The organism is Pseudomonas vancouverensis (assembly GCF_004348895.1).
Taxonomy (GTDB): Bacteria; Pseudomonadota; Gammaproteobacteria; order Pseudomonadales; family Pseudomonadaceae; genus Aquipseudomonas; species Aquipseudomonas vancouverensis.
Genome location: NZ_RRZK01000036.1, coordinates 57,672 through 113,717 on the forward strand (window position 1 = coordinate 57,672; position 56,046 = coordinate 113,717).

Annotated in this window: 56 protein-coding genes (2 of these 56 running past the window's edge); 33 read left to right on the plus strand and 23 right to left on the minus strand. The window is 59.6% G+C overall.

Annotated elements, in window-relative coordinates:
- The 8 genes from EIY72_RS27905 to EIY72_RS27940 all read left to right on the plus strand — a co-directional run.
- A protein-coding gene (locus EIY72_RS27905) for an ElaB/YgaM/YqjD family protein (protein ID WP_093224854.1) crosses the window boundary here: on the plus strand, positions 1-234 show its 3' portion. Its footprint begins 81 nt before the window's first position; only the last 234 of its 315 coding nucleotides appear in the window; its start codon lies off the left edge, out of view; its stop codon occupies positions 232-234.
- A 1-nt stretch (position 235) separates the two neighbouring features.
- A complete protein-coding gene (locus EIY72_RS27910; protein WP_093224857.1) occupies positions 236-625 on the plus strand; it encodes a phage holin family protein in 390 nt (129 codons plus the stop codon).
- Positions 622-966: a hypothetical protein gene (locus EIY72_RS27915; RefSeq protein ID WP_093224859.1), complete on the plus strand. Its 345-nt coding sequence runs from the start codon at positions 622-624 to the stop codon at positions 964-966. The genes EIY72_RS27910 and EIY72_RS27915 overlap by 4 nt, the downstream gene beginning before the upstream one ends.
- Before the next feature lie 180 nt (positions 967-1,146).
- Positions 1,147-2,475 (plus strand): deoxyguanosinetriphosphate triphosphohydrolase, encoded by a 1,329-nt coding sequence (locus EIY72_RS27920; RefSeq protein WP_093224861.1) that lies wholly within the window; start codon positions 1,147-1,149, stop codon positions 2,473-2,475.
- Between the two features lie 176 nt (positions 2,476-2,651).
- Positions 2,652-3,044, plus strand: a complete 393-nt coding sequence (locus EIY72_RS27925) for a response regulator (protein ID WP_093224863.1) — start codon at positions 2,652-2,654, stop codon at positions 3,042-3,044.
- Between the two features lie 241 nt (positions 3,045-3,285).
- The gene (locus tag EIY72_RS27930; RefSeq protein ID WP_093224865.1) at positions 3,286-3,912 is read left to right on the plus strand and encodes a response regulator transcription factor; all 627 of its coding nucleotides are present in this window, start codon (positions 3,286-3,288) and stop codon (positions 3,910-3,912) included.
- 8 nt (positions 3,913-3,920) lie between these two features.
- Positions 3,921-7,556, plus strand: coding sequence for a transporter substrate-binding domain-containing protein (locus EIY72_RS27935; protein WP_093224867.1), 3,636 nt, complete (start codon positions 3,921-3,923; stop codon positions 7,554-7,556).
- A 50-nt stretch (positions 7,557-7,606) separates the two neighbouring features.
- Entirely contained in the window at positions 7,607-10,552 is a 2,946-nt protein-coding gene (locus EIY72_RS27940) for an HD domain-containing phosphohydrolase (RefSeq protein WP_093224870.1), read from the plus strand.
- Here the strand turns inward: EIY72_RS27940 and EIY72_RS27945 are convergent, their stop codons facing one another.
- Together EIY72_RS27945 and EIY72_RS27950 are read right to left on the minus strand one after the other, a co-directional pair.
- Positions 10,553-11,035, minus strand: coding sequence for a GAF domain-containing protein (locus EIY72_RS27945; RefSeq protein WP_093224873.1), 483 nt, complete (start codon positions 11,033-11,035; stop codon positions 10,553-10,555). It abuts the gene before it with no gap.
- Positions 11,032-11,922, minus strand: coding sequence for an ATP-binding protein (locus EIY72_RS27950; RefSeq protein WP_093224876.1), 891 nt, complete (start codon positions 11,920-11,922; stop codon positions 11,032-11,034). Before EIY72_RS27950 ends, EIY72_RS27945 begins: the two co-directional genes overlap by 4 nt.
- A gap of 122 nt (positions 11,923-12,044) precedes the next feature.
- On the opposite strand from EIY72_RS27950, the gene EIY72_RS27955 reads away from it, so the two are divergent.
- Positions 12,045-14,408 (plus strand): hybrid sensor histidine kinase/response regulator, encoded by a 2,364-nt coding sequence (locus tag EIY72_RS27955; RefSeq protein ID WP_093224879.1) that lies wholly within the window; start codon positions 12,045-12,047, stop codon positions 14,406-14,408.
- Here EIY72_RS27955 and EIY72_RS27960 read toward each other — a convergent pair.
- From EIY72_RS27960 to msrB, 3 genes are all read right to left on the minus strand, one after another.
- On the minus strand, positions 14,395-14,853 hold the full coding sequence (locus tag EIY72_RS27960; protein ID WP_093224883.1) for a MarR family winged helix-turn-helix transcriptional regulator: 459 nt from the start codon (positions 14,851-14,853) through the stop codon (positions 14,395-14,397). The two genes, EIY72_RS27955 and EIY72_RS27960, sit on opposite strands and share 14 nt — an antisense overlap.
- Positions 14,850-15,335, minus strand: coding sequence for a glutathione peroxidase (locus tag EIY72_RS27965; RefSeq protein WP_093224886.1), 486 nt, complete (start codon positions 15,333-15,335; stop codon positions 14,850-14,852). The genes EIY72_RS27960 and EIY72_RS27965 overlap by 4 nt, the downstream gene beginning before the upstream one ends.
- Positions 15,336-15,458: 123 nt before the next feature.
- The gene (gene msrB, locus EIY72_RS27970; protein WP_093224889.1) at positions 15,459-15,854 is read right to left on the minus strand and encodes a peptide-methionine (R)-S-oxide reductase MsrB; all 396 of its coding nucleotides are present in this window, start codon (positions 15,852-15,854) and stop codon (positions 15,459-15,461) included.
- 226 nt (positions 15,855-16,080) lie between these two features.
- On the opposite strand from msrB, the gene EIY72_RS27975 reads away from it, so the two are divergent.
- Together EIY72_RS27975 and htpX are read left to right on the plus strand one after the other, a co-directional pair.
- On the plus strand, positions 16,081-17,292 hold the full coding sequence (locus EIY72_RS27975) for a pyridoxal phosphate-dependent aminotransferase (RefSeq protein WP_007983502.1): 1,212 nt from the start codon (positions 16,081-16,083) through the stop codon (positions 17,290-17,292).
- Between the two features lie 315 nt (positions 17,293-17,607).
- Positions 17,608-18,498 carry a protease HtpX gene (htpX, locus tag EIY72_RS27980; protein WP_007973520.1) on the plus strand — a complete coding sequence of 297 codons (891 nt, stop codon included), beginning with the start codon at positions 17,608-17,610 and terminating at the stop codon, positions 18,496-18,498.
- A gap of 111 nt (positions 18,499-18,609) precedes the next feature.
- Here htpX and EIY72_RS27985 read toward each other — a convergent pair whose 3' ends face one another.
- The gene (locus EIY72_RS27985) at positions 18,610-19,266 is read right to left on the minus strand and encodes a thiopurine S-methyltransferase (RefSeq protein WP_093224892.1); all 657 of its coding nucleotides are present in this window, start codon (positions 19,264-19,266) and stop codon (positions 18,610-18,612) included.
- A gap of 103 nt (positions 19,267-19,369) precedes the next feature.
- Here EIY72_RS27985 and EIY72_RS27990 point away from each other — a divergent pair, with 103 nt between their 5' ends.
- Positions 19,370-20,137, plus strand: coding sequence for a DODA-type extradiol aromatic ring-opening family dioxygenase (locus EIY72_RS27990; RefSeq protein WP_093224894.1), 768 nt, complete (start codon positions 19,370-19,372; stop codon positions 20,135-20,137).
- Between the two features lie 103 nt (positions 20,138-20,240).
- On the opposite strand, the gene EIY72_RS27995 is transcribed toward EIY72_RS27990, so the two are convergent.
- The gene (locus tag EIY72_RS27995; RefSeq protein WP_093224897.1) at positions 20,241-21,914 is read right to left on the minus strand and encodes a DEAD/DEAH box helicase; all 1,674 of its coding nucleotides are present in this window, start codon (positions 21,912-21,914) and stop codon (positions 20,241-20,243) included.
- Positions 21,915-22,336: 422 nt separating this feature from the next.
- Here EIY72_RS27995 and EIY72_RS28005 point away from each other — a divergent pair, with 422 nt between their 5' ends.
- Positions 22,337-23,128 (plus strand): crotonase/enoyl-CoA hydratase family protein, encoded by a 792-nt coding sequence (locus EIY72_RS28005; protein WP_093224900.1) that lies wholly within the window; start codon positions 22,337-22,339, stop codon positions 23,126-23,128.
- Between the two features lie 31 nt (positions 23,129-23,159).
- Here the strand turns inward: EIY72_RS28005 and EIY72_RS28010 are convergent, their stop codons facing one another.
- Positions 23,160-23,915, minus strand: coding sequence for a spermidine synthase (locus EIY72_RS28010; protein WP_093224902.1), 756 nt, complete (start codon positions 23,913-23,915; stop codon positions 23,160-23,162).
- A 163-nt stretch (positions 23,916-24,078) separates the two neighbouring features.
- On the opposite strand from EIY72_RS28010, the gene EIY72_RS28015 reads away from it, so the two are divergent.
- Positions 24,079-25,425, plus strand: coding sequence for a class II 3-deoxy-7-phosphoheptulonate synthase (locus EIY72_RS28015; RefSeq protein WP_007983513.1), 1,347 nt, complete (start codon positions 24,079-24,081; stop codon positions 25,423-25,425).
- 99 nt (positions 25,426-25,524) lie between these two features.
- Here the strand turns inward: EIY72_RS28015 and EIY72_RS28020 are convergent, their stop codons facing one another.
- Both EIY72_RS28020 and EIY72_RS28025 read right to left on the minus strand, forming a co-directional pair.
- Complete coding sequence (locus EIY72_RS28020; protein WP_093224905.1) at positions 25,525-26,754, minus strand: winged helix-turn-helix domain-containing protein; 1,230 nt, start codon at positions 26,752-26,754, stop codon at positions 25,525-25,527.
- A gap of 79 nt (positions 26,755-26,833) precedes the next feature.
- Positions 26,834-27,049: a DUF1127 domain-containing protein gene (locus EIY72_RS28025; RefSeq protein ID WP_093224908.1), complete on the minus strand. Its 216-nt coding sequence runs from the start codon at positions 27,047-27,049 to the stop codon at positions 26,834-26,836.
- A gap of 95 nt (positions 27,050-27,144) precedes the next feature.
- On the opposite strand from EIY72_RS28025, the gene EIY72_RS28030 reads away from it, so the two are divergent.
- On the plus strand, positions 27,145-27,999 hold the full coding sequence (locus tag EIY72_RS28030; RefSeq protein ID WP_093224911.1) for a LysR substrate-binding domain-containing protein: 855 nt from the start codon (positions 27,145-27,147) through the stop codon (positions 27,997-27,999).
- Here EIY72_RS28030 and EIY72_RS28035 read toward each other — a convergent pair.
- A complete protein-coding gene (locus tag EIY72_RS28035; protein WP_231985503.1) occupies positions 27,989-28,723 on the minus strand; it encodes a sulfite exporter TauE/SafE family protein in 735 nt (244 codons plus the stop codon). The genes EIY72_RS28030 and EIY72_RS28035 overlap by 11 nt on opposite strands.
- Before the next feature lie 126 nt (positions 28,724-28,849).
- Here EIY72_RS28035 and EIY72_RS28040 point away from each other — a divergent pair, with 126 nt between their 5' ends.
- From EIY72_RS28040 to EIY72_RS28050, 3 genes are all read left to right on the plus strand, one after another.
- Positions 28,850-29,806, plus strand: a complete 957-nt coding sequence (locus tag EIY72_RS28040; RefSeq protein WP_093224917.1) for a LysR family transcriptional regulator — start codon at positions 28,850-28,852, stop codon at positions 29,804-29,806.
- Between the two features lie 68 nt (positions 29,807-29,874).
- Positions 29,875-30,336 (plus strand): MarR family winged helix-turn-helix transcriptional regulator, encoded by a 462-nt coding sequence (locus EIY72_RS28045; RefSeq protein WP_093224920.1) that lies wholly within the window; start codon positions 29,875-29,877, stop codon positions 30,334-30,336.
- Between the two features lie 212 nt (positions 30,337-30,548).
- On the plus strand, positions 30,549-30,968 hold the full coding sequence (locus EIY72_RS28050; RefSeq protein WP_093224923.1) for an organic hydroperoxide resistance protein: 420 nt from the start codon (positions 30,549-30,551) through the stop codon (positions 30,966-30,968).
- Positions 30,969-31,038: 70 nt separating this feature from the next.
- Here EIY72_RS28050 and EIY72_RS28055 read toward each other — a convergent pair whose 3' ends face one another.
- Positions 31,039-31,608 carry an elongation factor P gene (locus tag EIY72_RS28055; protein WP_007955690.1) on the minus strand — a complete coding sequence of 190 codons (570 nt, stop codon included), beginning with the start codon at positions 31,606-31,608 and terminating at the stop codon, positions 31,039-31,041.
- Between the two features lie 48 nt (positions 31,609-31,656).
- Complete coding sequence (gene earP, locus EIY72_RS28060; protein ID WP_093224925.1) at positions 31,657-32,799, minus strand: elongation factor P maturation arginine rhamnosyltransferase EarP; 1,143 nt, start codon at positions 32,797-32,799, stop codon at positions 31,657-31,659.
- A 124-nt stretch (positions 32,800-32,923) separates the two neighbouring features.
- On the opposite strand from earP, the gene EIY72_RS28065 reads away from it, so the two are divergent.
- Entirely contained in the window at positions 32,924-33,331 is a 408-nt protein-coding gene (locus EIY72_RS28065; RefSeq protein ID WP_093224928.1) for a hypothetical protein, read from the plus strand.
- Positions 33,332-33,333: 2 nt separating this feature from the next.
- Positions 33,334-33,816 (plus strand): GreA/GreB family elongation factor, encoded by a 483-nt coding sequence (locus tag EIY72_RS28070; RefSeq protein ID WP_093224931.1) that lies wholly within the window; start codon positions 33,334-33,336, stop codon positions 33,814-33,816.
- Between the two features lie 9 nt (positions 33,817-33,825).
- Here the strand turns inward: EIY72_RS28070 and cysB are convergent, their stop codons facing one another.
- The 5 genes from cysB to EIY72_RS28095 all read right to left on the minus strand — a co-directional run bounded on the left by cysB (position 33,826) and on the right by EIY72_RS28095 (position 37,780).
- Entirely contained in the window at positions 33,826-34,800 is a 975-nt protein-coding gene (cysB, locus tag EIY72_RS28075) for an HTH-type transcriptional regulator CysB (protein ID WP_093224933.1), read from the minus strand.
- A gap of 113 nt (positions 34,801-34,913) precedes the next feature.
- Positions 34,914-35,417 (minus strand): universal stress protein, encoded by a 504-nt coding sequence (locus EIY72_RS28080; protein WP_093224935.1) that lies wholly within the window; start codon positions 35,415-35,417, stop codon positions 34,914-34,916.
- Positions 35,418-35,512: 95 nt separating this feature from the next.
- Positions 35,513-36,418 (minus strand): 5'-nucleotidase, encoded by a 906-nt coding sequence (locus EIY72_RS28085; RefSeq protein ID WP_093224938.1) that lies wholly within the window; start codon positions 36,416-36,418, stop codon positions 35,513-35,515.
- A 22-nt stretch (positions 36,419-36,440) separates the two neighbouring features.
- Entirely contained in the window at positions 36,441-37,397 is a 957-nt protein-coding gene (locus EIY72_RS28090; RefSeq protein ID WP_093224940.1) for a putative 2-dehydropantoate 2-reductase, read from the minus strand.
- Positions 37,394-37,780 carry a thioredoxin family protein gene (locus EIY72_RS28095; protein WP_093224943.1) on the minus strand — a complete coding sequence of 129 codons (387 nt, stop codon included), beginning with the start codon at positions 37,778-37,780 and terminating at the stop codon, positions 37,394-37,396. Before EIY72_RS28095 ends, EIY72_RS28090 begins: the two co-directional genes overlap by 4 nt.
- On the opposite strand from EIY72_RS28095, the gene EIY72_RS28100 reads away from it, so the two are divergent.
- Together EIY72_RS28100 and EIY72_RS28105 are read left to right on the plus strand one after the other, a co-directional pair.
- The gene (locus EIY72_RS28100) at positions 37,779-38,222 is read left to right on the plus strand and encodes a PilZ domain-containing protein (RefSeq protein WP_093224946.1); all 444 of its coding nucleotides are present in this window, start codon (positions 37,779-37,781) and stop codon (positions 38,220-38,222) included. The two genes, EIY72_RS28095 and EIY72_RS28100, sit on opposite strands and share 2 nt — an antisense overlap.
- 187 nt (positions 38,223-38,409) lie before the next feature.
- Positions 38,410-39,486 (plus strand): 3-deoxy-7-phosphoheptulonate synthase, encoded by a 1,077-nt coding sequence (locus EIY72_RS28105; protein WP_093224948.1) that lies wholly within the window; start codon positions 38,410-38,412, stop codon positions 39,484-39,486.
- 71 nt (positions 39,487-39,557) lie between these two features.
- On the opposite strand, the gene EIY72_RS28110 is transcribed toward EIY72_RS28105, so the two are convergent.
- Positions 39,558-39,845, minus strand: coding sequence for a GNAT family N-acetyltransferase (locus tag EIY72_RS28110; RefSeq protein WP_008057026.1), 288 nt, complete (start codon positions 39,843-39,845; stop codon positions 39,558-39,560).
- Between the two features lie 626 nt (positions 39,846-40,471).
- Between EIY72_RS28110 and oprI the strand changes: the two genes are divergently transcribed.
- On the plus strand, positions 40,472-40,723 hold the full coding sequence (gene oprI / locus EIY72_RS28115; protein WP_003199355.1) for an outer membrane lipoprotei OprI: 252 nt from the start codon (positions 40,472-40,474) through the stop codon (positions 40,721-40,723).
- Between the two features lie 123 nt (positions 40,724-40,846).
- Here the strand turns inward: oprI and EIY72_RS28120 are convergent, their stop codons facing one another.
- Positions 40,847-41,818 (minus strand): L,D-transpeptidase family protein, encoded by a 972-nt coding sequence (locus EIY72_RS28120; RefSeq protein ID WP_093224951.1) that lies wholly within the window; start codon positions 41,816-41,818, stop codon positions 40,847-40,849.
- A 373-nt stretch (positions 41,819-42,191) separates the two neighbouring features.
- Positions 42,192-42,632 (minus strand): GlcG/HbpS family heme-binding protein, encoded by a 441-nt coding sequence (locus EIY72_RS28125; RefSeq protein ID WP_093224954.1) that lies wholly within the window; start codon positions 42,630-42,632, stop codon positions 42,192-42,194.
- A gap of 268 nt (positions 42,633-42,900) precedes the next feature.
- On the opposite strand from EIY72_RS28125, the gene gcl reads away from it, so the two are divergent.
- From gcl to EIY72_RS28170, 8 genes are all read left to right on the plus strand, one after another.
- Positions 42,901-44,676 (plus strand): glyoxylate carboligase, encoded by a 1,776-nt coding sequence (gcl, locus tag EIY72_RS28130; protein WP_093224957.1) that lies wholly within the window; start codon positions 42,901-42,903, stop codon positions 44,674-44,676.
- A 173-nt stretch (positions 44,677-44,849) separates the two neighbouring features.
- Entirely contained in the window at positions 44,850-45,632 is a 783-nt protein-coding gene (hyi, locus tag EIY72_RS28140) for a hydroxypyruvate isomerase (RefSeq protein ID WP_093224960.1), read from the plus strand.
- 200 nt (positions 45,633-45,832) lie between these two features.
- Positions 45,833-46,726: a 2-hydroxy-3-oxopropionate reductase gene (locus tag EIY72_RS28145; protein WP_093224963.1), complete on the plus strand. Its 894-nt coding sequence runs from the start codon at positions 45,833-45,835 to the stop codon at positions 46,724-46,726.
- Between the two features lie 98 nt (positions 46,727-46,824).
- A complete protein-coding gene (locus EIY72_RS28150) occupies positions 46,825-48,099 on the plus strand; it encodes a glycerate kinase type-2 family protein (protein ID WP_093224966.1) in 1,275 nt (424 codons plus the stop codon).
- Positions 48,096-49,511: a pyruvate kinase gene (gene pyk, locus EIY72_RS28155; RefSeq protein ID WP_093224969.1), complete on the plus strand. Its 1,416-nt coding sequence runs from the start codon at positions 48,096-48,098 to the stop codon at positions 49,509-49,511. The genes EIY72_RS28150 and pyk overlap by 4 nt, the downstream gene beginning before the upstream one ends.
- Before the next feature lie 188 nt (positions 49,512-49,699).
- A complete protein-coding gene (locus EIY72_RS28160; protein WP_093224971.1) occupies positions 49,700-50,614 on the plus strand; it encodes an urea transporter in 915 nt (304 codons plus the stop codon).
- A gap of 21 nt (positions 50,615-50,635) precedes the next feature.
- A complete protein-coding gene (locus EIY72_RS28165) occupies positions 50,636-51,460 on the plus strand; it encodes an ion transporter (protein ID WP_093224974.1) in 825 nt (274 codons plus the stop codon).
- Between the two features lie 107 nt (positions 51,461-51,567).
- A complete protein-coding gene (locus EIY72_RS28170; protein ID WP_093224977.1) occupies positions 51,568-52,563 on the plus strand; it encodes a sulfate ABC transporter substrate-binding protein in 996 nt (331 codons plus the stop codon).
- A 61-nt stretch (positions 52,564-52,624) separates the two neighbouring features.
- Here the strand turns inward: EIY72_RS28170 and EIY72_RS28175 are convergent, their stop codons facing one another.
- A complete protein-coding gene (locus tag EIY72_RS28175; protein WP_093224980.1) occupies positions 52,625-53,068 on the minus strand; it encodes a hypothetical protein in 444 nt (147 codons plus the stop codon).
- Positions 53,069-53,176: 108 nt separating this feature from the next.
- On the minus strand, positions 53,177-53,806 hold the full coding sequence (locus EIY72_RS28180; protein ID WP_093224983.1) for a DUF5666 domain-containing protein: 630 nt from the start codon (positions 53,804-53,806) through the stop codon (positions 53,177-53,179).
- A 235-nt stretch (positions 53,807-54,041) separates the two neighbouring features.
- On the opposite strand from EIY72_RS28180, the gene EIY72_RS28185 reads away from it, so the two are divergent.
- Together EIY72_RS28185 and EIY72_RS28190 are read left to right on the plus strand one after the other, a co-directional pair.
- Positions 54,042-55,247: an MFS transporter gene (locus tag EIY72_RS28185; RefSeq protein ID WP_093224986.1), complete on the plus strand. Its 1,206-nt coding sequence runs from the start codon at positions 54,042-54,044 to the stop codon at positions 55,245-55,247.
- 146 nt (positions 55,248-55,393) lie between these two features.
- A protein-coding gene (locus EIY72_RS28190; protein WP_093224988.1) for an SDR family oxidoreductase crosses the window boundary here: on the plus strand, positions 55,394-56,046 show its 5' portion. The gene runs 67 nt beyond the window's last position; 653 of the gene's 720 nt are visible here — the first part of the coding sequence; its start codon is at positions 55,394-55,396; the stop codon falls past the right edge of the window.

Below are 56,046 nucleotides of genomic sequence, written 5' to 3' on the forward strand. Positions count from 1 at the left end.
CTGGAACACACCGCCACGCTGGCCGGCGATCAGGCCGATGAGTTGCGCAGCCAGATCCACGACAGCCTCCTGCGCGCCCGCGAGACCTTGAAGCTGACGGAAGACTCGTTGCGTGAGCGCGGCCAAGCGGCTGTTACGGCCACTGAGGACTACGTCCAGGCCAACCCGTGGCAGTCAGTCGGAATCGCGGCTGGGGTGGGTTTTCTGATTGGCCTGCTGGCCAGCCGTCGCTGATATGGCAATCGATGAATCCAGCTCGTCTACGACGGGCACAGGCTCCTCGACGCGGCGCCTGGGTGCCGCATTCCTTGGATTGCTGCACAGCCATGTCGAACTGTTCGGTATCGAACTGCAGGAACAGAAGGCCCGCACGGTAAGCCTGTTGTTGTTTGCCGGGTTGGCACTGGTGTTTGCCCTGTTGCTGCTGGTGGGGCTTTCGACCCTGGTGCTGATCGTGTTCTGGGACACCTATCGCCTGGCCGCCATCATCGGACTTTGTGTGTTCTATTCCCTCGCGGCGGTGTTCTGCGCAATGCGTTTGCGGGCGGCGATTTTCGACGAGTCTTCGCCTTTCCATGGCACGCTCGAAGAGCTGGCCAATGACCGGGAGCGACTGCTGCCATGAGCCTGCCTGAACTACCGCGCAACAGTTCGCGTACCGAAATGCGCAAGGCGCTGATCCGCCTGCGCATGGAAATGCATCGCCAGGAAATCCGCCACGAATCCGCGCAATTGCTGCAACCCTTGCAGCGAGTACGTGGAATGACACAAAACCTGCAAGACGGTTTCGGCATCAAGCACGCGCCACTGTGGGGCATGGCGGCAGTCACCCTGCTAGGTTTTCTGACCGGCAAGAGTGCAAAGCATGGCGACGGTATCAGTAAGTTGACCCGCCTGGCGCGCCTGGGCGCTACGTTGGGGCCGCTGATCAAACTGGTGTTGCAGGGCCCCGCGCGAAAACCCTGACTCACTGATCCTGGCTGCGCTCTTGCAATACCCACAGACTGACATCCTTCACGTGAAGGAAGTCGGGCTGTGGGTGTTGCAGCTCATCAATATCGAGACCGACGGATCGTAGTTGCGCTTGCAGGTCCGGCCGTGAAACAGGAAGCTAGGCCATCAGTCACCTGACGGAGAGACCACGCCTTGGATTGGCATACCCTGCTTACCCGCGAACGACTTGGAAAGCCTCTGCACAGCCCTGAAGAACTTGGCCGCAGCCCTTTCCATAAAGACCATGATCGCATCATCTTCTCGGGGGCATTCCGCCGCCTCGGGCGCAAGACCCAGGTCCATCCGGTCACCAGCAATGATCACATTCACACACGCCTGACCCACTCACTGGAAGTCAGTTGTGTTGGGCGTTCATTGGGCATGCGGGTGGGTGAAACCATTCGTAGCGCCCTGCCCGACTGGTGCGAACCGAGCGACCTGGGGATGGTGGTGCAATCGGCTTGCCTGGCTCATGACATCGGAAATCCACCCTTCGGCCATTCCGGTGAGGACGCCATCCGCCACTGGTTTCAACAAGCTGCCGGGCGTGGATGGCTGGATGCAATGAGCGAGACCGAACGCGATGACTTCCTCAATTTTGAAGGCAACGCCCAGGGCTTTCGAGTATTGACGCAGTTGGAATACCACCAGTTTGACGGCGGCACACGGCTGACCTACGCCACACTGGGTACCTACCTCAAGTACCCATGGACAGCCCGGCACGCCGACTCCCTGGGCTACAAGAAACACAAGTTCGGCTGCTACCAGAGTGAACTGCCGCTGCTCGAGCAGATTGCCCACAAACTCGGCCTGCCCCAACTGGACGATCAACGCTGGGCACGGCATCCACTGGTGTATCTGATGGAAGCCGCCGATGACATCTGCTACGGACTGATCGATCTGGAAGACGGCCTGGAGATGGAGCTGCTGCAATACGCCGAGGTCGAATCGCTTTTGCTGGATCTGGTCGGCGACGACCTGCCGCAAACCTATCGTCAACTCGGTCCCAGGGATTCGCGCCGGCGCAAACTGGCGATCCTGCGGGGCAAGGCCATAGAACACCTGACCAACGCCGCTGCCCGTGCCTTTGTCGAACAGCAGGACGCACTGCTCGCCGGCACGTTACCCGGTGATCTGGTGGAGCACATGCATGGGCCAGCCAAACGTTGTGTCCTGAATGCAAAAGACATGGCACGCAAAAAAATCTTTCAGGACAAGCGCAAGACTCTCCACGAAATAGGTGCCTACACCACCCTGGAAATTCTCCTCAATGCCTTCTGCGGTGCAGCTTTGGAACAGCATGGAGGACGCGCGCCCTCGTTCAAGAGTCGGCGCATCCTCGACTTATTGGGCAACAATGCGCCCGACCCTCACGGCCCCTTGCACACCTCATTTCTGCGAATGATTGATTTCATTGCCGGCATGACGGACAGCTACGCGAGCGATATGGCACTGGAGATGACCGGACGCTCAAGTCATTGAGGAACGGGTTGATCAGCCATTTCGCCGTACGATCTGGCTGATTCACCCTTTAAAAACCCAATACGTTCAATCTCCGCTGAATATCCCTACAGAACATGCCGCGCTAACTGATCGCTTGCCCGCCAATCCTCAGGAAACAATCGCACTCCCTCTGCTCAACGGATGAGTATGTCGCCATGGCTGAAGATGATCTGCGTATCCTCTTGGTGGAAGATCACCCGTTCCAACTCAGAGCCACTCAGTACCTGCTGGAGAGTTATGGCTTCACTCAATTGACCCCCGTGGACAGTGCCGGAGGGGCCATGCAACTCATGTTCAGTGCCACGCGGCCATTCGATCTGCTTTTATGCGATCAGTGCCTGCCCGACCTGTCCGGCCTGGAGCTTCTGCGCCTTGCCAACCGTCATAGAATGATAAGACGGGCAATTATTCTAAGCAGCCTCACCCCCTACGAACTTGACGAGATAAAAATAAGGGCTTCCAGGCTTGCATTACCGCTACTGGGGTATTTGACAAAGCCACTCAAGCAATACGAACTTAGAAATCTTTTAACACTAACCAACACTTGAAACACTGATTTTCCTTTAAAAAAAACGGCCCAGCACGCCCATAGGGCACCGCAAAAAATATTACAATTAAACACATATGTAACTTTACTTTCCTTATAACAATCCAGTTAGCCTGTAGTCCATTTCTTGTTATTGCGTAGGACGTTTCCTATATTGCCACTACAGGCGCCTTGGCTCATACGTAATTCCGGTCATCTGAGCTAAGGTGCGCGCTTTATTTGAGCTCGCATGGGATTTTATTATGAACTCCGTTTTTATTGTCGACGATCACCCTGTTATTCGCCTTGCCGTTCGAATGCTCCTGGAACATGAAGGTTATAAAGTCGTCGGCGAGACGGATAATGGAGTCGACGCGATGCAAATGGTACGCGAGTGCATGCCCGACCTGGTCATACTCGACATCAGCATTCCAAAGCTGGATGGCCTTGAAGTGTTATCGCGATTCAACACCATGAATACTTCTTTGAAGACCCTCGTATTGACCGCTCAATCTCCCACGCTGTTTGGAATTCGCTGTATGCAATCCGGTGCATCGGGTTATGTATGCAAACAGGAAGAACTAAGCGAGCTGGTCAGCGCGATAAAAGCGGTCTTATCCGGTTACAACTACTTCCCCAGTGAAGCACTAAACCCTGCGCGAGGCGATGAAGCGCAGTGCGTCGAGCTGGAACTGTTCAAATCAGTGAATGATCGAGAACTAATGGTGTTACAACTTTTTGCACAAGGACGCACTAATAAAGAAATTGCCAAAGGCATGTTCCTGAGCAACAAAACCGTCAGCACTTATAAAAAACGTCTCATGCAAAAACTCAATGCCAAATCACTGGTTGAACTTATCGAGATGGCAAAACGTAATGCTCTGGTGTGAGGTTCGGGATGCCCAGTCGTTTAAAGGACTATCTGACCCGGGTGATTGCCGGTCTCTGCTTGGGCACTTCGCTGCTCGCGGCACAGGCAAGCGAAAACTACACATTGCTGAGTCGAGCGCAGACAGGGCCGCTTGAGCTCTTTTGGAATGAATCACAACAACAGTGGATCAATCAGAAACGCACGCTGATTCTCGGCACCTCGGCACCCGATTACCCCCCCTTCGACCTGACCAATAGCGGTCGCGATTATGAAGGTTTCACTGCTGACTACGCCGATATCCTGGCCAAGGCCACTGGCTTGCCGATCAGGGTTCAACGTTATGAATCCCGGGGAGCCGCCATCGCAGCGCTGGAAAACGGCGATGTCGATCTGCTCGGCACCGCCAATGGATTCGAAGCGGGCAATAGCAACATTGCACTGTCGATTCCTTATGCCGTCGACCAACCCGTACTGGTTACTCGTATCGGGGAAACCCGCCCCCTGACCGATGGCCTTGCCGACTTGCGCTTGAGCATGGTTTACCACTACTTGCCGCTGTCGGAGGTCAAGGCGCTCTACTCCAAGGCCGACATTACCCCTTACCCGTCCTACCAGAACGCAATCAATGCCGTTGCGTTTGGCCAGGCAGATGTGTTTTTGGGCGACACCATTTCGACCCATTACATGATCAACAAGGGCTACCTGAACAATATTCGCATGGCCAATTTCGGCAAACATGAAGCGCAGGGTTTCAGCTTTGCAGTGCACAGGGACAATCCCGAACTGCTAAGCATCATCAACGCAATGATCATGGACATGCCTGCTGGTGAACGCGAGAACATCGCCAAACGCTGGAGTGCGGGCAGCGACCTCTTGCTGACCGATCAAAAACTGCAATTTACCGATCGCGAGGAGCAGTGGCTCAAGCTCAATCCCATCGTGCGTGTCGTGGTCAATGAAGCCTTTGCCCCCCTGACGTTCTTCGACAGCGACGGAAACTTTCGCGGGGTGACCGCCGACTTGCTCGAATTGATCAGGCTGCGTACCGGTTTGCGCTTCGACATCCGCCGCAGTCGCAGCGACGACGAGATGATCGAGCAGATCAAGGACAACAAGGCGGACATGATCGCTGCCCTGCTTCCCAGCAGCCAGCGCCAGTCAAGCCTGAACTTCACGCGCCCCTATCTGGAAAATTCCTATGTCCTGCTGACCCGCAAGACGGTGGATAGCCCGGACAATCTTTCACAACTAAAAGGCAAGCGCCTGACCATTGCCCGTGGCAATCCCCTGAAAGACTACTTGCAAAAGGAGTTTCCCCGTATCAGGTTGATAGAAACGGCCGACAGCTTCAGCGCCGTGGAACTGCTCGCCGAAGGCAAGGCTGAAGGCGCGGTGAACTCCTTGATCGTCGCCAACTATTTCATCTCTTCACAGCTGTTCGAACACAACTTGCAGATCAGCACCACGATCGGTACCGAGCAGGCCGCGTTCGCCCTGGCCACCGCCCGCGACGCCGGGGAACTGAACGCCATCCTCGACAAGGCATTGCTGAGCATCGCCCCGGAGGAACTGGGTATCATCAACAACCGCTGGCGCGGCTACTCGGCGTCCTCACAAAGTACCTGGCGCCACTATCACCGCCTGTTCTATCAGATCGTCATCGGTGCCAGTGTGTTGCTGCTTGTTTCCTTTGCCTGGAACGGCTACATGCGGCTGCAGATCAAGCAGCGCAAGGCGGCCGAGCGCGCGTTGAACGACCAGTACGAGTTCATGCGTTCACTGGTCAACGGCACGCCTCATCCCATTTACGTGCGTGACCGCCAGGGTTTGCTGCAAAGCTGCAACGACAGTTATCTGCAGGTATTGGCTGTCACGCGCGAAGACGTGATGGGAAAAGGTGCCCTGCCGGGTACCCTGAGCAATGCCTTCGAAACCCGGGAGTATCAGGCCGACTACCTGAGCGTCATAACCGAAGGCGAGCCACTGATTGTCGATCGTGAGCTGCACGTCGATGGTCGTCGCCTGACAATTTATCACTGGATTCTTCCCTATCGCGACTCCGCCGGCACCGTGCAGGGCATCATCGGCGGCTGGATCGATATCAGCGAGCGGCGGGAGTTGTTCGATAACCTGCGTCGTGCCAAAGAACGGGCCGATGAAGCCAATCGGGCCAAAAGTACTTTTCTGGCCACCATGAGCCATGAAATACGTACGCCGATGAACGCGATCATCGGCATGCTCGAACTGACACTCAAACGTATTGATCGAGGGCATCCGGACCGCCCTTCAATCGATATTGCCTACCACTCGGCGAAGGGTTTGCTGGAGCTGATTGGCGACATTCTCGACATAGCCCGGATTGAATCCGGGCACTTGAGCCTGAGCCCGGAGCGTGTCAACCCCAGAGAGCTGGTGACGGCGGTGGTGCGGATTTTCGAGGGCCTGGCACGGCAGAAGAACCTGGAACTTTTGCTGACGGTTCATCCCGACAACCCGAACGTAGACGTAATGCTCGACCCGCTGCGTCTCAAGCAGGTGCTGTCCAATCTGATCAGCAACGCCATCAAGTTCACGGAACAGGGACAGGTCAGGGTGATGCTCGAGTTGCATCTGACGCAGGATACTTCGCGGGTGCGGATGCATTTGCAAGTGCTCGATAGTGGCGTTGGCATCAGCGAGCAGGACCAGCTACGGCTGTTCGAACCTTTCGCCCAAGCCGGCAGCACCACGCGGTCGGCCTTGAGTGGTACGGGGTTGGGCCTGGTGATCAGCCGTAATCTCTGCGAAATGATGGGTGGCAGCCTGGTCCTGAGCAGTGAACCGGATATCGGCACTCAGGTCGAGGTTTCGCTGCAACTGGACGCGCTGTCGCCCCAGAACACACCTGCGCCCAGCGAAGCGACAATCAGTCCCGCCAGCCATCCCTTGAACGTCCTGGTGGTCGACGATCACGCGGCCAATCGTCTGCTCATGTGCCAGCAACTGGAATACCTCGGTCACCGATGCGCAGTCGCCGAGAATGGCCAGGCGGGCCTGCAGGCCTGGACAGGCGACACCTTTGACCTGGTCATCGCCGACTGCAACATGCCGATCATGAACGGCTACGAACTGACACGGGCCATTCGCCAAATCGAACAGCAGCAGCAACAACCGGCCTGTACCATTCTTGGCTTCACTGCCAACGCACAACCCGAGGAGCTGCAGCGTTGCAAGCAAGCGGGAATGGATGATTGCCTGTTCAAACCGCTGAGCCTGAGTGCTTTGAGCCAGTGGGTAGCAACCATATCGCCGAGCCTTGAAGAGACTGTGTTCAACCTGCAGGACCTGCACCTGTTGACCGGCGGGGACTTGGCATTGAACAAGCGCTTGCTGACTGAGTTGATCAACAGCAATCGCCTGGATCTGAAAACCCTCCTGGCCTTGGCGCAATCCGCAGACAGACAGGCCCTGCGCGATATCGCCCACAAAATAAAAGGCGCTGCCCGAATCGTACAGGCCACACGATTGATCGAGCGCTGCGAAGCCCTTGAGAAAGCGTGCCAGGACCATGCCGATAGCATTACGCAATGCTGCGAGACCATGGAGCGTGCCATCCTTGAGTTGGAACACGCGCTGCTGCATCAGACCGGGCAAAACGGCGACAGCAAAATGACCGAGCCTTAACTATGCTTGGGCGCTCAGCAGTGCGTTATCCATCATGGAGAAGACCTGCAATGCCCAACCCACTGCGCCCGGACCCACGCCGCTTTCCGCTGCACGTCCATATCAGCGTGATGTTCACCTTTCTGCTGTTGCTGACCGGTATCGTACTGGGCATTTTCAATTATCGACAAACCACGCAAATCATTCTGTCCAGCAGTGAGAAGCTGTTCAACCGCATCGAGCAGGATGTCCGCCTTGATCTGAAAGCCACTTATGAGCCGATACGTCATCTGCTGAGCCTGCTGGTGCTCGATCCGGCGACCCAGGCACCCGGGCTGGAGCAACGCCTGGTGCTCCTGAGACCCTTCACCCAGGCATTGCAGGACAACCCGAACCTGGCATCGCTGTATGTCGGCTACAACAACGGTGATTTTTTCATGGTGCGCCCGCTGCGCACAAAGGCTTTGAAAGACCTGCTCAAGGCTCCACCAGCAGCGACGTATCAGGTGTGGAGCATCGAGCACAGCAGTAATGGCCAGTCTCACTCGCAGTCTTTGTTCTTCGATCCGGGCCTGACCCTGATCAGCCGCCAGGATAATCCCGGCGACAGCTACGATCCGCGTACCCGCACCTGGTTCACCAACGCGCACAACGACGACGATCAGATCACCACCGAACCCTACGTCTTCTTCTCCACTCACAACATCGGTACGACGCTGGCCCGACGCAGCAACGAAAACGCAGTCATGGGTGCTGACCTGACCCTGGCCGATCTCAGCGCGACGCTGACCAAGCACGTGGTAACGCCCAACACTGAAATCGTGCTGTTCGATGCAGAAGGCAATGCCATTGCCTATCCCGATAGCCGCCGACTGCTTGTCGATGATCAAACCACACGCTTGATCAAGGCTGCGGACTTGAGCCCCGCTCTTGCCGCACTGCTCAATGATCCCCCGCCAGGCAAGCGCCTGAAAGCCGCGGGGCACCAGTGGATCGTGGCCCGCAGTAGCATGCAGGAGGGCGGGCCCCAGGGGTTGCAACTGGCACTGCTGGTACCCGAGGACGAATTGCTGGTCGATGCCTATCGCATGCGCTGGCAAGGCGCCCTGATTACCTTGGCAACCCTGCTGTTGTGCCTGCCACTGGGCTGGCTGACATCAAGAGTGCTGGTCAAGCCGTTGCGGGCGCTGGTGCAGGAGGCCGATGCGATTCGCAGCTTCGACTTCAACTTTCCGCTGTCCCGTCGCTCACCAGTACTGGAGGTAGACCAACTGAGCGTGTCGATGGCACGCATGAAAGATACCTTGGCGAGTTTTTTCCAAATCACCGATAGCCTGAGTGCGGAAACCCGTTTTGCCCCCTTGCTGGAACGGGTACTGTTTGAAACCACGAAAATCGGCCAGGCCCAGGCCGGGCTGATTTACCTGCGTGAAGGTGACGGCGATCGCATGGAGCCTCACGGTCTGGTCATCAACGACAGCGCCGTCGACCTGGCCGCGTATGACATCCTTGGCCATGCGCTCGATGACCCACACAGCCCGGCCTGGGTGCGGCAGCTGGCCCATGCCGACAATACGGTCAGCAACCTGGGTTTCGAGCAGGCCGGCGACCTGCAAAAAATACTCCTGGCACTCGATTGCCCCAGGGTCCATCTGATTGGCATTCGCCTGCACAATCGCCATAACGAGACCGTGGGACTGTTGGCGTTTCTGTTGGCCGACACGGGCAACCAGAGCGATCTGGCAAAACTGCGACCTGACCGCATCGCGTTTCTTCAGGCCGTTTCCGGCGCGGCTGCCGTGAGTATCGAAAGTCAGCGCCTGCAAGCCAGGCAAAAGCAGCTGCTGGATGCTTTCATTCAGTTGCTGGCGGGTGCCATCGATGCAAAAAGCCCTTATACCGGCGGGCATTGCCAGCGAGTGCCGGAACTGACCCTGATGCTGGCCCAGGCCGCTGCCACCAGCCAGGAACCTGCGTTCAAGGGCTATCAACCGACCGAGGACGAATGGGAGGCACTGCACATTGCCGCCTGGCTGCACGATTGCGGCAAGGTCACCACGCCGGAATACGTGGTCGACAAGGCGACGAAGCTGGAAACCCTGTACGACCGTATCCACGAAATCCGCACCCGTTTCGAGGTACTCAAACGCGATGCCTGGATCAACTATTGGCAGGCCATCGCCCTGGGGGGTGACGAGCAACATCTGGCGCAACTGCGCAATGCGCAATTGGCCGGGCTTGATGATGACTTTGCCTTTGTCGCTCGCTGCAACCTCGGCAGCGAAGCCATGGATGACGCTGATCTGCAGCGCCTGAACAGCCTCGCGCAACGGACCTGGACGCGTACCCTGGATGATCGGCTGGGCGTGTCCTGGGAAGAGAACCGCCGTCAGGCGCGTATGCCGGCGGCGAGCTTGCCGGTCAGTGAACCGCTGCTCGCGGACAAACAGGAACACTTGTTCGAACGGCCGGAAAGCGAGCTGATTGCGCAGGACCATCCCTTGGGCTTCAAACTCGATGTGCCCGCACACAAGTTCAACCGGGGCGAGTTGTACAACCTGAGCATCACGCGAGGCACCCTGACGCGCGAGGAACGCTACATCATCAACAACCACATCGTGCAGACGATCCTGATGCTCAACCACCTGCCCTTCCCCAGTCACCTGCGCAGTGTCGCGGAGATCGCCGGCGGTCACCATGAAAAGATGGACGGCAGCGGTTACCCGAAACGCTTGCGGCGCGAGGAAATGAGCCTGCCGGCACGGATGATGGCAATAGCCGATATTTTCGAAGCGCTGACCGCTGCCGATCGCCCCTACAAGAAGGCCAAGACCCTGAGTGAAGCCCTGGGCATCATGGCCTTCATGTGCCGGGATGCACACATCGACCCCGATCTGTTCGAGCTGTTCATCAAGGCGCAAATCTATCTGCAGTACGCCAGGCGCTTTCTCGACCCAGCCCAGATCGATGCCGTGGATCCGTCGAGCCTGCTGGTCAAGGCAGGCTTGACAGTGTGATCAGCAGTCGGTCAGGCGCAGGAAAATCGCTGCCAGCTGCTCGATGCCGGCCTGATCCTGCGCAGTGAAGCGCGCCAGTTTCGGGCTGTCGAGATCCAGCACACCGATCAGTCGGCCGTCCTTGATCAGCGGCACCACCAGTTCGCTGTTGGACGCACTGTCACAGGCAATGTGGCCCGGGAATGCGTGAACATCCTCAACCAACTGCGTCTGCAAGGTGGCCGCCGCCGTGCCGCAAACACCGCGACCGAACGGAATTCGCACGCAGGCGATCTGCCCCTGAAACGGGCCCAGCACCAGCTCTTCATTGCGATTGAGGTAAAAGCCGGCCCAGTTCAGGTCCTCGAGTTGATTGAACAGGAACGCCGAGAACTGCGCGGCGTTGGCGATGAAGTCGCGCTCGTCCGCCAGTAGCGATTCCAGCTGCGCATGCAGCATGCCGTAGCCTTCGAGGCCTTGGCCGCTTTGCTGTAAATCGATCATGCCTTGTGCTCCAACAGTTTCAGTCCGACCCAGTAACGGGCAAATTGATAGGCGCAACGCCCGTTGCGATTGCCTCGGCCAGTGGCCCAGCGCACTGCCAGGATGTCCAGTTCCTCGGTCCGCTCCCAGGGCAGGCCGGCCTTGGCGGCCAACTGGCCGATCCAGTGCTCGACGACGTCGAGGAAGTGTTCCTGGGTGAATGGATAGAACGACAGCCACAGCCCGAAACGGTCCGACAGCGCGATCTTGTCTTCCACCGCCTCACTGGGGTGCAGTTCGCCGTCCACGCGTTTCCAGTTTTCGTTGTCGCTTTCCTTCTCCGGTACCAGGTGACGGCGGTTGGAAGTCGCATACAGCAACACATTGTCCGGCGCCTGTTCCAGCGAGCCATCGAGGACACTTTTGAGTACCCGGTAATCGCCCTCGCCCGACTCGAATGACAGGTCATCGCAAAACAGCACGAAGCGCTGGGGCAGCTTGGCAATCTGTTCGACCACCCGCGGCAGGTCCGCCAGATGATCACGCTCGATCTCGATCAGGCGCAGACCGGCCTGCGCATGTTCGGCCAGCAATGCCCGCACCAGCGACGACTTACCGGTGCCGCGGGAACCCCAGAGCAGCGCATGGTTGGCCGGCATGCCATCGAGGAATTGCTGGGTATTACGCCCCAGTTGTTCCACTTGGCGGTCGACACCGATCAAGTCGGACAAGCGCATGTCGAGGCTGACCTCCAGCGGCATCAAATAACCGCCACGGGTCTCCCGCTGCCAGCGCGCAGCCAGGCATTGCGTCCAGTCAATGGCGGGACGAGGCGCGGGCAACAAGGGCTCGATACGGGCCAGAACGGCATCGGCGCGTTCAAGAAAAGCATTCAATCGGGAATCCACGACTTCTCCTCGGGCACGTTCACAGTAATGATGGCGATACAGCGATGAAACATAGCGTTCGGTGATCGGTCCACCTCGTGGTACAAGGCTCGCGACACATCAGTAGGCAAGCATGTTCGGCTATGCTTGAGCAGCGAAAGGAAACGGAAGTGGCTCACCCCCCCATGGAAATCAAATTCACCAACCGACTGTCCTACAAACAGGCGCGGCTGACCGTGCTGGTCGGTTTCATTCTGGGTACGCTGCTCAGTCTGCTGCAAATAGGCATCGATTATGCCAGTGAAGACGCTTCCATCAATCGTGAAATCCTTTCATTGCTGGAAATCAGCCACAACCCGGCCTCGCGCATCGCCTACAACATCGATGCCGAACTCGCCAAGGAGCTGACTCAGGGACTGTTGCGTTCACCCGCAATCATTGGCGTGAAACTGACCGACAACAACGGCACCGTGCTGGCCAACGTCAAACGGCCGAGCGTGGAAAGCAACTATCGCGTGCTCAGCGACTTCCTGTTCGGTGCCAATCGACAGTTTGAAGACCGCCTGTACCTGGATCACCTGCCCAACGAGTCCCTCGGCACACTGCGTTTGAGTGTCGACACCTATCCGTTCGGCAACCGCTTCCTGCGTCGGGCGGAGGTGACCCTGATCAACGGCTTCGCGCGCAGCCTGTTGCTGACCGGTATTCTGCTCGCACTGTTTTACGTGATGTTGACCAAGCCTCTGGCGCGGGTGATTCGCGAATTGAGCAGCCGCGATCCCGGCAGCACCGAACAGACCGCGCTGGAATGCCCTTCCGGGCATGCCAAGGACGAAATCGGCGTACTGGTAAAAGTGGCCAACCAGCAATTCCAAAACATCGCCACCGAGATCCAGCAACGGCGCAATGCCGAAAACCGCCTGACCGACTATCTCGGGCAACTGGAAAACATCGTGTCGGCGCGTACCACCGAGCTCAAGTCGATCAACGCCCGGCTCAGTCAGTCCAACGAGGAACTGCAAATCGCCCGCAGCACCGCGCTGGACATGGCTGAAGCGCGCTCGGTGTTCCTCGCCAACATGAGCCATGAAATCCGCACACCGCTCAATGGCTTGCTGGGGATGATCGCGCTGTCGCTCGACGGGCCGCTCACCGCCGAGCAACAGCAGCAACTGTCGATCGCCCATGACTCGGGCAAAGTGCTGGTGGAGCTGCTCAACGATATTCTCGATCTGTCGAAGTTCGATGCCGGCCAGCTGGAACTCGAGCACATCCCTTTTGATCTCGGCGCCCTGGTCGAGGACACCGCCAACCTGCTCTCGCAGAACGCTGCACCGAGCGTTGAGCTGACGTGCCTCATTGATCCACACTTTCCGGCGCTGGTACTCGGTGATCCGACCCGCGTGCGGCAGATCGTCAGCAATCTGCTGTCCAACGCCCTCAAGTTCACCCGCTTCGGCCGCGTCGATGTGCGCCTGTCTGCCTTTGACGAGGGTGTCAGAATCGAAGTTTGCGACACCGGCATCGGTATTCCCCAGGATGCCCAGGTCAAGATCTTCCAGCCCTTTACCCAGGCTGGCGCCGGCATCACTCGGCAGTTCGGCGGCACCGGATTGGGCCTGGCCCTGACGTACAACCTCTGCGAAGCCATGCAAGGGCGCCTGACGATCAGCTCCGAGGCCGGATTCGGCAGCCAGTTCTGCGCGGACTTGCCGCTACCCAGCCATACCCGCCCGATGCCGATTACCCCGCTGTCGGGCAAGATCATCGCCATCACCTCGTCCAGCAGCGGACTGGGCGAGTTGTTGAGCAGCCTTTTGCCTGGCTGGGGCCTTGACTACCAGCGACGCTCAATCGACGACCCGATGATCGGTGTAGAAGTCGATGTGTTGATCACCGACTGTCCCGAGTGCCTGTTCAACCTGCGGCCGACAATCAGCGCTCCGATCCTGCTGGTCACCGCTTACGGTAACTTCATGCCTGGCGAAGAGGTCGGCGCCCTGGCCCCGTTGCAGCAACAGGCGCGCCCACTGGCACGCAATGCGCTGTATCAGGCCTTGAAACGAATTCTGCTGCCGGACGCACACACCGGCAACGAAGCCAGCCTTGAAGCCCGTAGTCCGCAACGTCGCGGGCGCGTGCTGCTGGTGGAAGACAATCCGGTCAATCAACTGGTGGCCAAGGGCATGCTCGGCAAGCTCGGTTGCGAGGTGACGACGGCGGCCCATGGTGCCGAGGCACTGGATCAGCTTGAACTGAAAGCCTTCGACCTGGTGCTGATGGACTGCAACATGCCGGTGATGGACGGCTACGAAGCCAGCCGGCAGATTCGCCGCAGCGGACGCTGGCCGCAATTGCCCATCGTCGCCCTGACAGCCAATGCCATGTCCGAAGAACGCGAACGTTGTCGGGCAGCAGGCATGAGTGACTACCTGGCCAAACCGTTCCGGCGCGAAGAACTGGCCGCCCTGCTGGATCTGTGGATACCGGCGACTACAGCGCCTTGATTTGCCCGAGCAAGTGATCAAGGCCGTCGCGCAAGTCGTTCAACCGATCCAGATCAACCCCACTGTCACATAGCAGACGCGCCTTGAGCGGACCGACCTGTTCGCGAAGCGCACTGCCGGCAGGCGACAGGCTCAGGTGTACTTCGCGCTCATCGCGTGCCGATCGCTGACGCTGCACCAATTGCAGTTGCTCCAGGCGCTTGAGCAAGGGCGTCAAGGTGCCCGAATCCAGGGCCAGACGCTCCCCCAAAGCCTTCACGGTCGGCTGCTCCGGCGCGCTTTCCTGCCACTCCCACAGCACCAGCATCGCCAGGTACTGCGGGTACGTCAGGCCCAACTGCTCGAGCATCGGCTTGTAGGCCCGAATCACCGCTCGCGACGCTGCGTACAGCTTGAAGCACAGTTGACTGTCCAGCTTCATCGAATCGACTGACAAGGTGTTCATTTGAGCAAGGCTTCGATCTCGCGGGTCAAGTCCTGCGGCTTGGTCGCCGGCGCGAAGCGCTTGACCAACTGACCGTCCTTGCCGATCAGGAACTTGGTGAAGTTCCACTTGATGCCTTGGGAACCCAACACACCCGGCGCGCGTTTTTTCAATTGCACGAACAACGGATGAGCGCCGGCACCGTTGACTTCGATCTTCTTGAACAGGGGGAAACTGACACCGAAGTTCAGTTCGCAAAACTCACTGATCGCCCCCTCGTTACCCGGCTCCTGCTTGCCGAACTGGTTGCAGGGAAACCCGAGTACCACCAGCCCTTGGTCCTTGTAGGTCTGCCACAGCTCTTCCAGACCCTTGTACTGGGGGGTGAAGCCGCACTTGCTGGCGGTGTTGACCACCAGCACGGCCTTGCCGGCGAAATCGGCCAGGGTCTTTTGTTCGCCGGTGATCGTCGTGCAGGGAATGCTCAGCAGGTTGTCGCTCATGGTGAAAGCTCCACAATCGGTAGGATGAAACAAACATAGCGAGCAATTGAATTGTGTGCAATTTAAATTATTGCACGTCGGACCTTTGCAGGAGCGAGCTTGCTCGCTCCTACCGGGCTCGCATTATTCGCGCGGTACCAGGTCCAGGCACACCGAATTGATGCAGTAGCGCAAGCCGGTCGGCGGCGGGCCATCGGGGAATACATGCCCCAAGTGCGCGTCGCATTTGGAACAGACCACCTCGGTGCGGATCATGCCGTGGCTGACATCGCGAATTTCGGTCATGGCACTGTCGCCGATCGGCGCGTAGAAACTGGGCCAGCCGCAGCCGGAATCAAACTTGGTCTTCGAGTCGAACAACGGCTCATTGCAGCAGATGCAGTGACAGACACCGTCGGTCTTGGTGGCGTTGTATTTGCCGGAAAACGGTCGCTCCGTGCCCTTGAGGCGGCACACGTTGTACTGCTCTGGATCGAGCATCGCCTTCCATTCTTCCAGGGTTTTTTCCAACTTTTCCATCATCACACCTCAGCAGCTGAAAAAGCCCGATCTGTACCTTTTCCACGGATCGGGCGGCACGTATGATTGCGCCTCGTCAAACGCCAGTCTGGCAGCCAGACCACGCGCATTCAAACGGAAATATGGGTGCTGCAATTCAAGGCGTCAGGCCTGTGTGAATACGCAGGATACCCGGCACGGTTGTCCAACCGCCGTCCGGATCGTTCATTTTCGGGAACACATCGCCATGCAGGTCAGCAAATCGAACAAGCTCGCCAACGTCTGCTACGACATTCGCGGCCCGGTGCTCAAGCACGCCAAACGCCTGGAAGAGGAAGGCCATCGCATCCTCAAGCTGAACATCGGCAACCCGGCGCCCTTTGGTTTCGAAGCGCCGGACGAAATCCTCCAGGACGTGATCCGCAACCTGCCGACCGCTCAGGGTTATAGCGACTCCAAGGGTTTGTTCAGTGCGCGCAAGGCCGTGATGCAGTACTACCAGCAAAAGCAGGTGGAAGGCGTCGGCATTGAAGACATCTACCTGGGCAACGGCGTTTCCGAACTGATCGTGATGTCGATGCAGGCCCTGCTCAACAATGGCGACGAAGTCCTGGTGCCGGCGCCTGACTATCCGCTGTGGACCGCCGCCGTCAGCCTGTCGGGCGGCAACCCGGTGCACTACCTGTGCGACGAACAGGCCAACTGGTGGCCGGACCTGGCTGACATCAAGGCCAAGATCACCCCGAACACCAAGGCCCTGGTGATCATCAACCCGAACAACCCGACTGGCGCGGTGTATTCCAAGGAAGTCCTGCTGGGCATGCTGGAACTGGCCCGCCAGCACAATCTGGTGGTGTTCTCCGACGAAATCTACGACAAAATCCTCTACGACGACGCCGTGCATATCTGCACCGCTTCCCTGGCGCCGGATCTGCTGTGCCTGACCTTCAACGGCCTGTCCAAATCCTATCGCGTGGCGGGTTTCCGCTCCGGCTGGATTGCCATTTCCGGGCCGAAGCACCATGCGCAAAGCTACATCGAAGGCATCGACATGCTGGCGAACATGCGCCTGTGTGCCAACGTGCCGAGCCAGCACGCGATCCAGACCGCCCTGGGAGGCTACCAGAGCATCAATGATCTGGTGCTGCCGCCAGGCCGCCTGCTGGAGCAACGCAACCGTACCTGGGAACTGCTCAACGACATTCCGGGCGTGAGCTGCGTCAAGCCAATGGGCGCGCTGTACGCCTTTCCGCGGATCGACCCCAAGGTCTGCCCGATCCACAACGATGAGAAATTCGTTCTCGACCTGCTGCTGTCCGAAAAGCTGCTGGTGGTGCAAGGCACCGCGTTCAACTGGCCATGGCCGGACCACTTCCGCGTCGTGACCCTGCCGCGCGTCGACGACCTCGACATGGCCATCGGTCGTATCGGCAACTTCCTCAAGTCTTATCGCCAGTAAGTCTTCGACCCTCGTGCGACGCTGGAACAGGTCGCACGATGATTGATTCAGCAACACATCTTTTTTCTCACCGAGGCACGTCGCTGCAATGCACGACGGATTTCGCTGTGCGCCGCCCCATTCAATGGTTACGGGGCTCGCAACGGGAACTGACTGACAAACACTTCCCACCTACCCGTAGGAAATGCCCTGCAAGCAGCTAAGCTGTTGCCGTAGGACACAGTTTGAAATAGTCACCCAGTTGAATACCCCGGTGCAGCACCTTATATACCCCGCAGTACGCTACATCTTTAGCTTGAGGAGATTTCTACAACCATGATGCGCATTCTGCTGTTTTTGGCCACTAACCTGGCGGTCGTGCTGATTGCCAGCATCACCCTGAGCCTTTTCGGCTTCAACGGGTTCATGGCGGCCAACGGGGTTGATCTGAACCTCAATCAGCTGCTGATTTTCTGTGCGGTCTTTGGTTTCGCCGGTTCCCTGTTCTCGCTGTTCATCTCCAAGTGGATGGCGAAAATGAGCACCAGCACCCAGATCATCACCCAGCCACGTACCCGTCACGAACAATGGTTGCTGCAAACCGTCGAGCAACTGTCCCGCGAAGCCGGAATCAAGATGCCGGAAGTCGGTATCTTCCCAGCCTATGAGGCCAACGCCTTCGCCACGGGCTGGAACAAGAACGACGCGCTGGTCGCAGTCAGCCAGGGCCTGCTCGAGCGGTTCTCGCCGGATGAAGTGAAGGCGGTACTGGCCCACGAGATCGGCCACGTCGCCAACGGCGATATGGTCACCCTGGCATTGATTCAGGGCGTGGTGAACACCTTCGTGATGTTCTTCGCGCGGATCATCGGCAATTTTGTCGACAAGGTGATCTTCAAGAACGAAGAAGGCCAGGGTATCGCCTACTACGTGGCGACCATCTTCGCCGAACTGGTTCTGGGCATCCTCGCCAGCGCCATCGTCATGTGGTTCTCGCGCAAGCGCGAATTCCGCGCCGACGAAGCCGGTGCAAACCTGGCCGGTACTGCCGCGATGATCGGCGCCCTGCAACGCCTGCGTGCGGAGCAAGGGCTGCCCGTGCACATGCCTGACACCCTGAACGCCTTCGGTATCAACGGTGGTATCAAGCAGGGCTTCGCCCGCATGTTCATGAGTCACCCACCGCTGGAAGAGCGTATCGACGCACTGGCTCGCCGCCGGGGTTGAGATATTTAAATGTAAACAAGAAGGCCCGCAGTGATGCGGGCCTTTTTCTTGCCTCTCTGAACACGGCTGAGCTTTGCAAGCCCACAAAGAGGCCGGAACAAACGACACTGACTAGCGGCTGGAAACCCGATACACCCGCTCTTCAAGGCGCACAACCCCCGCCTCGATAAACTTGCCGCTTTCGCTCAATACGTCCTGATCTTCGAGGATCTTCAGTGTCCAAGCGGTGCCGAACAATCGTTGCACTTCTTCATCCAGCACGGCGAATGGCGGTCCCGGCATTTGTGCCTGATCGTAATCCAGGGTAATCAGCAGCCCGAGGGAATCCCTGGGCAATATGCGCTTCAGATGATCGGCATAACGCTCGCGCATTGCCGGCGGCAAGGCGATCAGCGCCGCACGATCATAAAGTGCGGAACAGTCGGCCACATCACCGGCGCTCAATGCGAAGAAATCACCGCACCACAACTCGATAGACCCGGCCCGATAGACCTTGAATGGCCCCTGCTCGCTGATGGCGGGATCGAAACCATGCTCGGCGAAGAAATCCTCCACGGCTTTCTCCGACAATTCGACCCCCAGCACTTCGTGCCCCTGATGGGCCAGCCACAACACATCCAGGCTCTTGCCGCATAAGGGCACCAGCACACGTGCACCGTCTTCCAGAGCCAACTGTGGCCAGAATCGTCGCAGGTGAGGGTTCACCTGCGGCAGATGAAAGCCGATCTGGTTCGAAGCCCACTTCTTGTGCCAAAACTCCGGCTGCATAATTAACCCCGAAAATTCGATCAAAACACCCTAAAACTTATATTAGATTTAGATCAATGATCTGACTGAAGATGGTGCCATCTTAACGCTCAGGAGCTTTTACATGTTCCCCAGTCTGTACATTTCTCATGGCTCCCCCATGCTCGCACTGGAGCCCGGTGCCAGCGGCCCCGCGCTCGCCCGGATTGCCGCCGAACTGCCAAGGCCCAACGCGATCGTGATCGTTTCCGCCCACTGGGAAAGCAATGAACTTCTGGTCAGTGGCCATCCGCAACCGGACACCTGGCACGACTTCGGTGGTTTCCCCAAGGCGCTGTTCGAAGTCCAGTACCCGGCACCGGGCAACCCGCAGCTGGCGCAAGAAGTTGTCGACCTGCTGAAAACCGACGGCCTGCCCGCTCGCATCGACAGCAATCGCCCATTCGACCATGGCGTCTGGGTGCCACTGTCGCTGATGTACCCACAGGCCGACATACCCGTGGTGCAAGTCTCGCTGCCAACCCGGGGTGGCCCGGCTTTGCAGACGCGTATCGGTCATGCGCTGGCCAGCCTGCGCGAGCATGGCATCCTGCTGATCGGCTCCGGCAGCATCACCCACAACCTGCGCGAGCTGGACTGGCATGCTGGCCCGGAGAGCGTCGAACCTTGGGCGAAGGTGTTCCGCGACTGGATGATCGAGAAACTCGCGGCCGACGACGAGAACGCGCTGCACGACTACCGCCAGCAGGCGCCGAACGCCGTGCGCAATCACCCCAGCGATGAGCATTTGCTGCCGTTGTACTTTGCCCGCAGCGCCGGGGGCGATTTCAGCATTGCTCACCAGGGCTTCACCATGGGAGCGCTGGGCATGGACATTTATCGCTTCGGCTGAGGGGAAACCGCGACATAACCCAACGCCGACCACAAATCAGCAGGCAAAAAAAATCCCCGAACCAGTCGGGGATTTTTTATCGATCAATCAGCCCGAAAGCGGATCAATCTTCGCGGTAGCGACGCAGCTTCAACTGCTTGCCGGCAACGCGAGTGTCCTTCAGCTTGGTCAGCAACTTCTCCAGACCATCTTCCGGCAGCTCGACGAGGCTGAAGCTGTCACGCACCTGGATGCGACCGATCGCTTCACGAGCCAGACCACCTTCGTTGAGGATGGCGCCCAGCAGGTTCTTGGCAGCGATACCGTCACGCGCACCCAGCGCGGTACGGCAACGAGCACGGCCTTCGCCCAAAGGCATCGGCGCACGACGCTCGCGGTCGCCACGGTCCGGACGATCACCGGAACGCTCAGGACGATCGCCACGCGGTGCATTGTTCGGCACCAGTGGACGCTCTTTCTCGATAGCGGCCAGGTTCAGCGCTTGACCGTTGGTGGCCTTGCGCAGCAGGGCTGCGGCCAGGGCACGCGGGCTGCAACCGATGTCAGCGGTCAGGCGATCCAGCAGATCACCGTGAGTCGCTTCGGAATCAGCCACCAGCGGCGACAGGCTGTTGGTCAGTTTCTTGATGCGCGCATCGAGAACGGCTTGAGCGTCCGGCAGGCGAACCTCGGCAACCTTCTGACCGGTGACACGCTCGATCACTTGCAGCATGCGGCGCTCACGTGGAGTCACCAGCAGCAGTGCGCGACCTTCGCGACCGGCACGGCCGGTACGGCCGATACGGTGAACGTAGGATTCCGGATCGTACGGCATGTCAACGTTGAACACGTGAGTGATGCGCGGAACGTCCAGGCCACGAGCAGCAACGTCGGTCGCCACAACGATGTCCAGACGGCCATCCTTGAGGGAGTCGATCACGCGCTCACGCTGGTTCTGGGCGATGTCGCCGTTCAGCGCAGCGGCCTTGTAGCCTTTGGCTTCCAGGGCACTGGCCAGGTCCAGGGTCGCTTGCTTGGTGCGCACGAACATGATCAGGGCGTCGAAATCTTCCACTTCCAGCAAGCTGAGAACGGCAGAGGTCTTCTGGTCAGCGTGAACCAACAGGTGAGCCTGTTCGATCGCGGTAACGGTCTGGGTCTTGCTCTGGATCTTGACGTGCTTCGGATCGCGCAGGTGGCGCTCGGCGATGGCACGGATCGATTGTGGCAAGGTAGCCGAGAACAATACGGTCTGACGGGTTTCCGGCATGGCCTTGAAGATGACTTCCAGGTCGTCCATGAAGCCCAGCTTGAGCATTTCGTCGGCTTCGTCGAGAACCAGGTGGTTCACGGTCGCCAGTACTTTTTCGTCGCGACGCAGGTGGTCGCACAGACGGCCCGGAGTGGCGACAACGATCTGTGCGCCATTACGGATTGCTTTCAGTTGTGGGCCCATCGGCGCGCCGCCGTAGACAGCCACAACAGTCACGCCCGGCATTTGCTTGGCGTAGGTTTCGAAAGCGGTTGCAACTTGTAGCGCCAACTCACGAGTTGGGGCCAGGATCAGAGCTTGCGGCTCGCGCTTGGACGGATCAATGCGGTGCAGAATTGGCAAGGCAAAGGCAGCGGTCTTACCGGTACCGGTTTGCGCCTGACCAATCATATCGTGACCGGCGAGAATGATCGGGATCGACTGCTGCTGAATGGCCGAAGGCTCTTCATAGCCGGTAGCGACTACTGCAGCGACAATATTGGGATGAAGTTCAAGAGCGGCGAAGCCGCCGATTTCCTGGGTCATGGGTCTGCCTCTAAGTGCATCCGCAAAGACCCATGCTCCAAAGCTGCACATGCCGTGTTGAGACTCAAGAGTCGCCCTGGCAGCTTTGTCGGCGGGGATTTGCGAAAACGAATGAATGAAAAGAATCGTCAAGGAAGAGTCCGCGATGCGGACATGCAGCCGAAGCTGGCTTCGGGGAATTGCGCTACCTAAACGCGGCCCGGTTAAAGGCCGGCGCGCACTATACCGGAATTCGCCCAAAAAGGGAGCTTTTTTTATCGGAAATCCGCCACATACGCCGTTCTGTCACAGGCTTTGCAGAGAATCGATCGACCGACTATTTTTCAAAAGCCCGGCCTTGCGGGTGATGGCGCTAAAACGGTTCACCTTTTACCGTGCAGACCGTCGGTCTGACATGCCTTTCCCGCCCCGAGGACCGCTCCATGAATCAGCCCAGCTCCAGTCGAGTCAGCCGTGAACGGCGCGACCATGTCTTCCTGATCGGCCTGGACCGGGTCGCCAAGCGCAACGCCTTCGACCTCGACCTGCTCAACGAGTTGAGCCTGGCCTACGGCGCCTTCGAAGCCGACAGCGAGGCCCGTGTCGCCGTGGTGCTCGGCCATGGGGAGCACTTCACCGCCGGGCTCGACCTGGTCAATGCCAGCGAGGCCCTGGCCAAGGGCTGGCAGGCGCCCCCCGGCGGCTGCGATCCGTGGGGCGTGTTTGCCGGTCCGCGGGTCAGCAAACCGGTGATTGTCGCTGCGCAAGGCTACTGCCTGACCATCGGCATCGAACTGATGCTCGCCGCCGATATCAATCTGTGCGCCAGCAACACCCGTTTTGCCCAGATGGAAGTGCAACGCGGAATCTTCCCGTTCGGCGGCGCCACCCTGCGCCTGCATCAGTTGGCCGGTTGGGGCAACGCCATGCGCTGGCTGCTGACCGGGGATGAGTTCGATGCCCATGAAGCTCTGCGTCTCGGGCTGGTGCAGGAAATCATGGCCAGCGAAGACTTGTTGCCGCGGGCGATTGATTTGGCACAACGCATTGCCCGCCAGGCACCGCTTGGGGTTCAAGCGACACTGGAGTCGGCGCGCCAGGCGCGATATGACGGGGAAACCGCGGCGGCGCAAGGGTTACCGCCGCTGGTGGAGAAGTTGATGGCCAGTGAGGATGCCAAGGAAGGTGTGCGTTCGCTGGTTGAGCGGCGACCCGGGGTTTTCAAAGGGGTTTGATTTTGTGTCAGCCTGGCGGGCCTCATCGCATTCAGGTCGCCGGGCGAATGCACTTGATCAACGACTCCAGCGAATACCCCAATCGCGGCGCGAGGGCTTCAGCGCGGGCGATCAAGCCATCCATGTCCAGCACCTGATCGAGATCCGCAGGCACGATCAGAATCACATTGCCCTCCTTCACTGGCAGTTCCCAGTAGTGCCGGTGGTACAAACCACGCAACAACGCAGCGCCGAGCGGCTTGCCATCATCCGTCGCCCACTGGTTGATCACCAGCCAGCCACCCGGATTCAAGCGCTTCTGGCAGTCGCCGAGAAAACTCCAGGCCAGATGGCCGACACCCGGGCCCACATCGGTATAGAGGTCGACAAAAATCAGGTCCGCAGGCTCTGCCGTCGGTAACAATTGGAGGGCATCACCGACACGGATGTACAGGCGCGGATCATCGTCCAGGCCCAGGTATTCGATGGCCAGGCGCGGAACGTCGGGACGCAGTTCGATGGCCTCGACATCCTCCAGCGGCAGGAACTTCAAGCAAGCCTGGGTCAGCGTACCGGCACCCAATCCCAGAAACAGAGCACTTTCCGGTTGCTCGTGACACAACGCACCGATCAACATCGCCCGGGTGTAGTCGTACTCGAGCCAGCTCGGATCGGCGGTAAACACGCAGCTTTGCTCGATGGCATCACCGAACTCGAGAAAACGGTAATCGGCCACTTCCAGCACGCGTATCACGCCGAACTCGTCCTGTACCTCGGCGAGCAGATGCTCGACGCGCTCCTCAGTCATTTCATCTCCTGATCGTCAATCTGCCTTCGATCTGAAAAGCAGCAACGCAATAGCACCGCCAGTTGTGCGCGGCAAAGGCGAGATTGTCGGCCAAGCAACGGGAGCAGGTCACGTACTAATTGCTGATAACATGGGCATCCGAGCGAAAACACTAGAGACTGCGATGAGCCAACCCTGGAGCCCTGACAGCTGGCGTGCCCTGCCGATCCAGCAACAACCCCAATACCCCGACGCAGCGCATTTGCAGCAGGTCGAGCAAACCCTGGCCAGTTATCCGCCACTGGTGTTTGCCGGTGAAGCCCGGGAGTTGCGCCGTCAGTTTGCCGAAGTGACCCAGGGTCGCGCTTTCTTGCTGCAAGGCGGCGACTGCGCCGAAAGTTTCGCCGAGTTTTCCGCGGCTAAAATCCGCGACACCTTCAAAGTCCTGCTGCAAATGGCCATCGTCATGACCTTCGCCGCCGGTTGCCCGGTGGTCAAGGTCGGGCGCATGGCCGGGCAGTTTGCCAAGCCACGCTCGGCCAATGACGAAACCATCGACGGCGTGACCCTGCCGGCCTATCGCGGCGACATCGTCAACGGCATCGGTTTCGACGAAAAAAGCCGCGTACCGGACCCGGAACGCCTGCTGCAGTCCTATCACCAGTCCACCGCCACCCTCAACCTGTTGCGCGCCTTCGCCCAGGGTGGTTTTGCCGACCTGCACCAGGTGCACAAGTGGAATCTGGACTTCATCGCCAACTCGGCGCTGGCGGAAAAGTACAGCCACCTGGCCGACCGCATCGATGAAACCCTGGCCTTCATGCGTGCCTGTGGCATGGACAGTTCGCCGCAACTGCGCGAAACCAGCTTTTTCACTGCCCACGAAGCGCTGTTGCTGAACTACGAAGAAGCGTTCGTGCGTCGCGACAGCCTGACCAACGATTACTACGACTGCTCGGCACACATGCTGTGGATCGGCGACCGCACCCGCCAGCTCGACGGCGCCCACGTCGAATTCCTGCGCGGGGTGAACAACCCGATCGGGGTCAAGGTTGGCCCGAGCATGAACCCGGACGATCTGATTCGCCTGATCGACGTGCTCAACCCGGACAACGATCCCGGCCGCTTGAACCTGATCGCGCGGATGGGCGCGAACAAGGTCGGCGACCACTTGCCGCAACTGATCCGCGCGGTGCAGCGTGAAGGCAAGCAGGTGCTGTGGAGTTCCGACCCGATGCACGGCAACACCATCAAGGCCAGCAGCGGCTACAAGACCCGCGACTTCGCGCAGATCCTCGGGGAGGTGAAGCAGTTCTTCCAGGTTCACCAGGCCGAAGGCAGCTATGCCGGCGGGATCCACATCGAGATGACCGGGCAGAATGTCACCGAATGCATCGGTGGCGCCCGACCGATCACCGAGGATGGTTTGTCGGATCGCTACCACACCCATTGCGACCCGCGGATGAATGCCGACCAGTCGCTGGAGCTGGCGTTCTTGATTGCCGAGACCTTGAAGCAGGTTCGCCGCTAAATCGCGTCGCGCCCATCGCGAGCAAGCTCGCTCCCACACTGAATTTTGTGCACGACGCAGAACTCATGTGGGAGCGAGCTTGCTGGCGATGGCGTCAGCTCAGTCTTCGCCAACCTGCAAAAGTGCCACCCGCAACCGCGCCGCACTCGCCCTCGGGCAGTTCAACTGAACCCGCGCCAACCCCAGCCAATCCGCCATCTGCCGCAGATTGATGGCCAGTGCCAGCATCCCCTCCTCATCCAGCCCTGGTTCTTCCTCATGCACGGCATGTACTGCCAACTGACCGGCGGCCCGCTCGGCACGCAAATCAACCCGCGCGGCTATCCGCTCATTGTGCAAAAACGGTAACACGTAATAGCCGTACACCCGTTTGTCCTGCGGCGTGTAGATCTCCAGCCGGTAGCGAAAGTCGAACAGGCGCTCGGTGCGACTGCGCTCCCAGACCAATGAATCGAAGGGTGAGAGCAAGGCACTGGCCAGCACTTTGCGCGGTACTTTGGGATCAGGCAGGCAATAAGCTGGCTGTCGCCAGCCCTGGACTTCGCAGGTAAGCAACTCGCCGGCCTCAACCAGTTCCGCGAGACGCGGACGACTGTCTGTGGGGTTCAGGCGAAAGTAATCCCGCAAGTCCTTTTCCGTGCCGACACCCAATGCGCCGGCCGCATGCAACAGCAGACCCCGTTGAGCCTCAGCTTCCGTCAGTATCGGCTGGGTCAGTATCTCACCCGATATAACCCGCTCCGGCAGATCATAAAGTCGTTCAAATCCGCGCCGCCCGGCCACCGTCACTTCACCAGCGGCAAACAACCATTCCAGCGCATGCTTCTCCGCGCTCCAGTCCCACCACGGGCCGGCCCGCTCCTGCCGCGTAGAAAGACTGCCGGCACCCAGCGCGCCCTGCTCCTCGACCACCGCCAGCACCCGGCGAATGGTGCCTTGCTGCTCTCGACCAAAGCGCGCCAGTTGCTGGTAGATGTCTTCGCCCCGTTGTGCGCGCTGCATGCGCCAGCGCATCAGCGGATACATCGACAATGGCAGCAGCGAGGCTTCATGCCCCCAATACTCGAACAACGTGCGCTTGCGGCCCTGGCTCCAGGCAGCCTGGTCGAGCAAATCGGGAGCGTAATTGCCGAGGCGGGAAAACAGCGGAAGGTAGTGCGAACGCACCAGAGCATTGACCGAATCGATCTGCAGCAGCCCCAGTCGATCAATCAGGCGATTGAGCTGAACGGCTTTGATCGTCGCTGGCGGCTGACGCCCGTTGAATCCTTGGGCAGCCAGCGCCAGACGCCGAGCCTGTTTGAGGGTAAAGGACACTGTTGCGGGCATGAGCGTCTCCTTGTCTGCTCGCAACCTACCTCACCGGTAAGGGGTTTGTGTAGCGTGGTATTGATCATTTATCTATGGGTCATTTGTGCATCGGGTCGTTCCAGAACGGCTTGATCGACTCGTGCTCCACGTCCGCGCGGCTCATGCCGATGTCCTTGAGCGCTTCATCACTCAAGCTCGCCAGCAATTCACGCTCACGGTGCAGTTCGTACCAGCGACCGACTTTGTGCAGCAGATCGGAAATCATGTGCACCGAGTGTTTTTCTGCGCCTTGAAACTCATGTTGACCTTTCATCTTGTTGCCCTCCGTTTGGATAGCTCCAGTCTCGCGCCGGGACTAAGATCAATCCAACGAATGTTTCTGATGTCACATATCTCGGAGATTGATGCATGTCGGCCTACCCGAGTATCGATACCGATGTCCTGCGCACCTTTGTCGCTATCGCTGACCAAGGTGGCTTCACCCGCGCCGGTGAACTGGTCAACCGCACCCAGTCGGCGGTGAGCATGCAGATGAAACGTCTGGAAGAGGATGTGCTGCAGCGCCAGCTGTTTCAACGTGATGGGCGGCAAGTCAGGCTGACCGCCGAAGGGCAGGTGTTGCTGGGCTATGCACGGCGCATCCTCAAACTGCACAGCGAAGTGTTCAACACCCTGCGCGAGCCGGACATGGTCGGCATGGTGCGCATCGGCACGCCGGACGACTATGTGATGCGATTCCTTCCGGGGATTCTGCGGCGCTTTGCCCAGACGTATCCGCTGATCCAGATCGAAGTGCACTGTGAATCATCCAAACAACTGTTGATGCGCCAGGACCTGGACCTCTCGATCGTCACCCGTGAACCCGGTAGCGAAATCGGTCAATTGCTGCGCAAGGAGCGTTTCGTCTGGGCCGAAGCGCAATGCTACAGCGCCCACGAGCAGTCGCCCCTGCCGCTGGCGATGTTCAACAGTGACTGTTTCTGCCGTATGTGGGCGTGCAATGCACTGGATGCCCAGGGCCGTGATTATCGCGTGGCGTACAACAGCGACAGCCTGTCGGCGATCATGGCGGTGGTCAGTGCCGGCCTTGCGGTCACTGCGCAACTGGAAAGCCTGATCACCGCGGATATGCGCATCCTGGGTGCTGCGGAGGATTTGCCGGTATTGCCCGAGGCCAGCATCATGCTCGTGCGCAACCTGCACAACCCTTCGCCGATCACCGAGTGCCTGGCCGAGCACATTGTCGAAGGCTTCAAACTTTAAACGCGAGCATCACCGCGCAGCACACCAGAAATCCGCAAAACAGCCCGCGCAGCAGGCGCTCCGGCAGCGCGTGGGCGACTTTCACGCCCCAACTGATGCTCATCAGGCCACCAAGCGCCAAAGGAACACCGATCACCCAGTCGACTTGATGGTGCGCGGCATAAGTCACCAGGGTCACGCCGGTACTGGGCAGTGCCAGCGCCAGCGAGAGCCCTTGCGCAACCACCTGGCTGGTACCGAACAGGCTGGTCAGCACCGGTGTCGCCACCACGGCCCCGCCCACGCCAAACAATCCGCCCATGGTGCCGGATGCGGCGCCCAGTACACCGAGCCAAGGCCAGGAGTAATTCATCTGCGACCCCGCAGGAGCGCTGGCAGCAAACATCCGCAGCAGGTTGTAGGCAGACAGCGCGACCAGAAACGCGACAAATCCGATACGCATGGTTTGCGCATCGATGCCCACGGCCCAAATCGAGCCAATCCAGGCAAAACAGAAGCCCATGGAAGCCAGCGGCAACGCGTGACGCAGTTCGATGCGGTTGCGCTGATGGTAACGCCACAGCGCCAGCATCACGTTCGGCACCACCATGACCAGCGCCGTGCCTTGGGCGATCTGCTGATCGAGACCGAACAGCACACCCAGCAACGGGATCGCTATCAGACCACCGCCAATGCCGAACAGCCCGCCAAGGGTGCCCAAGGCTGCGCCAAATACCAGGTACATCAGGAACTCAATCACAGGTCGTTTTCCCACTCGTGTCTGGCTTTCATCCTACGCAGTTGCGTCTGGCGCGGAAACGCACAGCCACGCACAATGGCTGTGCCAATCTTGCATAAGCAGACACTCGCCATGAATCCCGATCAACTCACCGATCAACTGGGCCTGTTCCTCGATGTGCTGGAAACCGGCAGCTTTTCCGCCACGTCACGCCGTCACCCGCTGACGCCCTCGGCCGTGGCACGCCGGATCGACAGCCTGGAAAACGCAGTGGGCAGTCAATTGTTCCTGCGCAGCACCCATGCCGTCCGCGCGACGCCCGCCGGGCTGGCATTTGCCGAACGGGCGCGACGGATCGTCGCCGAACTGCGCCTGGCCCGGGCCGAAGCGGTATCGCTGAGCAGTGCACCGGAAGGCCTGATTCGGGTCGATGCGCCCGCCGCGTTCGGGCGACGCCATCTGGCGCCGGTCATTGCCGACTTCCTGATGCTGTATCCGGGTCTCGACGTTCAATTGCATTTGATCGACAGCTTCGTCGACATGCAGGGTTTGAACCTCGGCAAGGTCGATCTGGTACTGCGTGCCGGCCAATTGGCAGACACACGCCTGGTGGCGACACCATTGGCCAGTATGGTACGCATCGCTTGCGCCAGCCCCGGCTACTTGCAGCGTCGCGGAGTACCGACGGATCCAGCGCAACTGAGTGAGCATGACGGTCTCGATTGGGATGGCCTGGCCCCGCCCTTCGCCTGGCGCTTCGAGCGGGACGGACTGATGCACCTGCATCGTCCCGCACGTATCCGCATGAGCGCCAACAATGCCGAAGCGCTGGCCTGCGGGGCGCTGGCCGGGCTGGGTATCGCCCATCTACCGACCTGGCTGGCCAGCGAATACCTGTTGCGCGGCGAACTGTTGCCGCTGTTCTGTGACGACGGACTGCCAGCCCCGGAAAGTGCCGGCATCTACGCCTTGCGCCTGGAACAGCAACCCAACTCGCGCAGTCGCTTGCTGCTGGAATACCTGAAAACCCGCTTCAGCCCTGTTCCGCCCTGGGATCTGGAGCTGCAAGCCAGGCTGAACCGGCACTAGGTCAGATTTATCTGGCGCATTAAAGATTCGCCCGCTAGATTCCAAGGATCACTGATCAAGGCTTCGACATGACCACCGAGCACAACACCCCAGACACTTGCGACCATCTGCTGCTGGACAATCAGGTGTGCTTTGCCCTGCACTCCACCTCACTGATGATGACCAAGGTCTACAAGCCCTTGCTGCAAGCACTGGGGCTGACCTACCCGCAGTATCTGGCGATGATGGTGCTGTGGGAACGGGACGGTCTGACCGTAGGCGAAATCAGCACACGCCTGCTGACCGATCCCGGCTCGTTGACGCCGTTGCTCAAGCGCCTGGAAGCCGAAGGCCTGCTCAGCCGGACCCGCAGCCGCGAAGATGAACGCGTGGTCATCGTCGAGCTCACCGAACAGGGCCGTGCCTTGCGTGACAAGGCCCGGGGCATTCCCCAATGCATTCTGGCCGCGAGTGGGTCGACCGTGGAACGCCTGCAGAAACTGCAAAGGGAACTGCAAGACCTGCGCGCGCACCTGCAAGACAGCCTCTAATCCTCAGTTCACTCCGAAAGCTGTCGGAGTGAACTCGCTCCCACGCTTGTTGTGATTAACCCCTAGCGTAATTAACCGTTCGTCCGTTCAGCCCGCTAGCTTCAAAAATTTATCTTGCGCGCAAAATAACATCGAGCTACATTTATTTCGCACTTACTTAGCGCGCAAACATTTAGCGCAAATAAAACCACTCCCAGAACGAGGCGTACACCATGCAAACTCTCTATACCGCAGTAGCAACGTCCACCGGTGGCCGTGACGGTCGTGCGGTTTCCAGCGACAACGTCCTCGACGTCAAACTCGCCACCCCGAAAGAACTTGGCGGTGCCGGTGGTGCAGCCACCAACCCGGAACAACTGTTCGCCGCCGGCTATTCGGCCTGCTTTATCGGCGCACTGAAATTCGTTGCCAGCCAGACCAAGCGCAGCATCCCCGGCGACGCCTCGATCACCGCCCATGTTGGTATCGGTCAGATCCCCGGCGGTTTCGGTCTGGACATCGACCTGCACATCAGCCTGCCAGGCCTTGAACAAGCCGATGCCCAGGCGCTGGTCGAAGCGGCACACCAGGTCTGCCCGTACTCCAACGCCACTCGCGGCAATGTTGATGTGCGTCTGCATGTAACTGTTTAACAACAGTCTTTCTTGCAGGCACAAAAAAGCCCGACTCAATGGTCGGGCTTTTTCATTCCTCAAGCAGTGCTTATTTGGCACGGCCTTTGTAGGAACCGCCTTCGCGGGTATCGATCTCGATCATGTCGCCGATTTCGATGAAGTCAGCAACCGACAGCTCGGTACCGTTCTTCAGTTTGGCAGGCTTCATCACCTTGCCGGAAGTGTCGCCGCGAGCGGAACCTTCGGTGTAGTCAACCTGACGCACGATGGTGGTCGGCAGCTCTACGGAAACCAGACGGCCTTCGAAGAATACGGCTTCGCAAACGTCGGTCATGCCTTCTTCCACGAATGGCAGAACGCTTTCGATGTCTTCGGCGTTCAGCTCGTACATGGTGTAGTCGGTGGTGTCCATGAACGTGTAGGAGTCACCGCTGATGAAGGACAGGGTCGCTTCTTTGCGGTCCAGGATCACGTCGTCCAGCTTGTCGTCCGCACCGTATACGGTTTCGGTCTTGTAGCCGGTCAGCAGGTTCTTCAGCTTGGTCTTCATGATCGCGCTGTTACGGCCCGACTTGGTGAATTCAGCTTTCTGAACCAGCCAAGGATCGTTGTCGATACGGATCACGGTACCGGGTTTGAGTTCTTTACCAGTTTTCATTGCGAATATCCGAATTTGGATGGGATTTACAAAAATCTAGGCCGCGTATCATATCCAATTTCCATAAAACTGTACCAGCGCCGTGGCAAGATCGGCCTGCAAGGCCTGTTCCAGACACCATGCCTGCGCGTGTTTTTCCAGCTCTGGCCAGTGTTTACGGGTCATTTGCCAGTGGTCGGCCATTTCTCCACCCACATTCCATGCCCGCCACAGACCGCTGATCGCTTCGCTCGCGGGCGCAGACAAGCCTTTCGTGTAGAGGGTGAGGAAGGCTTCGAGCTTGTCCAGGTGAATGTCTTCTTCCTGCTGATAGATATGCCACAGCATTGGCCGAGCGGCCCATTGCGCGCGCACGAAGGAATCCTCGCCGCGTACGGCGTTGAAGTCGCAACTCCACAGCAAACGGTCGTACTGCTCTTGCTGGATGAACGGCAGCACTTGCACGGTCAAGCCATCGCGCACATGCACGGCGCCCGCGGCCAGCCCTTGCACACCAAGCCAGCGTTCGACATCACCGAGAACCCGCCCTTCCGGCACCAGCAGATGCGTCGGCGTCCTATCGCTCGCCATCGCGCCCAACCAACTGGCCAGCCCGGTGTTTTCATAGGCAAACAGTGAGATCAATTGTGCGCCCGGTGCTGGATCAACCCCCAGTTCTTGCAGAAACGCTCGCCGGGCCTCGGGGTCTTGTTGAAACTGCCGACGCTGTTCAAGCAGTCCGTGCTCACGCAACAACCCGCCGGTGCCCTGTTGAAAGCCGGGAAAGAAAAAGTATTTCTGTACGTGCCGGTACTTCACCGAAGGCAAACCGTGACAGCCAATGACCCAGTCTTCGGCACTGAGGTAGTCGAGGTTCATCCACAGCGGTGGAACTGGCCGCTCGGCCATGGCGTCCATGTAGGCGGCAGGCAACTGGCAGGCGAAGGCAGCGATCACCACATCGGCGGCTTCTGCCGGTTGCCATTGAGCGGGCCACTGACGGACTTCGACGCCCTGCTGCCGCTGCCCTGCAGCGTGTATATCGATGGCTGGACACAGACGCTCGAAGGCGCGCAAATCATCCACCCACAAACGTACCGCCAAGTCGTGCTCGGCAACCAGCTGGCGGGCCAGGCGCCAGGTCACGCCGATGTCGCCGAAGTTGTCGACCACGGTGCAGAAAATGTCCCAGCGGGTTTTCGTTTCAGGCATTACAGGCTCCCGTTGGCAAAGGCGCCGATTGTCCGCATAAATTACCCCGCGCAGAAGGGCCGACGGCGATTATTCTTCATGCGACAATCGCCACTCGCCCGCGACTCTTCGCCAGGAGGCCACCATGCCCTACCGCCCCACCCCGCGTCGCCACTTGCCCATTCGACTGAACGCCTTGCAACTGACCGGCAGTATCGCCCTCGGCATGTGGCTGGGATTCATAGCCATTGCACTGACCTGCTGGCTTGCCTCCCGACTGTTCAGCCAGCAACTGGCGCCAGTGACGGCCGCGGTCGAACAATTGGCCAAGCCACCCGTGGTCGTGCAGCCAGTGCCGGACATTCCGCCGCAGAGCCCCCTGTTCCAGCAGTATGAAGAAAACCTGCGCAAGAACGAGCAACAGCAACGACTCGATCAAGCGCGCAGCAGCACCCGCAATCAGGCCAACCCCAATTGCCAGTTCTGGCTGCAGCAAGACCAGACCGCACCGAGCGAGAAAAGCCGCGATAACGTTTTGAGATTCTGCGACTGACCATGAACAAGCACAGTGTCCACCAACTGATTCTCGACAAGCTGCGCATCGACCTCGACATTGCCGAGCGCGCCGCGCAGACCGCCTACGAAACCGCGACCCACGAAGAAAACATCGCCGAGAACAAATACGACACCCTCGGACTGGAGGCGTCTTACCTGGCAGCCGGGCAAGCGAAACGGGTCGAGGAAATTCGCCAGTCCCTGGCGCTTTGCCAGAACCTGGCACTGCGCCCATACGACGAGCAACGCGGTATCGAAGTGGGCGCACTGCTCGGCCTGGAGGACGAACGGGGTCGCGAACAGTGGCTGTTCCTGGCCCCTGACGCCGCCGGGCTGAAAGTCGATCTGGTAGGGCAACTGATCACCGTCATCACCCCGCGCTCACCCCTGGGCAAAAGCCTGCTGGGCAAGTTCGAGGGCGACGAGGTGGAGATTCTGGTGGCGGGCACTCGGCAACAGTTTGCTGTCACCGAGGTGGTCTAAGCAGGTCGCTTAATGGACAGGCAGTTCGACACCGTCGAACAGTTCTTCCAGTTCCTGCTTGTTGTGGCAGGCAATGGCCTTGGCCATGACTTCGCGGGTCAGGTGCGGGGCGAATTTCTCGATGAAGTCGCACATGAAGCCACGCAGGAAGGTGCCACGGCGGAAACCGATCTTGGTCACGCTGGACTCGAACAGTTCGCTGGCATCGAGCACCACCAGGTCATTGTCGAGCTTGGTGTCGACCGCCATCTTCGCCACGATGCCAACGCCCAGGCCCAGGCGCACATAGGTCTTGATCACGTCGGCGTCGGCGGCGGTGAACACCACTTTCGGCGTCAGGCCACGATGGCTGAAGGCTTCGTCGAGCTTGGAACGGCCGGTGAAACCGAACACGTAGGTCACGATCGGGTATTCGGCCAGCGCTTCGAGGGTCAGTTTCGGCAGTTTGGTCAGTGGATGGCCTTGAGGCACCACCACGCAACGGTTCCAGCGATAGCACGGCATCATCACCAGGTCGCCGAACAACTCGAGCGCTTCGGTGGCGATGGCAAAATCCACGGTGCCGTCAGCGGCCATTTCGGCGATCTGCATCGGCGAGCCCTGGTGCATGTGCAGGGCCACGTCAGGGTATTGCTTGATGAAATTGCTGATTACCGGCGGCAGCGCATAACGCGCCTGGGTGTGGGTGGTGGCGATCGACAGGGTGCCCTTCTTCTCATTGGAGAATTCCTGGGCAATCTGCTTGATGCTTTCGACCTTGCGCAGAATCTCACCGGCGGTGGTGATGATGCGCTCGCCGGCCGGCGTGACGCGGGTCAGGTGCTTGCCGCTGCGGGCAAACACTTCAACACCCAGTTCGTCTTCGAGCAGGCGGATCTGTTTGCTGATACCCGGCTGAGAGGTGTAAAGGCTTTGGGCTGTAGCGGAAACGTTGAGGTCGTGGTGCGCCACTTCCCAGATGTAGCGCAATTGTTGAAGCTTCATATGTATCCCTCAAAGCAGGTAGACGCCACGGGCATCAGCGACGATATATAACTATATTAATGGCTTGAAGAATAAATCTAGAACTTTTTTATCAAACTGCCACTATTCGTGCTCTACCGATCCCCCTGACGACGACGTTGCACCAGCGGCACCAGGTAAACCGGCACCTTGGACAGTTGCAGCACGCGCGCGGCGGTTCGCCCCAACGGTGTATCCGCCCCCGCACCGTGGCTGTGACTACCTACGATCAACAAATCCACGGAGAGTTTCTGCGCCTGCTCCAGAATCACCTGCGACGGATCGCCCTGCAGCACGCGCACGGCCTGAATCCGCGCCAGATCATGCTCACCCTCTTCCCCCAGTTCCTCACGAAAACTGTCCAGCACCCGCTGCTCGATGTTGGCAATCACGGTGCTCAAACCCTGGCTGTGGAATTCGTTCAGGGCCTGCTCATCGAGATAACTTTGCAACACCGATTCGGCGAACAACCCCATGGGTTCAACCGCGTGCACCACATACAAGTTGGCATTGAACGTCCGCGCCAGCTCCAGGGCATGCTGCATCACCACGGGGGCGTACAGGCCGAGGTCAGTGGCATACAGCATCGAACGAATCATATGACCTCCTCGCGTGCCAACATGGCGGAGATTTGATTCAGCTTAGCAGTGCCTTGGCGACTGCGGCGTCCGACGCAACGCATTGAACGGCGGGCTTAAACTTGAGGCTCGTTGCTGATGCCGTGGGGGACGTGGCCGGTGGCGACGACTTCGCGCGCGAGCTCGCAGTGACCGGCCTGATCGTCGAAAAAGACATCCGCCGCGAATGCTTCGAGGAATGCCGATTTGGTCAGGCCACCGAGGAACAGCGACTCGTCCAGGCGGATGTCCCATTCGCGCAAGGTGCGGATAACCCGCTCATGGGCCGGTGCCGAGCGCGCCGTCACCAGCGCAGTGCGGATTGGGCATGCTTCGTCGGGAAACTCACGTTGCAGCAGATTGAGCGCGGCGAGAAAGCCCTTGAACGGCCCGCCGCGCAACGGTTCGCGAGCCGCTTCACGCTCGCTGGCCTGAAACGCCGCCAGGCCTCCGGACTGGTAGATTCGCTCGGACTCGTCGGAAAACAACACCGCATCACCGTCAAAGGCGATGCGCAACTCATCACTGGCGGCACGACTGGCGCCGCCCGACAGAATGGTCGCGGCGGCGAATCCGGCATCCAGTGCATTGCGCACATCTTCGGCGTGGGTCGAAAGAAACAGGTCGCAGCCAAAGGCCTTGAGATACGGATAGGGACTGCGCCCCCCGACAAAGGCCGCTCGGGAAATCGCCAGGCCATAGTGATCGATGGAGTTGAACACCCGCAGACCGGTATCGGCGCTGTTGCGCGATACCAGGATCACCTCGACCCGGGCGCGGCCGAGGCTGGCATTAAGGCTCAGGAGTTTCTGCACCAACGGGAACGCATCGCCGGGCTCGAGGATCTCGTCTTCGTGTTCGATCTGATATTGCCGATAAGCTTCGACGCCACTGGACAGATACACCTTGTGGCTCTCACTCAGGTCGAACAGCGCCCGCGAAGAAATCGCCAGCACCAACTTGTCATCGATTACCTTTGGCATGCTTTCCCCCTGGCCGATCGACTCAGGTATTGCGTCGATCAATAAAACTCAAACTGCGATACAGCGCCTCGATGCGAGGCAGTTCACATCCCGCCGCCTTGGCCGCGGCCAGGGGCTTGCCGTAAATGGCGTCAAGCTCCAACGGGCGCTTGTGCAGGTAATCGTGGTACATGCTCGGCCAGTAGTCGGGCATTTTTTCCGTGACCATGAACAGATGCTCGGCATAACCGGCCGGCACATCATGACCGCAGGCAATGGCACCCTGGACCACTTCGGCCATCAACGCCTTGATCAGTTCGCGGCTGTCGGCATTGGCCATCAGTGGCGTCGTGCTTGCCCCCAGCAATACGGACAAACCGTTGTAAGGGATATTCCAGACCAGTTTCTGCCAACGCGCCTGGTGCAGATTGGCCATGGCCTGGGAGTCGATCCCGGCGGCGCGGAACAGACTCACGCCCTCCTCGACGATCACTTTGCTTGCCGCCTCATCGGCTGCCGAACCACTGTGATAGCCCACATGCACCGCCCCCAGTGCCTGATGAGTAATCACCCCCGGCCCTTCGCGGTGCACACAGATATAGCAAAGACCACCGAGCACATGCAGCGAATCGGGGAGCAGCTCGCGCAGGCTGTCTTCTACATCCAAACCATTCTGCAACAGCAGCACCTTGGCCCCTGGAGCCGCCGCGGCAAGGATCGCCGGAGCCAGATCGGCATTACTGGTGGTCTTGGCGCCCACCAGCAACCAGTCGCACGGTGGCATGTCTGCAGCGTTCGAATAGGCCTGAACCGGATTCAGCGTCATTGCGCCAAAAGGCGCGCTATCAACCTGCAAGCCGTGCTCGGCCACTGCTGAAAACTCGCTGCGCAGCAGAAAGTGCACGTCAAAACCGGCTCGCGCCAGCATCACCCCGTAGAACCCGCCGATGGCGCCGGTTCCGATAATGCCGATTGTCGGCCTGGCAATTGTCCCCATCATGGCAACTCCTCTGCTATTCGACTCAGCGCCTGGCCCACGGCTGCATTCAGCTCGCGGGCGCTCAGGCGCGAATTCACTGCCCCGAAGAACTCACCGTCGCGCACTACAAACAGCGCCGGCAAATGAAAAACCGAGTAACGCTCGACCAGTCCGCCGTTGTTTCCGGCATCGATCCAGCACAGTCGATCGACGGCCAGCTCAAGCCTCGGCAACTGCTCGCGGGCAAACCGGCAACTGGCGCAGCCGACACTGGTGAAAATCACCAGCGACACACCGCTCATCGCCAGCAGCCGTTGGTCGGCGTCGAAATCGGTCAGTTCCAATTCGACCACTATACTGGGGGAAACAATGTCAGATGGCCGACACATGGAGTCTGTGTTCATGGGACGTTTTCTTCCTCACCCTGACGATGTGCCCGTTGAATTAACCCTGCTCAAACCCGAGTGCATCTCGCGGCAACAGCTGCACACTATCAGCCTGGGGGGCATGGCTTGCAATTATCACCGTGCCTGGCGCCACGGTACTGCATTGGAAGTGCGCATGCCGACGCTCAACCCCGACATGCGCTACCTGGGCTACGTGGCCTGGTGCCTGCGGCGCAAGCGCGGCTACCTGGTGGGCATCGCCTTCGTTGACGAACAGACGCTGTTCAGCGCCCGCATGGGCGAGCAGGTGTGCCAGATCGAACGTTACTGCCGACTGCATGACGCCCACGACGATTTGCAGGAGGTCCAGGCGCTGGCCCTTGAATGGCTGCAGGAACATGCCGAGGAATTTTCCAACGAATCGGTGCGCAAGGCGTTTGCGCAACCGGTGCTGGAATAGACGCGTTGTTGATCGGTTTGCCCCTCATGGCAGGGAAACTGACTGCAAAAGCCCTTCAAACCGGTGTCTGCCCATTGTCGAGCCACGGTGTAACGCGCTAAGGTTCGGCTCCCCGACGCGCTTAATTTGCTGTGCTCCGCCGCGCGGGTTCGCTGGCGGCCGGCACCCGTGACCTGACGAGTAAACGATGGCTGATTTACCGATCAACGACCTAAACGTCGCCTCCAACGAGACTCTGATCACTCCTGATCAGCTCAAGCGCGATATTCCCCTGAGCGATGCTGCACTGCGCACCGTCACCAAGGGCCGCGAAGTCATTCGCAATATTCTCGATGGCACTGACCATCGCCTGTTCGTCGTCATCGGGCCGTGCTCGATCCACGACATCAAGGCTGCCCACGAATACGCCGATCGCCTCAAGGCGCTCGCGGCGGAAGTGTCCGATACCCTGTATCTGGTCATGCGCGTGTATTTCGAAAAACCACGCACCACCGTTGGCTGGAAAGGCTTGATCAACGACCCGTACCTGGACGACTCGTTCAAGATCCAGGATGGCTTGCACATCGGTCGCCAGTTGCTGCTGGACCTGGCAGAAAAAGGCTTGCCGACCGCCACCGAAGCCCTCGACCCGATCTCCCCGCAGTATCTGCAGGACCTGATCAGTTGGTCGGCCATTGGCGCGCGTACCACTGAATCCCAGACTCACCGTGAAATGGCTTCCGGCCTGTCCTCGGCCGTCGGCTTCAAGAACGGCACCGACGGCGGCCTGACCGTGGCGATCAACGCCCTGCAATCGGTTTCCAGCCCGCACCGCTTCCTCGGTATCAACCAGGAAGGTGGCGTGTCGATCGTCACCACCAAGGGCAATGCCTACGGCCACGTGGTCCTGCGCGGCGGCAATGGCAAGCCGAACTACGATTCGGTCAGCGTCGCACTCTGCGAGCAGGCGCTGAACAAGGCGAAGATCAAACCGAACATCATGGTCGATTGCAGCCATGCCAACTCCAACAAGGACCCGGCCCTGCAACCGCTGGTGATGGAAAACGTCGCCAACCAGATTCTCGAAGGCAACAAGTCGATCATCGGCCTGATGGTTGAAAGCCACTTGAACTGGGGCTGCCAGGCCATTCCGAAAGACCTCGCCGACCTGCAATACGGCGTGTCGATCACCGATGCCTGCATCGACTGGGCTGCCACTGAAAACACCTTGCGCAGCATGCACGCCAAGCTCAAGGACGTACTGCCCAATCGCGATCGCAGCTGATCGCCTTTGCAGCACACACAAAAACGCCGGGTTAAACCCGGCGTTTTTTTATGCATTCGTTTTGTGGCAGGTCACTGACTCAGCTTGGCCGCATGCCGCTGGTGACGCTCCATGTAGCGCTCGACATAGGAGCACGACGGAATAACGGTGTAGCCCATCTCTTCGGCGTACTCCAGGGCCTTCTCGGTCAGTGCAGCGGCAATGCCGCGACCCCGCAGGGCATTGGGCACGAAGGTGCGATAAATATCCAGGGTCTGCTTTCCCAGGTCCATATAGGTCAGATAGGCACGATGACCGTCCACATTGGTCTCGAACTGATGACCAGCCTGGTCATGGTGGATGGACAACGCCTCGCTCATCATTACTCCTCGCGGGTCTGGATTTCTAACCCTACCTTACCGATGTTTTCCCGGCGAAGGAACATCTACGCCACCCCGTGCCTGAATGGACACCGAGAAGAACCGCAGCGATCTCGTGCTACCGAGCACGTACAAATAGTAGGCACCAATGGTGCAAATGCTCAAGATGCACTCGTCATCATGCCGCTGGCGGGGCTGTATCGGGTCACGTCGGGGACGCTCACCCAGGTGCGAAAGCCTGAACATTGCCGGATGTTGAGACTTAAGACGAACGCCGGTAGTTAAAGTCACCTGAAGAGGGAGAAAGATATGAGAAGCGTCGCGCAAAATCCGAACAAAAGTGTAGACGAATCCATATAGGCGGACTTTAGCCAAGACCGAAAAAAAGAGCGTTGAGAATGAGGAACTTTTCCCGGACGGCTCGCTCAGGCTCGGGCCTCCCAGCTGAACATTTTTTAAACAACGCAGTTAAAAGTTGCTCGAAAAAGAATCAACGCCTACAATTTTTTTTGCTTCTTGCTACACGTCAGTTTTACTTACTACAAGTAATGGGTAGTATGTACGCCGGCTATTTCCTCAATCGGAGGAGAAAGCCACTTAATAGAAAGTCCTTGAAGGGGAACACGATGAACAACGTTCTGAAATTCTCTGCTCTGGCTCTGGCCGCAGTTCTGGCTACCGGTTGCAGCAGCGCATCGAAAGAAACCGAAGCACGTCTGACCGCTACTGAAGACGCAGCTGCTCGCTCCCAGGCTCGTGCAGACGAAGCTTACCGTAAAGCTGATGAAGCTCTGGCTGCTGCTCAAAAAGCACAACAGACTGCTGACGAAGCTAACGAGCGTGCTCTGCGCATGCTGGACAAAGCTAGCCGCAAGTAATAATCCTTCGGGATTGTTATCAAGCCGACCCATTTTTGGGTCGGCTTTTTTATTGCCCGGCGATTTGTCCAGGCCATAAAAAACCCGCCGACGCGGCCTGCGTCGGCGGGTTTCAGGCAAGCATTACTGCTGCAGGTCGATCGGTGTGCTCGACACCATCGGCGCCGTCGTACTCGGCACGGCAATCTCTACCGGCAAGCCGTCTTCGGCAGCGACTACATCCCGCACCACATCCCAGTTCATGCGCAGGTTGTTGGTGATGTCTTCACGCTTGAGCATCGCGTTGATCACCGCCGTGTGCTTGTCGACCACGGACGGGTTGCCCTTGTCGTCCAGCGGCGTGTGCGCCTCCAGGTAAACCTTGCCGCCACTCATGCCGAACTTGTACGGATCGTTGATGATGCGCACCGACGTACCGACCGGCACCATGCCGGCCATTTCCAGCACGTTGTTGTTGAACATGCGGAAGCAACCGTGGCTGGTGCGCATGCCGATACCGAATTTCTTGTTCGAACCGTGAATCAGGTAGCCCGGAGTGCCCAGACTGAATTTGAACGGCCCCAGGGGGTTGTCAGGGCCTGCCGGCACGACGTTTGGCAGCGGATCACCGTCAGCGGCGTGCTCGGCCTTGATCGACGCTGGAGGCGTCCAGGTCGGGTTCGGCGTCTTCGCGGTGATGGTGGTGTGGGCAATGGGCGAACCCCAGCCTTCACGGCCGATACCCAACGGGAACGTGTACACCACGTTCTTGCCTTTCGGGTAGTAGTAGAGACGGTACTCGGCCAGGTTGATCACGATGCCTTCACGGGGGCCCGGCGGCAGGATGAAGCGGGTCGGCAGGATGATTTCGGTGCCGGCGCCAGGCAACCAGGCATCGACGCCCGGGTTGGCGGCGACCATTTCGGTGTAGCCCAGGTCGTAGGCGGTGCCCAGATCGGCGAAGGTATCTTCGTACTTGGCCTTGATCACCTGGACCTGGCCGATGATGTCTTCACCCGGTGGGGGCAGGGGAAACTCCAACGCCGCAGCGGGACCGGCCACAAACAGGGCGGCAAGAGTCAGGCAGCGGGTGACGGCAGGAAAGCGCGGCAACATCCGGAAAATCCTTCGCATGATCAACAGAGATATAAGAAAGCGATTGTACACCGCTGTCTGTTATTTCGGGGAGATCACCCGATTGCAGGCGATGCAAGGTGATTCAGCGGGCTTCTGCAGCCCATTGCGAGTGCCTGGCAGAGGACATGTTTTTTTCTAGGTGAATCTATCCGTTGCTGCGGTAACGACCGCCTGGAGTTCCACTCTTACAAAGGGGGGCGGTTCATCAGTGATGAAAACTGATCGGCCGGCTGTCCGCCTCCACGGGCAAGCCCGCTCCACAGGGATTGCGATGTACACAGCGTTTGTGTCCATCGATGATCCCCTGTAGCAGCGGGCCTGTTCGCGAAGGCGTCAGATCAGGCGATGACGATCAAGCCGCCACTCCCGCATCCGCCACCAACCCCAGCGCCTCGATCGCGTTGATCGCACACTGCTCGTCAACATCCGACAGATCGCCGCTGATCCCCACCGCTCCCAGCATATGCCCATCCTTGTCACGAATCAGCACACCCCCTGGTGCCGGCACCACGCTGCCCTGACCGAGGCTGTTCAAGGCGGCGATAAACGCCGGGCGTTGCTGCGCATCCAGCGCCAGCAGGCGTGAGCCCTTGCCCAGGGCGATGGCGCCCCAGGCCTTGCCGATGGCGACCTGCGGGCGCAGCAGGCTGGCGCCGTCTTCGCGTTGCAGGGTGATCAGGTGCCCGCCGGCATCCAGTACCGCGATGGTCAGCGGCGCAGCCGAAATGGCTCGCCCTGCGTTGATGGCCTCGTTGACCAGGTTGACTGCGACTTTCAAGGTTAAAGCGCTCATGGTGCCGTCCTCATTTTGTTTTTCGGAAAGCCGTTGGGCTGCGCCGAAGTGCCGCAGCCCGATGCAACAAATAGAACACAATAGATTATTTATTTGTATACAATAATTCTCGAAAAGCGCCGCATGCGACGAAAAGCCACAGTGAATCGGGCTTACGACGAATGAAACAAGCGCTTGAGAAAATGGATTGACCTGCGCCGTCCGCCGTGAATACACTCTGCGCAAAGCCACTTGTATACAATTACAAAACGTAAAGAGGCACAAAACCATGAGCAAAATGAGAGCAATCGAAGCCGCCGTTCTGGTGATGCGCCGTGAAGGGGTTGATACCGCTTTTGGCATTCCGGGTGCTGCGATCAACCCGCTGTACTCCGCCCTGCAAAAGGTCGGTGGCATCGATCACGTCCTCGCTCGCCACGTTGAAGGCGCCTCGCACATGGCCGAGGGCTACACCCGCACCAAGGCCGGCAACATCGGCGTGTGCATCGGTACTTCCGGCCCTGCCGGTACCGACATGGTCACCGGGCTCTACAGCGCCTCGGCCGACTCGATTCCAATCCTCTGCATTACTGGCCAGGCACCCCGCGCCCGTATGCACAAGGAAGACTTCCAGGCGGTCGACATCACCAGCATCGTCAAGCCAGTCACCAAGTGGGCGACCACTGTTCTGGAGCCGGGCCAGGTGCCCTACGCGTTCCAGAAAGCCTTCTACGAAATGCGCTCCGGCCGCCCAGGCCCGGTGCTGATCGACCTGCCGTTCGACGTGCAGATGGCTGAAATCGAATTCGACATCGACGCCTACCAGCCACTGCCGCTGGCCAAGCCGAGCGCAACCCGCGTTCAAGTCGAGAAAGCCCTGGCCTTGCTCGATCAGGCCGAGCGTCCATTGCTGGTAGCCGGTGGCGGCATCATCAATGCCGACGCCAGTGAGCTGCTGGTGGAGTTCGCCGAGCTGACCGGCATCCCGGTCATCCCGACCCTGATGGGCTGGGGCACCATTCCCGACGATCACCCGCTGATGGTCGGCATGGTTGGCTTGCAGACTTCGCACCGTTACGGCAACGCCACCCTGTTGAAGTCCGACGTGGTACTGGGCATCGGTAACCGCTGGGCCAACCGTCACACCGGTTCGGTCGATGTATACACCGAAGGCCGCAAGTTCATTCACGTCGACATCGAAGGCACGCAGATCGGCCGCGTGTTCACCCCGGACCTGGGCATCGTTTCCGACGCCGCAGCCGCGCTGACCGTGTTCATCGAAGTCGCCCGTGAATGGCAAGCCGCCGGCAAGCTGAAGAACCGCAGCGCCTGGCTGCAGGATTGCCAGCAGCGCAAGGCCAGCCTGCAGCGCAAGACCCACTTCGACAACGTGCCGGTCAAGCCGCAGCGCGTCTATGAAGAGATGAACCAGGTGTTCGGCAAGGACACCTGCTACGTCAGCACCATCGGTCTGTCGCAGATTGCCGGCGCGCAGTTCCTGCACGTCTACAAGCCGCGTCACTGGATCAACTGCGGTCAGGCCGGTCCATTGGGCTGGACCATTCCGGCGGCGCTGGGTGTGGTCAAGGCCGATCCGAACCGCAAGGTTGTCGCGCTGTCGGGCGACTATGACTTCCAGTTCATGATCGAAGAGCTGGCGGTGGGCGCGCAGTTCAAGCTGCCGTACATCCACGTGGTGGTGAACAACTCGTACCTGGGTCTGATCCGTCAGGCACAGCGCGGTTTCGACATGGACTACTGTGTTCAGCTGTCATTCGATAACCTGAACGCACCGGAACTCAACGGTTACGGTGTCGACCATATCGCTGTCGCCGAAGGCCTGGGCTGCAAGGCGCTGCGTGTGTTCGAACCGTCCGAAATCCAGCCTGCCCTGCGCAAGGCTCAGGAAATGATCGAAGAGTTCAAGGTGCCGGTGATCGTCGAGATCATCCTGGAGCGCGTGACCAACATTTCCATGGGTACCGAGATCAACGCCGTCAACGAATTCGAAGACCTGGCGCTGGTCGGCAACGATGCACCGACGGCGATTTCGTTGCTTGATTAAATAGCTGCTCGCTCCCTTCGTGGCAGCGGGCTTGTGTGGCGAGGAGCTTGCTCCCGCTCGGCTGCGAAGCAGTCGCAAAGGATTTGGGGCCGCTTCGCGTCCCAACGGGAGCAAGCTCCCTCGCCACACAGGTACGCTCCAACCAGGGGACTACACATATTTGGGAGACCACCATGCCGCGTTTCGCAGCCAACCTGTCCATGCTATTCACCGAACAGGACTTCCTTGCCCGTTTCGACGCCGCTGCCAAAGCCGGTTTCAGTGGTGTCGAATACCTGTTCCCGTACGACTTCAGCTCCGCCGAAATCAAGGCCAAGCTGGATGCCAACGGTCTGACCCAAGTGCTGTTCAACCTGCCGGCCGGTGACTGGGCCAAGGGCGAGCGCGGTATCGCCTGCCTGCCGGACCGTGTTGAAGAATTCCGCGCCGGCGTCGACCTGGCCATCGCCTACGCGCAAGTGCTGGGCAACACCCAGGTCAACTGCCTGGCCGGTATTCGTCCGCAAGGCGTTGATGATGCCACCGTGGAAAAGACCTTCGTCGCCAACCTCAAGTACGCGGCCGACAAGTTGCAGGCGGCGGGCATCAAACTGGTGATGGAAGCGATCAACACCCGCGACATCCCGGGCTTCTACCTGAACAACACCGCTCAGGCCCTGTCGGTTCGCGAGCAGGTCGGCAGCGCCAACCTGTTCTTGCAATACGACATCTATCACATGCAAATCATGGAAGGCGATCTGGCCCGCACCCTGCAATCGCACCTGGCCGAGATCAACCACGTACAGCTCGCGGACAACCCGGGGCGCAACGAACCAGGTACCGGTGAAATCAACTACCGCTTCCTGTTCGAACACCTGGACCGCATCGGTTACCAGGGTTGGGTCGGCTGTGAATACAAGCCGCTGACCACCACTGAAGCAGGCCTGGGCTGGCTGAAGACCCATAACGCAAATTAAGAACACTGCAAAACCCTTGTGGCGAGGGAGCTTGCTCCCGCTCGGCTGCGAAGCAGCCGTAAACACTGCAAATCGAGTTTTCCTGAAACACCGCGGTGGATTGACTTGGGGGTGCTTCGCCCCCCAGCGGGAGCAAGCTCCCTCGCCACAAAAGGTGTCAGGCACATTATTTGGCAAGACAAAAACAAGAGGATTTTCTCATGGCTAAAATCGGATTTATCGGCACCGGCATCATGGGCCACCCAATGGCTTCGAACCTGCAGAAAGCCGGTCACAGCCTGTTCCTGTCGGCACACCACGACGCCGCTCCTGCCGACCTAGTGGCTGCTGGCGCTGTTGCCCTGGCCAACCCGCGTGAAGTCGCCCAGGAAGCCGAATTCATTATCGTCATGGTGCCCGATACCCCGCAGGTTGAAGACGTACTGTTCCGTGCCGATGGCATCGCCGCTGGCGTGAGCAAAGGCAAAGTGGTCATCGACATGAGCTCGATTTCGCCGACCGCCACCAAAGCCTTCGCCGCGAAGATCAACGAAAAAGGCGCGCAATACCTCGACGCCCCGGTATCCGGCGGCGAAGTCGGCGCCAAGGCCGCGACCCTGAGCATCATGGTCGGTGGCGACTCCGATGCCTTCGAACGCGCTCTGCCACTGTTCCAGGCCATGGGCAAGAACATCACCCTGGTCGGTGGCAACGGCGACGGTCAGACCGCGAAAGTGGCCAACCAGATCATCGTCGCCCTGAACATTCAGGCGGTGGCGGAAGCCCTGTTGTTCGCCTCGAAAAACGGTGCCGATCCAGCCAAGGTCCGTGAAGCGCTGATGGGTGGTTTCGCCTCCTCGAAGATCCTCGAAGTGCACGGCGAGCGCATGATCAAGGGCACCTTCGATCCGGGCTTCCGCATCAGCCTGCACCAGAAGGACCTGAACCTGGCCCTGCAAGGCGCCAAGGAACTGAACATCAACCTGCCGAACACCGCCAACGCGCAACAGGTGTTCAGCACCTGCGCAGCCATCGGCGGCAGCAACTGGGACCACTCGGCGTTGATCAAGGGTCTGGAACACATGGCCAACTTCTCGATTCGCGACAAGAAGTAAGCCCTGCCCGTCCTGCATCAAACCTGTGGGAGCCAGCCTGCCAGCTCCCACAGGAACCCGAGTTGCTCTTCCAATAACAAGAATTCCGGGAGCCCGCCATGTCGGTCGATCCGCAACAACTGCTGCGCGAGCTGTTTGCCACAGCCATCGACGCGGCGCATCCAAACCAAGTCCTCGAAGCCCATTTGCCCGCTGACCGCAGCGGTCGCGTGATCGTCATCGGCGCTGGCAAAGCCGCAGCGGCCATGGCCCAGGTGGTTGAACGCTGCTGGAAAGGTGAAGTCTCTGGCCTGGTGGTGACCCGTTATGGTCACGGCGCACCCTGCGAAAAAATCGAAGTGGTCGAGGCCGCACACCCAGTCCCTGACGCCGCCGGCCAGGCCGTTGCCAAGCGCGTATTCGAGCTGGTCAGCGACCTGACTGAAAACGACCGAGTGATCTTCCTGCTCTCCGGTGGCGGCTCTGCCCTGCTGGCACTGCCGGCCGAGGGCATCACCCTGGCTGACAAGCAGTCGATCAACAAAGCCCTGCTCAAGTCCGGCGCGTCCATCGGCGAGATGAACTGCGTGCGCAAGCACCTCTCGGCGATCAAGGGCGGGCGTCTGGGCAAGGCCTGCTGGCCGGCCACCGTCTACACCTATGCGATTTCCGATGTGCCGGGCGACCTTGCCACGGTCATCGCTTCAGGCCCGACCGTCGCCGACCCGAGCACCTCGGCCGAAGCCCTGGCGATCCTCAAGCGCTACGCCATTGATGTGCCGGCTTCGGTACGCACCTGGCTGCAAAGCCCGGAATCGGAAACGGTCAAACCCGGCGACCCATGCCTGGCGCGCAGCCATTTCCAGCTGATCGCCCGCCCGCAGCAATCCCTCGAAGCTGCGGCGGTCAAATGCCGTCAGGCCGGTTTCAGCCCGTTGATCCTCGGCGACCTCGAAGGCGAATCCCGCGAAGTGGCGAAAGTCCACGCCGGTATCGCCCGACAAATCGTCTTGCATGGCCAGCCACTGGCAGCGCCTTGCGTGATTCTCTCGGGCGGCGAGACCACCGTGACCGTACGCGGCAATGGCCGTGGCGGTCGCAACGCCGAGTTCCTGCTGAGCCTGACCGACAGCCTCAAAGGCCTGCCCGGCGTCTATGCCCTGGCCGGTGATACCGACGGCATCGACGGTTCCGAAGACAACGCCGGCGCAATCATGACCCCGGACAGCTACGCCCGTGCAGCCGAACTGGGCCTGAGCGCCAGCGACGAGCTGGACAACAACAATGGCTACGGCTATTTCGCCGCGCTCGATGCGCTGATCGTCACCGAGCCGACCCGCACCAACGTCAACGACTTCCGCGCCATTCTGATCCTTGAGACTCCAAAGCCATGACACCCGATAAAAAGGTCAAAATTCTCGCCACCCTCGGGCCGGCGACCGATGGCATCGATGACATCCGCGAGCTGGTGCAGGCCGGGGTCAATATCTTTCGCCTGAACTTCAGCCACGGTGACCACGCCGACCACGCCCAGCGCTATCAGTGGATTCGTGAAGTCGAGCGGCAGTTGAATTATCCGCTGGGCATCCTGATGGACCTGCAGGGCCCGAAACTGCGGGTCGGCAAGTTCGCCGAAGGCAAGGTGCATTTGGTGCGCGGTCAGGCCTTGCGTCTGGATCTGGATGCAACGCCAGGCGACGAGCGACGGGTGAATCTGCCGCACCCGGAAATCATCGCCGCCCTGGAACCGGGCATGGACCTGTTGCTGGACGACGGCAAGCTGCGCCTGCGCGTGGTCACCAAGTACGCTGACGCGATCGACACCACGGTGCTCAACGGTGGCGAATTGTCCGACCGCAAAGGCGTGAACGTTCCGCAAGCGGTGCTCGACCTGAGCCCGTTGACCGCCAAGGACCGCCGCGACCTGAGTTTCGGTCTGGAGTTGGGTGTGGACTGGGTGGCATTGTCGTTCGTGCAACGCCCGGACGATATCCGCGAAGCGCGCACGCTGATCGGTGACAAAGCCTTCCTGATGGCCAAGATCGAAAAGCCCTCGGCGGTTGAACAACTGCGCGAAATCGCCGAACTGAGTGACGCGATCATGGTTGCCCGTGGCGACCTCGGCGTGGAAGTGCCCGCCGAAAGCGTGCCGCAGATCCAGAAGAACATCATCAGCACCTGCCGCCAGCTCGGCAAACCCGTGGTGGTCGCCACACAGATGCTGGAGTCGATGCGCTTCTCACCGGCCCCGACCCGCGCCGAGGTAACCGATGTGGCCAACGCCGTGGCCGAAGGTGCGGACGCGGTGATGCTGTCGGCGGAAACCGCCTCCGGCGAATACCCGCTCGAAGCCGTGCAGATGATGAGCAAGATCATCCGCCAGGTGGAAAACGGCCCGGACTACCAGACGCAACTCGACGTCAGCCGGCCGAAAGCCGAGGCGACCGTGTCCGATGCGATCAGCTGTGCCATTCGTCGCATCAGCAACGTGCTGCCGGTGGCGGTTTTGGTCAATTACAGCGAGTCGGGCGCTTCCAGCCTGCGCGCGGCACGGGAGCGGCCGACGGTGCCGATCCTCAATTTGACGCCGAACCTGCAGGCTGCGCGCCGTCTGACGGTGGCCTGGGGGATACACTCGGTGGTCAACGATCGCCTGCGCCAGGTCGACGAAGTGTGCTCGACGGCGCTGGAGATTGCCCAGGCTCAAGGAATGGCTCAACGGGGCGACACATTATTGATCACCGCCGGTGTGCCGTTTGGGCAACCTGGGTCGACTAACTCTTTGCGTATCGAGACGTTGATCTAAAGAACTACCCCTGTGGCGAGGGAGCTTGCTCCCGCTCGACTGCGCAGCAGTCGCCGCTTCGACATGACGGGTTCCACAAAGAAACCGCATTCAGCGATTTTGGGGTTGCTTTGCAACCCAGCGGGAGCAAGCTCCCTCGCCACAAAGTTTGTGCAACACCTTTGAATTTCCACTGCCCAGATTTCAAAATGCCCGCCAACCACTTCAACACCCACTGCCCAGATTGGGCCGAAGCATTGCTCAACGGCTTCAGCCAGATTTTCCTCCAGCGCAATCCGCTGTGCGGCCTGCTGTGTCTTTGCGCCATCCTGTTTACTGCCCCCGCGTTGCTGGGCGGCGCATTGCTCGGCGGGGTCGCCGGTCTGCTCACCGCGCAACGGCGCAACTACGCCAAGGCCGATCGTCAGGCCGGGCTCTATAGCTACAACGGTGTATTGCTCGGTTTGCTGCTGAGCCTGTATTTCCCCTGGTCAGCGATGATGCCGCTGCTGATACTCGCCGCCGGCGGCCTCAGTGCGATGATCACCCAGCAATGGCTCAAACGCGCCCGCCTCAGCCAGTTCCTGCCTGCCTACACCGCGCCCTTCGTGCTGCTGAGCTGGATTCTGCTGTGCTTCGCCACGCCCTCTACCGAGGCCCATCAAATCGAAGTCAGCGCATTGAACATGCTGCTGGCGCCGTTCAAGGGCATCGGCCAGGTGATGTTCCTCGGCCACCCGTTGGCCGGTGCGATGATTGCCGCCGGCTTGCTGATCGCGGATCGTCGTGCCTTTGCCTGGGCGCTGCTGGCGTCTGTGGCGGGCATGGGCTGGAGTCTGCTGAACGATGACGCCTACACCGCGCTGCTCGGTTTGGGTGGCTACAACGCCGTGCTCGCCGCCCTCGCCTTCAGCTCGCAGCGCCAGACACCCTGGTTGCCGCTACCGGGTATCGTCTTCGCATTGCTGCTCACGCCGATCTTTGCCGCGGTCGGTATACCGACCCTGACGGCCCCCTTCATCCTCGCCTGCTGGCTGATCCGTCCGGCGGTTCAACTGTTCGGCAAGACGACTGTTGAGACTGCGCCTTGCGCTCCCGGGGAGAATCAACCTAGGCTGCGCTGATTTGCGGCCAGGGCGATTTTAATGAACAGCAACGACACGTGGCGTAATCGCCTGTACGTGATCATTTTCCAGACCGACACCGTCGCCGGGCGGCGCTTTGATAGCACCTTGCTGCTGATCATCCTCGCCAGCCTCGTGGTGGTGATTCTCGACAGCATCGATGATGTCCACCGCAACTACGCCGATCTGCTCGCGTACATCGAGTGGGGCTTCACGGTGATCTTCCTCGGCGAATACATACTGCGCCTGTACTGCTCGCCCAAGCCCTTGCGCTACGCGTTCAGTTTCTACGGGCTGGTGGATTTGCTGGCGATCGTGCCCGGCATCCTCGCCCTGTATTACAGCGACGCCCAGTACCTGCTGATCATCCGGGTCATCCGGATGCTGCGCATCTTCCGCGTGCTCAAGCTCGGCCCTTACCTCAAGCAGGCGCATTACCTGCTCGATGCCCTGCGCGGCAGCAAGCAGAAGATCCTCGTGTTCCTGCTCAGCGTGTGCACCCTGGTGACGGTGTTCGGCACCCTGATGTACGTGGTCGAAGGCCCGGAACATGGCTTCACCAGCATTCCCAAGGGCATCTATTGGGCCATCGTCACCCTGACCACTGTGGGTTACGGCGACATCGTGCCGAGGACCGCGCTGGGCCAGGTGATTTCGTCGATGGTGATGATCACCGGTTATTCGATCATCGCCGTGCCCACCGGGATTTTCACCGCCGAACTGGCCACAGCCATGCGCGGCAGCCAGCTGCATCACGACTGCCCGGTCTGCGCGAAAAACAACCATGAGCCGCAAGCCTCGTTCTGCTCCCGTTGCGGCAATGCGTTGTTCAAAAAACAGGAATAAGCACAGAGCTTTTTAATCTTTAAACGACTATGCGAGCCCGGTTATAGTCGCTGGCAAATTGCCCCCATTTTTCCAGAACCCCCTTTTCCAAGAACAAGGAATGCGCAGTGAAAAAACTCTTTGGCGCCTCACTTCTCGCCGCCAGCCTGGCCTTGACCAGCGTCGCCCAGGCCGCACCGACCCTGCTCAACGTGTCCTACGACGTGATGCGCGACTTCTACAAGGACTACAACACTGCATTCCAGAAACACTGGCAAGCCGAGCACAACGAGAACATCACCCTGCAGATGTCCTTCGGCGGCTCCAGCAAACAGGCGCGTTCGGTCATCGATGGCCTGCCGGCTGATGTGATCACCATGAACATGGCCACCGACATCAACGCCCTCGCCGACAACGGCAAACTGGTCCCGGACAACTGGGTGACGCGTCTGCCGAACAACAGCGCGCCGTTCACTTCGGCCACCGTGTTCATCGTCCGCAAAGGCAACCCGAAAGCCCTGAAAGACTGGCCGGACCTGCTCAAGGACGGCGTGCAGGTGATCGTGCCGAACCCGAAAACCTCCGGTAACGGCCGCTACACCTACCTGTCGGCCTGGGGTTACGTGCTGAAAAACGGCGGTGACGAGAACAAGGCCAAGGAATTCGTCGGCAAGCTGTTCAAACAGGCACCCGTGCTCGACACCGGTGGCCGTGCCGCGACCACGACCTTCATGACCAACCAGATCGGCGACGTGCTGGTGACCTTCGAGAACGAAGCGGAAATGATTGCCCGCGAATTTGGCCGTGATCAGTTCGAAGTGATCTACCCAAGCGTTTCCGCCGAAGCCGAGCCGCCGGTGTCGGTGGTCGACAAGACCGTCGACAAGAAAGGCACCCGCGCCGCCGCCGAGGAATACCTGAAGTACCTGTGGTCGCCGGAAGGCCAGGAAATCGCCGCCGCCAACTACCTGCGTCCACGTGACCCGGCGGTGCTGGCCAAGTACACCGACCGCTTCCCGAAAGTCGACTTCCTCTCGGTCGAGAAGACCTTTGGCGACTGGCGCACTGTGCAGAAAACCCACTTCAATGACGGTGGCGTTTTCGACCAGATCTACGCGCAGTAATCACTGAACGGCCTTCTGTGGGAGCGAGCTTGCTCGCTCCCGCAGTGTTTCAGCGTCAAGCTCAGCTCAGGTTCCCGCAGAAAATCGCCTGATGACCATCCGCCGGGCTTTCACGCACCACCAAGGCATAGCCGCCGGCTCGAAGGGTTTGAGTGGAGACCGCAGCGTTTTTCCAGAAATACTGGTGCGACGCCCCTGAGTAGAACCGCGCGTTCGGACCGTCGTTCATGTCATAGGCCGGTTTTGCTCCCAGATTCGTGCAACTGCCCTGATAGATGTAGGCCAGCAAACGCCCCGGCAGGGCACTGCCCATGGATTCGCCGCTGACGGCGAACCAGAACATGGTGTCATTGCCATTGGGCATCATGATTGGCCGGGCGATGTTGCCGGCATTGATGGAAGTGGGTTGAAGAGGAACGTTGGTGACCTGGTTGTCAGGCACTGTCGAACAGCCGCCCAGCCACCCGAGCGCAACCACCAACGCCAGCGAAGATACGCTTTTCATCGTGGGACTCCCGCTTGTCGGTACGCGTTGAAGTAAGTCCCCCTATAGATTTTAGTCGTCGACCCCACCCCGGCATTTCTTCGGATGGTCGGTCACTGGTTGCCTGACCTACATGGGCGGCGTCACGCCATCCTTGCCCGCCGAAATGGATTGCGCGGTAAGCGTACCGTCTGCACTTTGCGTGGCGAAGGTCACGATCTTCACGCCAACCTTCAACAGGCTGCGATCCGCCGGCAGCAGATTGACGATCGGCACGTCCTCCGGCACCAGGATTTTCTGCTGCCCGCCCTTATAGTTGACGGTCAGCACCCGACCGTTGCTGACCACCAGATCGCCGACGCTGCCGTTGGTCATGCTGCTGCCCTTGACCAGATCAAAGGGCCGATGACCGTCGCCGCTGCCGGCCAGTTCTGGTGGAAAGACATGCACCTCCAGCGCCTTGAGGGTGCCATCGTCCTGGGGAATCGCTGCAGAACCGATGTAGCTGCCAGGCTTGATGTCTTCGATGTTGGCCAGGGTGACGGCGCGGACCTTGGTGTCCGCAGTCAGGTGGATCACCAGGTTTTCACCGGTCTTGGCGTGTACGTTCAGCGCATCGGCACTGACGCCGGTGATTTCACCGCGAACACCGATGCGTGCGCCCGGTGCGTCCTCGGCCAGGGCCATGTTTGCGGTTAACAGACTGATCAGGGTGACGGCAGATACGCCGCGAAGCAGGTGACGGAACATCGCATTCATGGAACGGCCCTTCCCGTTAGCGGAACATGAGGAGAGAACATAAGCACGCTATCGAACAAGATGTAAGTGAATGTATCATCCACTGCACATGTTCTGACGCAAGGCTCATCGGCGAACGGCACAGCGCTTCGTCGCTCATTGCGCAACGCAATGATTGATATCACTGCAAACACCCTTCCGCCGTATCGATCCGTTCATTAGCCTGCGCCATTCCTTTCCGTCAGCGAGACCCGTCATGACCCCAGCCAACAAGGTGCCCCACGGCACCGCGACTATGACCCGAGGCATGGTGCTGCTGTTCGCCTTCTGCTGCGGGGCCATCGTGGCCAACATCTACTACGCCCAACCGATCATCGGCCTGATTGCGCCGGACATCGGCCTGAGCAACACCATGGCCAGCCTGATCGTCTCGCTGACCCAGATCGGTTACGCGCTGGGCCTGTTCTTCCTGGTGCCCTTGGGCGACCTGCTGGAAAACCGTCGGCTGATGATCACCACCACGCTGGTGGCCATCGCCAGCCTGTTGGGCGCCGCGTTCACCGACCAGCCCAACGTGTTCCTGCTGATCTCGCTGTTGGTCGGGTTCAGCTCGGTGTCGGTGCAGATCCTGATTCCGCTGGCCGCGCACCTGGCGCCGGAAGAATCCCGCGGCCGGGTGGTCGGCGGGATCATGGGTGGCTTGTTGCTCGGTATCCTGCTGGCGCGGCCGGTGTCGAGCGTGGTGGCGGACCACTTCGGCTGGCGCGCCATGTTTGTGATAGCTGCCGTGTTGATGGCGGCCATCAGCATCGTGCTGGCCGTGACCATCCCCAAGCGCCAACCTGATCACAGTGCGTCTTACGGGCAATTGCTCGGCTCGTTGTGGACGCTGCTGCGTCGGCAACCGGTGCTGCGCCAGCGCGCGTTTTACCAAGGCTGCATGTTCGCCACGTTCAGCCTGTTCTGGACCGCCGTGCCACTGGAGCTGGCGCGCAATCACGGCTTGTCGCAAAGCGAAATCGCCCTTTTCGCCCTGGTCGGTGCCATCGGCGCCATTGCTGCGCCCATCGCCGGTCGCCTTGCCGATGCCGGGCATACCCGGGTCGCGTCACTGCTGGCCCTGCTGTTCGCCAGCCTGAGCTTTCTGCCGGCGTTCATTCATCCGGCCTACAGCGTGATCGGCCTGGCGGTGACCGGCGTGGTGCTGGATTTCTGCGTGCAGATGAACATGGTCCTCGGCCAGCGCGCGGTCTACGCCCTCGACGCGAAAAGCCGCAGCCGTTTGAATGCGCTGTACATGACCAGCATTTTCATTGGCGGCGCGTTTGGCTCGTCGATCGCCAGCGTGGTCTATGAACATGGCGGCTGGTTGTGGATTGTGGTGGTCGGTAGCGCATTTCCGTTGCTGGCGTTGCTGCGGTTTTTGAGTGTTTCGCAAAAGGCTGCGCTGGCGACGGCATAAGGTCAGGAAAAATCGCTTCAGGCCCGTGTTATGGCGGGGTCAACCCGGTTTACACTCCAACCCGAAGCGATACGGAACAGGATGCGCGGCTGAACCGTTCGACCCAGTGCCGCCCGGATGGCGGCGTAGCCAATCAAGGAGTTGCCATGACCCGACGTACCTTTCTGATCACCGGCGCCAGCAAAGGCATTGGCCGGGCCGTGGCTGAACATCTGGACCGCGCGGGCCATCGCGTGGTGGGCATCGCCCGCACACCGGACCTGTCCTTCCCGGGCATCCTGTTTCCACTGGACCTGAGCGACCGGGCATTGACCGAGCAAGTGCTCGCCGAACTGGCTCGAACCTACGAATTCGACGGACTGGTCAACAACGTCGGCCTGGTACGTCCGCAGGCATTGGGCGACATCGACCTCGACAGCTTCGACGACGTGATGCGGGTCAATCTGCATTCGGCATTGCAGGCAACCCAGGCGCTGCTGCCAAACATGCGCGCCAAAGGCTGGGGCCGGGTGGTCAATATTTCCAGCCTGACGGTGCTCGGCATCACCCAGCGCACCGCCTATGCCGCCGCCAAGGCTGCGCTGATCAGCTTCACCCGTTCCTGGGCGCTGGAACTGGCACAAAGCGGCGTCACGGTGAATGCCGTAGCACCGGGGCCAACCGAAACCGAACTGTTCCGCGCCAACAACCCGCCGGGCAGCGAAGGCGAGGCGCGCTACCTGGCCGGCGTACCCATGGGACGTCTGGGACAACCCCAGGAAATTGCTTCGGCGATTGCGTTCCTGTTGTCGGAACAGAG

Excerpts from the sequence above, each read along its gene's own strand:
- EIY72_RS27910 (WP_093224857.1), top strand. The coding sequence starts at position 236 with ATGGCAATCGATGAATCCAGCTCGTCTACGACGGGCACAGGCTCCTCG.
- EIY72_RS27915 (WP_093224859.1), top strand. The coding sequence starts at position 622 with ATGAGCCTGCCTGAACTACCGCGCAACAGTTCGCGTACCGAAATGCGC.
- EIY72_RS27925 (WP_093224863.1), top strand. The coding sequence starts at position 2,652 with ATGGCTGAAGATGATCTGCGTATCCTCTTGGTGGAAGATCACCCGTTC.
- EIY72_RS27930 (WP_093224865.1), top strand. The coding sequence starts at position 3,286 with ATGAACTCCGTTTTTATTGTCGACGATCACCCTGTTATTCGCCTTGCC.
- EIY72_RS27935 (WP_093224867.1), top strand. The coding sequence starts at position 3,921 with ATGCCCAGTCGTTTAAAGGACTATCTGACCCGGGTGATTGCCGGTCTC.
- EIY72_RS27940 (WP_093224870.1), top strand. The coding sequence starts at position 7,607 with ATGCCCAACCCACTGCGCCCGGACCCACGCCGCTTTCCGCTGCACGTC.
- EIY72_RS27945 (WP_093224873.1), bottom strand. The coding sequence starts at position 11,035 with ATGATCGATTTACAGCAAAGCGGCCAAGGCCTCGAAGGCTACGGCATG.
- EIY72_RS27955 (WP_093224879.1), top strand. The coding sequence starts at position 12,045 with ATGCTTGAGCAGCGAAAGGAAACGGAAGTGGCTCACCCCCCCATGGAA.
- EIY72_RS27960 (WP_093224883.1), bottom strand. The coding sequence starts at position 14,853 with ATGAACACCTTGTCAGTCGATTCGATGAAGCTGGACAGTCAACTGTGC.
- EIY72_RS27965 (WP_093224886.1), bottom strand. The coding sequence starts at position 15,335 with ATGAGCGACAACCTGCTGAGCATTCCCTGCACGACGATCACCGGCGAA.
- msrB (WP_093224889.1), bottom strand. The coding sequence starts at position 15,854 with ATGGAAAAGTTGGAAAAAACCCTGGAAGAATGGAAGGCGATGCTCGAT.
- EIY72_RS27975 (WP_007983502.1), top strand. The coding sequence starts at position 16,081 with ATGCAGGTCAGCAAATCGAACAAGCTCGCCAACGTCTGCTACGACATT.
- htpX (WP_007973520.1), top strand. The coding sequence starts at position 17,608 with ATGATGCGCATTCTGCTGTTTTTGGCCACTAACCTGGCGGTCGTGCTG.
- EIY72_RS27985 (WP_093224892.1), bottom strand. The coding sequence starts at position 19,266 with ATGCAGCCGGAGTTTTGGCACAAGAAGTGGGCTTCGAACCAGATCGGC.
- EIY72_RS27990 (WP_093224894.1), top strand. The coding sequence starts at position 19,370 with ATGTTCCCCAGTCTGTACATTTCTCATGGCTCCCCCATGCTCGCACTG.
- EIY72_RS27995 (WP_093224897.1), bottom strand. The coding sequence starts at position 21,914 with ATGACCCAGGAAATCGGCGGCTTCGCCGCTCTTGAACTTCATCCCAAT.
- EIY72_RS28005 (WP_093224900.1), top strand. The coding sequence starts at position 22,337 with ATGAATCAGCCCAGCTCCAGTCGAGTCAGCCGTGAACGGCGCGACCAT.
- EIY72_RS28010 (WP_093224902.1), bottom strand. The coding sequence starts at position 23,915 with ATGACTGAGGAGCGCGTCGAGCATCTGCTCGCCGAGGTACAGGACGAG.
- EIY72_RS28015 (WP_007983513.1), top strand. The coding sequence starts at position 24,079 with ATGAGCCAACCCTGGAGCCCTGACAGCTGGCGTGCCCTGCCGATCCAG.
- EIY72_RS28020 (WP_093224905.1), bottom strand. The coding sequence starts at position 26,754 with ATGCCCGCAACAGTGTCCTTTACCCTCAAACAGGCTCGGCGTCTGGCG.
- EIY72_RS28025 (WP_093224908.1), bottom strand. The coding sequence starts at position 27,049 with ATGAAAGGTCAACATGAGTTTCAAGGCGCAGAAAAACACTCGGTGCAC.
- EIY72_RS28030 (WP_093224911.1), top strand. The coding sequence starts at position 27,145 with ATGTCGGCCTACCCGAGTATCGATACCGATGTCCTGCGCACCTTTGTC.
- EIY72_RS28035 (WP_231985503.1), bottom strand. The coding sequence starts at position 28,723 with ATGTACCTGGTATTTGGCGCAGCCTTGGGCACCCTTGGCGGGCTGTTC.
- EIY72_RS28040 (WP_093224917.1), top strand. The coding sequence starts at position 28,850 with ATGAATCCCGATCAACTCACCGATCAACTGGGCCTGTTCCTCGATGTG.
- EIY72_RS28045 (WP_093224920.1), top strand. The coding sequence starts at position 29,875 with ATGACCACCGAGCACAACACCCCAGACACTTGCGACCATCTGCTGCTG.
- EIY72_RS28050 (WP_093224923.1), top strand. The coding sequence starts at position 30,549 with ATGCAAACTCTCTATACCGCAGTAGCAACGTCCACCGGTGGCCGTGAC.
- EIY72_RS28055 (WP_007955690.1), bottom strand. The coding sequence starts at position 31,608 with ATGAAAACTGGTAAAGAACTCAAACCCGGTACCGTGATCCGTATCGAC.
- earP (WP_093224925.1), bottom strand. The coding sequence starts at position 32,799 with ATGCCTGAAACGAAAACCCGCTGGGACATTTTCTGCACCGTGGTCGAC.
- EIY72_RS28065 (WP_093224928.1), top strand. The coding sequence starts at position 32,924 with ATGCCCTACCGCCCCACCCCGCGTCGCCACTTGCCCATTCGACTGAAC.
- EIY72_RS28070 (WP_093224931.1), top strand. The coding sequence starts at position 33,334 with ATGAACAAGCACAGTGTCCACCAACTGATTCTCGACAAGCTGCGCATC.
- cysB (WP_093224933.1), bottom strand. The coding sequence starts at position 34,800 with ATGAAGCTTCAACAATTGCGCTACATCTGGGAAGTGGCGCACCACGAC.
- EIY72_RS28080 (WP_093224935.1), bottom strand. The coding sequence starts at position 35,417 with ATGATTCGTTCGATGCTGTATGCCACTGACCTCGGCCTGTACGCCCCC.
- EIY72_RS28085 (WP_093224938.1), bottom strand. The coding sequence starts at position 36,418 with ATGCCAAAGGTAATCGATGACAAGTTGGTGCTGGCGATTTCTTCGCGG.
- EIY72_RS28090 (WP_093224940.1), bottom strand. The coding sequence starts at position 37,397 with ATGATGGGGACAATTGCCAGGCCGACAATCGGCATTATCGGAACCGGC.
- EIY72_RS28100 (WP_093224946.1), top strand. The coding sequence starts at position 37,779 with ATGGGACGTTTTCTTCCTCACCCTGACGATGTGCCCGTTGAATTAACC.
- EIY72_RS28095 (WP_093224943.1), bottom strand. The coding sequence starts at position 37,780 with ATGAACACAGACTCCATGTGTCGGCCATCTGACATTGTTTCCCCCAGT.
- EIY72_RS28105 (WP_093224948.1), top strand. The coding sequence starts at position 38,410 with ATGGCTGATTTACCGATCAACGACCTAAACGTCGCCTCCAACGAGACT.
- EIY72_RS28110 (WP_008057026.1), bottom strand. The coding sequence starts at position 39,845 with ATGAGCGAGGCGTTGTCCATCCACCATGACCAGGCTGGTCATCAGTTC.
- oprI (WP_003199355.1), top strand. The coding sequence starts at position 40,472 with ATGAACAACGTTCTGAAATTCTCTGCTCTGGCTCTGGCCGCAGTTCTG.
- EIY72_RS28120 (WP_093224951.1), bottom strand. The coding sequence starts at position 41,818 with ATGTTGCCGCGCTTTCCTGCCGTCACCCGCTGCCTGACTCTTGCCGCC.
- EIY72_RS28125 (WP_093224954.1), bottom strand. The coding sequence starts at position 42,632 with ATGAGCGCTTTAACCTTGAAAGTCGCAGTCAACCTGGTCAACGAGGCC.
- gcl (WP_093224957.1), top strand. The coding sequence starts at position 42,901 with ATGAGCAAAATGAGAGCAATCGAAGCCGCCGTTCTGGTGATGCGCCGT.
- hyi (WP_093224960.1), top strand. The coding sequence starts at position 44,850 with ATGCCGCGTTTCGCAGCCAACCTGTCCATGCTATTCACCGAACAGGAC.
- EIY72_RS28145 (WP_093224963.1), top strand. The coding sequence starts at position 45,833 with ATGGCTAAAATCGGATTTATCGGCACCGGCATCATGGGCCACCCAATG.
- EIY72_RS28150 (WP_093224966.1), top strand. The coding sequence starts at position 46,825 with ATGTCGGTCGATCCGCAACAACTGCTGCGCGAGCTGTTTGCCACAGCC.
- pyk (WP_093224969.1), top strand. The coding sequence starts at position 48,096 with ATGACACCCGATAAAAAGGTCAAAATTCTCGCCACCCTCGGGCCGGCG.
- EIY72_RS28160 (WP_093224971.1), top strand. The coding sequence starts at position 49,700 with ATGCCCGCCAACCACTTCAACACCCACTGCCCAGATTGGGCCGAAGCA.
- EIY72_RS28165 (WP_093224974.1), top strand. The coding sequence starts at position 50,636 with ATGAACAGCAACGACACGTGGCGTAATCGCCTGTACGTGATCATTTTC.
- EIY72_RS28175 (WP_093224980.1), bottom strand. The coding sequence starts at position 53,068 with ATGAAAAGCGTATCTTCGCTGGCGTTGGTGGTTGCGCTCGGGTGGCTG.
- EIY72_RS28180 (WP_093224983.1), bottom strand. The coding sequence starts at position 53,806 with ATGAATGCGATGTTCCGTCACCTGCTTCGCGGCGTATCTGCCGTCACC.
- EIY72_RS28185 (WP_093224986.1), top strand. The coding sequence starts at position 54,042 with ATGACCCCAGCCAACAAGGTGCCCCACGGCACCGCGACTATGACCCGA.